General features: G+C 41.7%; 54 protein-coding genes (2 of these 54 cut by a window edge). 25 read left to right on the forward strand and 29 right to left on the reverse strand.

Features of this window, described 5'->3' with window-relative positions:
• Positions 1-648, forward strand: partial view of a hypothetical protein gene (locus tag BAE31_RS12940; RefSeq protein WP_041105825.1) — the 3' portion only. The gene continues 210 nt to the left of window position 1, outside the view; the window shows 648 of its 858 coding nt (coding positions 211-858); the start codon falls outside the window, past its left edge; the stop codon is at positions 646-648.
• Positions 649-809: 161 nt separating this feature from the next.
• On the opposite strand, the gene BAE31_RS12945 is transcribed toward BAE31_RS12940, so the two are convergent.
• A complete protein-coding gene (locus tag BAE31_RS12945) occupies positions 810-1,028 on the reverse strand; it encodes a hypothetical protein (RefSeq protein WP_076840611.1) in 219 nt (72 codons plus the stop codon).
• A gap of 533 nt (positions 1,029-1,561) precedes the next feature.
• Between BAE31_RS12945 and BAE31_RS12950 the strand changes: the two genes are divergently transcribed.
• From BAE31_RS12950 to BAE31_RS13005, 12 genes are all read left to right on the forward strand, one after another.
• Positions 1,562-2,446, forward strand: coding sequence for an alpha/beta hydrolase (locus BAE31_RS12950; protein ID WP_076840612.1), 885 nt, complete (start codon positions 1,562-1,564; stop codon positions 2,444-2,446).
• A 4-nt stretch (positions 2,447-2,450) separates the two neighbouring features.
• The gene (locus BAE31_RS12955) at positions 2,451-3,236 is read left to right on the forward strand and encodes a 2,3-dihydro-2,3-dihydroxybenzoate dehydrogenase (protein WP_076840613.1); all 786 of its coding nucleotides are present in this window, start codon (positions 2,451-2,453) and stop codon (positions 3,234-3,236) included.
• Between the two features lie 26 nt (positions 3,237-3,262).
• Positions 3,263-4,441, forward strand: coding sequence for an isochorismate synthase DhbC (gene dhbC, locus BAE31_RS12960; RefSeq protein ID WP_076840614.1), 1,179 nt, complete (start codon positions 3,263-3,265; stop codon positions 4,439-4,441).
• A gap of 27 nt (positions 4,442-4,468) precedes the next feature.
• On the forward strand, positions 4,469-6,088 hold the full coding sequence (locus tag BAE31_RS12965; RefSeq protein WP_076840615.1) for a (2,3-dihydroxybenzoyl)adenylate synthase: 1,620 nt from the start codon (positions 4,469-4,471) through the stop codon (positions 6,086-6,088).
• A gap of 18 nt (positions 6,089-6,106) precedes the next feature.
• Positions 6,107-7,015 carry an isochorismatase family protein gene (locus BAE31_RS12970; protein ID WP_076840616.1) on the forward strand — a complete coding sequence of 303 codons (909 nt, stop codon included), beginning with the start codon at positions 6,107-6,109 and terminating at the stop codon, positions 7,013-7,015.
• Between the two features lie 15 nt (positions 7,016-7,030).
• Positions 7,031-14,179 (forward strand): amino acid adenylation domain-containing protein, encoded by a 7,149-nt coding sequence (locus BAE31_RS12975; protein WP_076840617.1) that lies wholly within the window; start codon positions 7,031-7,033, stop codon positions 14,177-14,179.
• A 20-nt stretch (positions 14,180-14,199) separates the two neighbouring features.
• Positions 14,200-14,427 (forward strand): MbtH family protein, encoded by a 228-nt coding sequence (locus tag BAE31_RS12980; RefSeq protein WP_025093680.1) that lies wholly within the window; start codon positions 14,200-14,202, stop codon positions 14,425-14,427.
• 122 nt (positions 14,428-14,549) lie between these two features.
• A complete protein-coding gene (locus BAE31_RS12985; protein ID WP_076840618.1) occupies positions 14,550-16,169 on the forward strand; it encodes a helix-turn-helix domain-containing protein in 1,620 nt (539 codons plus the stop codon).
• 98 nt (positions 16,170-16,267) lie between these two features.
• The gene (locus BAE31_RS12990) at positions 16,268-17,233 is read left to right on the forward strand and encodes an iron-hydroxamate ABC transporter substrate-binding protein (protein ID WP_041105844.1); all 966 of its coding nucleotides are present in this window, start codon (positions 16,268-16,270) and stop codon (positions 17,231-17,233) included.
• A 94-nt stretch (positions 17,234-17,327) separates the two neighbouring features.
• Positions 17,328-18,062, forward strand: a complete 735-nt coding sequence (locus tag BAE31_RS12995; RefSeq protein WP_076840619.1) for an alpha/beta hydrolase — start codon at positions 17,328-17,330, stop codon at positions 18,060-18,062.
• A 72-nt stretch (positions 18,063-18,134) separates the two neighbouring features.
• Positions 18,135-18,281, forward strand: coding sequence for a YycC family protein (locus BAE31_RS13000; protein WP_064498621.1), 147 nt, complete (start codon positions 18,135-18,137; stop codon positions 18,279-18,281).
• A gap of 22 nt (positions 18,282-18,303) precedes the next feature.
• Positions 18,304-19,518, forward strand: coding sequence for a CynX/NimT family MFS transporter (locus BAE31_RS13005; RefSeq protein WP_076840620.1), 1,215 nt, complete (start codon positions 18,304-18,306; stop codon positions 19,516-19,518).
• Between the two features lie 40 nt (positions 19,519-19,558).
• Here the strand turns inward: BAE31_RS13005 and rplI are convergent, their stop codons facing one another.
• The 3 genes from rplI to BAE31_RS13020 are packed head-to-tail and all read right to left on the reverse strand — an operon-like array spanning position 19,559 to position 22,953.
• On the reverse strand, positions 19,559-20,008 hold the full coding sequence (gene rplI / locus BAE31_RS13010) for a 50S ribosomal protein L9 (protein ID WP_008359128.1): 450 nt from the start codon (positions 20,006-20,008) through the stop codon (positions 19,559-19,561).
• A complete protein-coding gene (locus tag BAE31_RS13015; RefSeq protein WP_024427639.1) occupies positions 20,005-21,984 on the reverse strand; it encodes a DHH family phosphoesterase in 1,980 nt (659 codons plus the stop codon). Before BAE31_RS13015 ends, rplI begins: the two co-directional genes overlap by 4 nt.
• A gap of 30 nt (positions 21,985-22,014) precedes the next feature.
• The gene (locus BAE31_RS13020) at positions 22,015-22,953 is read right to left on the reverse strand and encodes a YybS family protein (RefSeq protein ID WP_076840641.1); all 939 of its coding nucleotides are present in this window, start codon (positions 22,951-22,953) and stop codon (positions 22,015-22,017) included.
• Positions 22,954-23,256: 303 nt separating this feature from the next.
• Here BAE31_RS13020 and BAE31_RS13025 point away from each other — a divergent pair, with 303 nt between their 5' ends.
• Entirely contained in the window at positions 23,257-24,183 is a 927-nt protein-coding gene (locus tag BAE31_RS13025) for a manganese-dependent inorganic pyrophosphatase (RefSeq protein ID WP_076840621.1), read from the forward strand.
• 55 nt (positions 24,184-24,238) lie between these two features.
• On the opposite strand, the gene rsiV is transcribed toward BAE31_RS13025, so the two are convergent.
• The 3 genes from rsiV to BAE31_RS13040 form a co-directional block, all read right to left on the reverse strand.
• Complete coding sequence (gene rsiV, locus BAE31_RS13030) at positions 24,239-25,096, reverse strand: anti-sigma-V factor RsiV (protein WP_076840622.1); 858 nt, start codon at positions 25,094-25,096, stop codon at positions 24,239-24,241.
• Positions 25,097-25,591, reverse strand: coding sequence for an RNA polymerase sigma factor (locus BAE31_RS13035; protein WP_024424050.1), 495 nt, complete (start codon positions 25,589-25,591; stop codon positions 25,097-25,099).
• 149 nt (positions 25,592-25,740) lie between these two features.
• Positions 25,741-26,400 (reverse strand): hypothetical protein, encoded by a 660-nt coding sequence (locus tag BAE31_RS13040; RefSeq protein WP_041105854.1) that lies wholly within the window; start codon positions 26,398-26,400, stop codon positions 25,741-25,743.
• Positions 26,401-26,484: 84 nt separating this feature from the next.
• Between BAE31_RS13040 and katX the strand changes: the two genes are divergently transcribed.
• Entirely contained in the window at positions 26,485-28,095 is a 1,611-nt protein-coding gene (katX, locus tag BAE31_RS13045) for a catalase KatX (RefSeq protein WP_373272896.1), read from the forward strand.
• Positions 28,096-28,143: 48 nt separating this feature from the next.
• Here the strand turns inward: katX and wrbA are convergent, their stop codons facing one another.
• The 10 genes from wrbA to BAE31_RS13095 all read right to left on the reverse strand — a co-directional run bounded on the left by wrbA (position 28,144) and on the right by BAE31_RS13095 (position 36,055).
• Positions 28,144-28,758, reverse strand: a complete 615-nt coding sequence (wrbA, locus tag BAE31_RS13050; RefSeq protein WP_034283654.1) for an NAD(P)H:quinone oxidoreductase — start codon at positions 28,756-28,758, stop codon at positions 28,144-28,146.
• 72 nt (positions 28,759-28,830) lie between these two features.
• Positions 28,831-29,439 carry an alpha/beta hydrolase gene (locus BAE31_RS13055; protein ID WP_041105858.1) on the reverse strand — a complete coding sequence of 203 codons (609 nt, stop codon included), beginning with the start codon at positions 29,437-29,439 and terminating at the stop codon, positions 28,831-28,833.
• A complete protein-coding gene (locus BAE31_RS13060; protein ID WP_041105860.1) occupies positions 29,436-30,407 on the reverse strand; it encodes a ring-cleaving dioxygenase in 972 nt (323 codons plus the stop codon). The genes BAE31_RS13055 and BAE31_RS13060 overlap by 4 nt, the downstream gene beginning before the upstream one ends.
• 190 nt (positions 30,408-30,597) lie before the next feature.
• Positions 30,598-32,115, reverse strand: coding sequence for an osmoprotectant update ABC transporter permease/substrate-binding subunit OpuFB (gene opuFB / locus BAE31_RS13065; protein ID WP_041105862.1), 1,518 nt, complete (start codon positions 32,113-32,115; stop codon positions 30,598-30,600).
• Entirely contained in the window at positions 32,108-33,073 is a 966-nt protein-coding gene (locus BAE31_RS13070) for an ABC transporter ATP-binding protein (protein WP_041105864.1), read from the reverse strand. Before BAE31_RS13070 ends, opuFB begins: the two co-directional genes overlap by 8 nt.
• 203 nt (positions 33,074-33,276) lie before the next feature.
• A complete protein-coding gene (gene rpsR / locus BAE31_RS13075; RefSeq protein WP_008359105.1) occupies positions 33,277-33,516 on the reverse strand; it encodes a 30S ribosomal protein S18 in 240 nt (79 codons plus the stop codon).
• Between the two features lie 40 nt (positions 33,517-33,556).
• A complete protein-coding gene (gene ssbA, locus BAE31_RS13080; protein ID WP_007497456.1) occupies positions 33,557-34,099 on the reverse strand; it encodes a single-stranded DNA-binding protein SsbA in 543 nt (180 codons plus the stop codon).
• Positions 34,100-34,135: 36 nt separating this feature from the next.
• The gene (gene rpsF / locus BAE31_RS13085; RefSeq protein ID WP_024424058.1) at positions 34,136-34,423 is read right to left on the reverse strand and encodes a 30S ribosomal protein S6; all 288 of its coding nucleotides are present in this window, start codon (positions 34,421-34,423) and stop codon (positions 34,136-34,138) included.
• Between the two features lie 108 nt (positions 34,424-34,531).
• Positions 34,532-35,632, reverse strand: a complete 1,101-nt coding sequence (gene ychF, locus BAE31_RS13090; RefSeq protein WP_024424059.1) for a redox-regulated ATPase YchF — start codon at positions 35,630-35,632, stop codon at positions 34,532-34,534.
• Positions 35,633-35,848: 216 nt separating this feature from the next.
• Entirely contained in the window at positions 35,849-36,055 is a 207-nt protein-coding gene (locus tag BAE31_RS13095; RefSeq protein ID WP_008347561.1) for a DUF951 domain-containing protein, read from the reverse strand.
• 295 nt (positions 36,056-36,350) lie between these two features.
• On the opposite strand from BAE31_RS13095, the gene BAE31_RS13100 reads away from it, so the two are divergent.
• Positions 36,351-37,670 carry a phage hydrolase gene (locus BAE31_RS13100; protein ID WP_041105866.1) on the forward strand — a complete coding sequence of 440 codons (1,320 nt, stop codon included), beginning with the start codon at positions 36,351-36,353 and terminating at the stop codon, positions 37,668-37,670.
• A gap of 15 nt (positions 37,671-37,685) precedes the next feature.
• Positions 37,686-38,096, forward strand: coding sequence for a hypothetical protein (locus BAE31_RS13105; RefSeq protein ID WP_041105868.1), 411 nt, complete (start codon positions 37,686-37,688; stop codon positions 38,094-38,096).
• Between the two features lie 25 nt (positions 38,097-38,121).
• On the opposite strand, the gene BAE31_RS13110 is transcribed toward BAE31_RS13105, so the two are convergent.
• Positions 38,122-39,177: a YkvI family membrane protein gene (locus BAE31_RS13110; RefSeq protein ID WP_076840623.1), complete on the reverse strand. Its 1,056-nt coding sequence runs from the start codon at positions 39,175-39,177 to the stop codon at positions 38,122-38,124.
• 72 nt (positions 39,178-39,249) lie between these two features.
• Here BAE31_RS13110 and yyaC point away from each other — a divergent pair, with 72 nt between their 5' ends.
• On the forward strand, positions 39,250-39,876 hold the full coding sequence (gene yyaC, locus BAE31_RS13115) for a spore protease YyaC (protein WP_076840624.1): 627 nt from the start codon (positions 39,250-39,252) through the stop codon (positions 39,874-39,876).
• A 25-nt stretch (positions 39,877-39,901) separates the two neighbouring features.
• Here the strand turns inward: yyaC and BAE31_RS13120 are convergent, their stop codons facing one another.
• The 11 genes from BAE31_RS13120 to rpmH all read right to left on the reverse strand — a co-directional run bounded on the left by BAE31_RS13120 (position 39,902) and on the right by rpmH (position 50,233).
• Entirely contained in the window at positions 39,902-40,756 is an 855-nt protein-coding gene (locus tag BAE31_RS13120) for a ParB/RepB/Spo0J family partition protein (RefSeq protein ID WP_024424064.1), read from the reverse strand.
• Positions 40,749-41,510, reverse strand: a complete 762-nt coding sequence (soj, locus tag BAE31_RS13125) for a sporulation initiation inhibitor protein Soj (protein WP_008360890.1) — start codon at positions 41,508-41,510, stop codon at positions 40,749-40,751. Before soj ends, BAE31_RS13120 begins: the two co-directional genes overlap by 8 nt.
• Positions 41,511-41,746: 236 nt before the next feature.
• Entirely contained in the window at positions 41,747-42,571 is an 825-nt protein-coding gene (locus BAE31_RS13130; protein ID WP_041105874.1) for an orthopoxovirus pf05708 family protein, read from the reverse strand.
• 129 nt (positions 42,572-42,700) lie between these two features.
• A complete protein-coding gene (gene noc, locus BAE31_RS13135; RefSeq protein ID WP_024424067.1) occupies positions 42,701-43,576 on the reverse strand; it encodes a nucleoid occlusion protein in 876 nt (291 codons plus the stop codon).
• A 105-nt stretch (positions 43,577-43,681) separates the two neighbouring features.
• Positions 43,682-44,401 (reverse strand): 16S rRNA (guanine(527)-N(7))-methyltransferase RsmG, encoded by a 720-nt coding sequence (gene rsmG, locus BAE31_RS13140; RefSeq protein ID WP_024424068.1) that lies wholly within the window; start codon positions 44,399-44,401, stop codon positions 43,682-43,684.
• A 13-nt stretch (positions 44,402-44,414) separates the two neighbouring features.
• Positions 44,415-46,301: a tRNA uridine-5-carboxymethylaminomethyl(34) synthesis enzyme MnmG gene (gene mnmG, locus BAE31_RS13145; protein ID WP_041105876.1), complete on the reverse strand. Its 1,887-nt coding sequence runs from the start codon at positions 46,299-46,301 to the stop codon at positions 44,415-44,417.
• Positions 46,302-46,318: 17 nt separating this feature from the next.
• The gene (gene mnmE / locus BAE31_RS13150) at positions 46,319-47,698 is read right to left on the reverse strand and encodes a tRNA uridine-5-carboxymethylaminomethyl(34) synthesis GTPase MnmE (protein WP_024424070.1); all 1,380 of its coding nucleotides are present in this window, start codon (positions 47,696-47,698) and stop codon (positions 46,319-46,321) included.
• A 401-nt stretch (positions 47,699-48,099) separates the two neighbouring features.
• Positions 48,100-48,723: an RNA-binding cell elongation regulator Jag/EloR gene (gene jag, locus BAE31_RS13155; protein ID WP_024424071.1), complete on the reverse strand. Its 624-nt coding sequence runs from the start codon at positions 48,721-48,723 to the stop codon at positions 48,100-48,102.
• Positions 48,720-49,502, reverse strand: a complete 783-nt coding sequence (gene spoIIIJ / locus BAE31_RS13160; RefSeq protein WP_087976621.1) for a YidC family membrane integrase SpoIIIJ — start codon at positions 49,500-49,502, stop codon at positions 48,720-48,722. Before spoIIIJ ends, jag begins: the two co-directional genes overlap by 4 nt.
• Before the next feature lie 158 nt (positions 49,503-49,660).
• The gene (gene rnpA, locus BAE31_RS13165) at positions 49,661-50,020 is read right to left on the reverse strand and encodes a ribonuclease P protein component (protein ID WP_024427652.1); all 360 of its coding nucleotides are present in this window, start codon (positions 50,018-50,020) and stop codon (positions 49,661-49,663) included.
• A 78-nt stretch (positions 50,021-50,098) separates the two neighbouring features.
• Positions 50,099-50,233: a 50S ribosomal protein L34 gene (gene rpmH, locus BAE31_RS13170; RefSeq protein ID WP_073208224.1), complete on the reverse strand. Its 135-nt coding sequence runs from the start codon at positions 50,231-50,233 to the stop codon at positions 50,099-50,101.
• 620 nt (positions 50,234-50,853) lie between these two features.
• Between rpmH and dnaA the strand changes: the two genes are divergently transcribed.
• From dnaA to gyrA, 7 genes are all read left to right on the forward strand, one after another.
• Entirely contained in the window at positions 50,854-52,194 is a 1,341-nt protein-coding gene (gene dnaA / locus BAE31_RS13175) for a chromosomal replication initiator protein DnaA (RefSeq protein WP_024424073.1), read from the forward strand.
• Positions 52,195-52,390: 196 nt separating this feature from the next.
• Positions 52,391-53,527: a DNA polymerase III subunit beta gene (dnaN, locus tag BAE31_RS13180; protein ID WP_024424074.1), complete on the forward strand. Its 1,137-nt coding sequence runs from the start codon at positions 52,391-52,393 to the stop codon at positions 53,525-53,527.
• A gap of 150 nt (positions 53,528-53,677) precedes the next feature.
• Complete coding sequence (gene yaaA, locus BAE31_RS13185) at positions 53,678-53,893, forward strand: S4 domain-containing protein YaaA (RefSeq protein ID WP_008360916.1); 216 nt, start codon at positions 53,678-53,680, stop codon at positions 53,891-53,893.
• Positions 53,894-53,909: 16 nt separating this feature from the next.
• Positions 53,910-55,022, forward strand: a complete 1,113-nt coding sequence (gene recF, locus BAE31_RS13190) for a DNA replication/repair protein RecF (RefSeq protein ID WP_041105878.1) — start codon at positions 53,910-53,912, stop codon at positions 55,020-55,022.
• Between the two features lie 17 nt (positions 55,023-55,039).
• Positions 55,040-55,285, forward strand: a complete 246-nt coding sequence (remB, locus tag BAE31_RS13195) for an extracellular matrix regulator RemB (RefSeq protein WP_034283648.1) — start codon at positions 55,040-55,042, stop codon at positions 55,283-55,285.
• Between the two features lie 57 nt (positions 55,286-55,342).
• On the forward strand, positions 55,343-57,259 hold the full coding sequence (gene gyrB, locus BAE31_RS13200) for a DNA topoisomerase (ATP-hydrolyzing) subunit B (protein WP_024424077.1): 1,917 nt from the start codon (positions 55,343-55,345) through the stop codon (positions 57,257-57,259).
• Positions 57,260-57,491: 232 nt separating this feature from the next.
• A protein-coding gene (gene gyrA, locus BAE31_RS13205; protein WP_041105880.1) for a DNA gyrase subunit A crosses the window boundary here: on the forward strand, positions 57,492-57,671 show its 5' end (the start). It continues 2,325 nt past the right edge of the window; 180 of the gene's 2,505 nt are visible here — the first part of the coding sequence; it begins with the start codon at positions 57,492-57,494; the stop codon falls past the right edge of the window.

Raw genomic sequence — 57,671 nt, forward strand, 5'->3', positions numbered from 1 at the left:
AATAAAGGTGAAAGAGTTTATGTCAGAAGTTCGTATAATAAGCAATATACAGGTATGAAAATCGAGGTGTATAATTCGAAAAGTTCAGATGAAAGAAGTAGGGTGATTAACCCTGATTCAATTACGCCGTTTATTTTTGCCAATACTGATGAAGTTACTTCAACTTCAGAAACTTATTTTGTGAAAGTAACTCGTGGCACATATACAGGAAATATGTATTTTACTGTATCCATTCAAGATCGAATTAAATCTGGAAATAGTACATTCAACTTTACGGGGACCGCTACCAACCTGGGGAATACTTCTTTGAATTTTTTAGGAGTTGATTCTTCTATCATTACAATGGATTTAACGAACAATTCTTCTATCCCTAAAAATGCAATCGTTAAATCGATTTCAACAACTAGTACCCAATCGCCTAACCAAGGAAATGTCACACACAAACTGATGGCTGATGAAAACAAGATTTGGAACGAATCCGTTTTTTCATCTGCAACAAGTGGGTCTTACCGTATTTCTCTGGAAGATCAATTAAGAGTGGCTCAAAAATGGAGCTTTAAGTACAACGCAAAGGCTACTGCGAGATCTACTATGAGCAATGTCAAAGCCGATATTCGTTACGAATATGATGTTACAGATGGATTCTAATTGAATGGTGTTTACAGACATGTACACCGATTGATCAAAAAGTAAGGGAACATCCCTTACTTTTTTCATTGCCGCATTTTTGATGCTATATGATCTTTTGCCACTCTTCAAACAGCACCATCCTTCCATAAGAAATAAACTGCTCATAAAAAGTGAAAGTGTTAATGGTGGTTTTGCTTGAAGGCGTGTTGAAAGAGGAGGATGGTGATCATATCGGTGGCCCGCTGGTATAAATCCCATTGTTCATAGGTCGCAAATGTCATCCGTATTTCATGTAATGATTGCCTCATTTCATGATATTCTTCCACTGTAAACGAATTTTTCAGTTTGAGCTGATGTTCAAGCAATTTCAGCCTCAGCTTTCCTAATGGGTTTTTCATTCTGCCTACATTCCCTTCGCTCTTGTCTCCCTTAGAAAATTGTATATGAATTTACGTATAATATTGAATAAGTTGTAAGATATGATCACCAGCTTTTCGAAAAATCCTCCTCTTTTTTCCTAAAAATACAAGAAGGTCTATAGACTTATGTTTCCTCAAAATGATTTCAAGAAGAAAAACCTATATATATTCCTGAATCAAACAGAAGAAAATGGTAAATATCCCGAGAAGGTCAAGGCTTTTTGGCATTTCTCTTCTTTTTACTTGCACGGTCCGGCACTCCCTATTTCCAATCATTTGGTAGTTATTTAGTCCTTTATTTTCTGAATATTTTAATTCAATTGTCAATTACACAACTTAATGAACATTTGACTTCATAATTGATAACCATTATCATTTGATTTGCTTGCGTGATAATTGAGAATCATTTTCATTTGAAGAGACCATTCTTCAATCTCTACACTCATCCTATATCCGCAAGCCTGCTTTTATCATCGTATGAGAGTCAATTTGAGGAAGGGGATATTTTACACATGTCCAAACGCCCTGAAGGAATAGGTACTGAGGATTCTCTTTTCAGAGAAAGCCGTCCTTTTTTTATACCTGGGACGGAGCAGCTGGATATCACAGCACACCCTTACAGACTTTTTATATTTAAACCGAATACAACTCCTCCAGCGGCTGGTTTTCCAGTCATATACGTGCTTGATGGAAATTCACTTTTTGGCACAATGGTCGAAGCACTTCGTTTACAGTCAAGAAGGCCTGAAAAAACAGGTGTCGTACCTGCCATCATTGTTGGAATTGGCTATCAGACAGAAGCTCCCTATCATTCGCTCAGGCATTATGATCTCACTCTTACCGGCCCTGACGCTTCCATTGGTGGCAAAAGAAAGGACTTCTCCAACCATACATATGGCGGGGCCTCTGCGTTCTTTTCTTTTTTAGAAAAGATTGTAAAGCCTTATATCGAGCAGCGCTTTCCGATCAACCAGAGTCGTCAAACACTGTTTGGACACTCTCTTGGCGGTCTTTTTGTATTACACACACTATTTGAGCACCCTGATGCTTATCAGACATATATTGCGGGCAGTCCTTCTATCCACTGGAACAAAGAATTATTTCTAGAAAAAGAACACCAATTCACCAATCATATACGTCAGGTGCCTATGGATGTCAGGCTGCTTGTAGGTGTAGGTGAGTTAGAAAAACATCATCCATGTCAAATGAATGATCATGCAAATTCACTAGCAAATCGTATGCTGCCTTTATCCGCATATGGTTTGCATACGTCCTATCATGAATTCCCTGAAGAAGGACATACGTCCGTTTTACCGGTGCTGATGAATTACGCTTTTCGTTTTGCACTCTATCATAATGATCCTTTCACAACCACAGACATGAAGGAAAGGCAGTGAACACATGAAACACAATGGTCTATCTCAAAAAATTGCCCTGATCACAGGCGCAGGACAAGGTATTGGACAAGCAGTCGCAAAAAGACTAGCCGAGGAAGGTGCGATTATTGCAGCAGTTGACGCAAATGAAGAGCAGCTGCAAAGCACCGTCCAGCAAATGAAGGATGAAGGGATACGTGCCTTTGCCTATCCAGGTGACATCACCGATCAAACTTCTGTTCAGCACATTGTTGATCAAATTGAAAAGCAGCTTGGCCCTATTTATTTACTGGTCAATGTAGCAGGCATTCTTCGAATCAGTTCTATTGACCAGCTTAGTGCAGATGACTGGCAACAAACTTTCGCAGTCAACACACATGGTGTCTTTTACGTATCTCAAGCTGTCTCCAAATACATGATGAAAAGATCAGATGGGGTCATTGTGACCGTCAGCTCTAACGCTGGTGCCATTCCTAGAATGAATATGGCTGCCTATGCTGCTTCAAAAGCAGCAGCTACTTCCTTTACAAAAACGCTTGGTTTAGAGCTGGCTGCTTATGGCATTAGATGCAACGTCGTCTCTCCCGGCTCTACCGCAACACCCATGCAATGGGCTTTATGGTCTGATGAACAAGGAGAAAATCAGGTAATTAAAGGCTCATTAGAGACGTATAAAACCGGTATTCCTTTACAAAAAATCGCTGATCCTCAAAACATTGCTGATGCAGTCATTTTCTTTGCATCTGAGCAATCCAGTCATATTACGATGCAGAACCTCACGATTGATGGCGGCGCCACACTCGGAATCTAGCATTTCATTTAAAAGGAGGCCTTTTCATGAAACATTCATTATTGTCGTCAGAAGAAAAAATACAGTTGCTTCAAGACTATCAGCCAGGCGCTTTTTTTCTTGCTTCACCTAAACGCACGATACTTGCCGAAGGGATTTTCCAGCATATTGAAACCAATCAACTAAATGAACTATCCACAAGGGTAGCGCACGTATTTGACGATGCCAAACAAGCTGGAATTCAAACACCGATTGTGGCTGGTGCTGTCCCGTTTGATCCGGCGCAGCCCGTTCGTTTAAATGTACCAGTCCATGTACAGTTTAGTGATCCACTCGAATTTCAACAAGGTGATGAGGAATCAGAAGTGAACTCACAATCCTATGAGGTGACACCTGTCCCTTCTCCTGAAGTCTACATGAATGGTGTGAACGAAGGATTAGCTAAAATTGAGAACGGAGAGCTTAGCAAAATCGTACTCTCTCGATCTCTCCATCTTAAAGCAAATCGAGATATTCATACGAAAACAATACTCGAACGACTGGCTCGTCATAATACGACTGGCTATACGTTTGCTGCAAATATAGCTGACCCGAAGGCTTCCCAAAAGCGCACACTTCTTGGGGCAAGCCCTGAACTGCTTCTTTCAAAAACTGGTTCATCTGTGATTTCTAATCCACTCGCTGGTTCTCGGCCGCGCAGTTCAGATCCAATAGAAGACCAGCGCCGCCGTGATGAACTCCTTGCTTCAGCGAAGGATTTACACGAGCACGCAGTGGTTGTCGAAGCTGTCACTAAAGCGCTTACTCCATACTGTCATACACTAGATGTGCCTGCATCACCATCCGTCATACAAACAGAAACGATGTGGCATTTATCTACTGTGGTCAAAGGTGACTTAATAGATTCCAATGTGTCCTCAATTGATTTGGCTCTTAGCCTTCATCCAACACCCGCAGTATGCGGAACACCTACAGCAGATGCACGTGAAGCCATTCAAGCGATTGAACCCTTCGATCGAGGATTTTTCACAGGAATGATCGGTTGGGCAGATACAAATGGTGATGGTGATTGGATTGTCACCATTCGTTGTGCAGAAGCTGAGGGTCACTCCCTGCGTCTCTTTGCTGGTGCAGGAGTGGTCAAAGGATCAAAGGCAGAAGAAGAGCTAGCTGAAACATCTGCAAAATTCAACACGATGCTTCATGCGATGGGCATCCATCAGTGATAAAAATAAATAGGAGATGACAAAAACATGTTTGTTCAACCACCTACATGGCCAGAAGATTTTGCAAAACGCTACCGTGAAAACGGCTGTTGGCGTGGGGAAACCTTTGGCGGTATGCTTCGTGAACGAGCCGCATCGCTAGGAAATAAAACAGCCATTACATACGCTGATACGCACATAAGCTACCAAGAACTTGATCAGCGTGTCAGCAGTCTTGCCGCCGGTTTTCATCAGCTTGGAATTCAAAAGGGAAGTCGAGTTGTCGTACAGCTTCCTAACATTCCTGCTTTTCTTGAAGTCATTTTCGCTTTATTTCGAATCGGTGCTTTACCCGTCTTCTCTCTGCCATCTCATAGAAGCAGTGAAATCACTTATTTTATTGAGTTTGCCGAAGCAGATGCATATGTCATACCAGATATTGATGGCGGCTTTGATTATCGATCACTCGCACGTCAAGTGAAAGAAAAGCTTCCCTCATTACCTCATGTCATTGTTGCAGGGGAAGCTGAGGAATTCCTTGGCTTGGATGATCTGCGCAAGGACCCAGCACTCGATCCTCAAATTCATGTAGAGGCAAGCGATATAGCGTTTCTTCAGTTATCTGGAGGCAGCACAGGCCTTTCAAAGCTCATTCCTCGTACACATGATGACTATATTTATAGTCTTTGGAAAAGCAATGAGGTGTGCGAGCTCACACAAGATAGTGTGTATCTAGCTGCACTTCCAGTTGCGCACAACTATCCATTAAGCTCACCTGGCGTCCTTGGGACGTTATACGCAGGCGGTAGAGTCGTTCTTGCACCTGGATCAAGCCCTGATGTCGTCTTTCCACTCATTGAAAAAGAACGGGCGACCATTACCGCTGTCGTTCCACCTATCGCATTGATTTGGCTAGAGGCTGCTCCTCATCGATCAGATGACTTATCGAGTCTTGGAGTCTTACAAGTCGGTGGTGCTAAATTCAGTGCTGAGGCAGCAAAACGAGTGAAGCCTGCCCTTGGATGTAAGTTACAGCAAGTTTTTGGCATGGCAGAAGGTCTGGTCAACTATACCAGATTAGATGATCCTGAACATATCATAATTCATACACAAGGACGCCCAATGTCTGAATATGATGAGGTACTAGTGGTAGATGATGAGGACAAGCCCGTCCCGCATGAAGTGGCTGGACATCTTTTAACAAGAGGACCTTATACGATTCGCGGCTACTATAAAGCCGATGAACAAAACAAAAAAGCATTTACATCCGATGGTTTTTACAGAACAGGTGACATCGTGCGATTAACCAAAGAAGGAAATGTTGTTGTAGAAGGCAGAGACAAGGATCAAATCAATCGTGGCGGCGAAAAGGTTGCCGCTGAAGAAGTTGAGAACCATTTACTTGCCCATCCTGACATTCATGATGCCGCCATGGTGTCTATGCCAGATCCATTTCTTGGCGAACGCTCATGTGCCTTTGTCATTGCGAAAGGAAACAACAAACCAGCACCGCACGTCTTAAAATCATTTCTAAGAGAACGCGGACTTGCAGCCTATAAAATTCCTGACCGCATTGAATGGATCGATGCATTCCCACAAACAGGTGTAGGCAAAGTCAGTAAAAAAGCATTAAGAGAATTAGCTGCAATCCATACTGCCAACGTATAAAAATGAGGAGTGAAAATCATGGCAATCCCTACTATTCCTGCATATCCAATGCCAAGCACACAAGATTTACCCGAAAATAAAGTGAACTGGATACCTGATCCGAAACGTGCTGTTCTGCTGATACATGACATGCAGCAATATTTTTTAAATGCATTTCAACAAGATACATCACCGGTCACAGAGTTAGTTCAGCATATTCAACAATTACGTGATACATGCAATGAACTTGGCATTCCAGTCGTCTACACGGCTCAGCCTGGTGACCAAGACCCGAAGGATCGTGCCTTATTAACAGATTTTTGGGGACCTGGACTTGGTGATGATGAAGCATTGACAAAAATCATTGATCAGCTTGCTCCATCTGAAGCAGATACAATGCTGACAAAATGGCGTTATAGCGCATTCAAGAAATCTAATTTTTTGGATATCCTTCAAGAAGGCGGGCGTGATCAACTGATCATTACTGGCGTATATGCACATATTGGCTGTATGCTGACAGCCGCAGAAGCATTCATGCTCGATATTGAAACCTTTTTTGTCGCCGATGCCGTCGCTGACTTTTCACTGAAACATCACAAAATGGCCATGACCTATGCAGCTGAACGCTGTGCAGTCACCACAACGACAAACCAAATCATCAGTCGTTTAACAGGACAAGAAACAAACAGTGATGATTTATCCTTTGAGGCCATCGTTCACCAAGTAGCTGAGTATCTCCAAATCGAGCCAAATGAAATACCACTTGATGAGAATCTCGTCTACCTTGGGCTTGATTCTATTAGAATGATGAGCCTAGCGGAAAAGTGGAGGCAGCAAGGAGCGACAGTCAATTTCGTTGAGCTTGCAGCAAATCCAACGCTCGCTCATTGGCGGACTCTTCTTTTCCCAGAAAAACAGCCATCTATCCCAAATATCGATTACTTGTAAAGGAGGTATAGACCCTTGTCGATCCAGTCAGTCGATTCATTCCCACTAACCGGTGCCCAATCAGGCATTTGGTACGCGCAGCAGCTTGATCCAGCTAATCCTATTTTCAATACAGCTGAGTATATAGAGATTAAAGGTCCTATTGATCCCATACATTTTGAAGCCGCCATTAGAAAGACTGTCTTAGAAGCAGATTCCTTGTATATGCGCTTCGTTGAGGATACTGACGGTCCAAAACAATGGATGACATCTAAGAAAGAGATTCCATTTCAATTGATTCATTTACAAAATGAAAAACAGCCGCTTGATGCGGCTAAAGCATGGATGAAGGCAGATCTTTCAACACCAGTCTCTTTAGAGAAAGATGTATTATTCCGTGAAGTACTTTTTCAGCTTGCTGACGACCGATTTATCTGGTATCAGCGCATTCATCACATTGCCATTGATGGATTCGCCTTTTCGCTCATTGCACGTCGTGTTGCTGAGGTCTATTCAGCCTTATCGCAAGGGACACCTGTGCCTCCTCAAACATTTGGAGCCTTACATGACGTAGTCGAAGAGGAGTCCACTTATCGACAGTCCAATCGATATGAAGCTGATCGAACGTTTTGGAAGAATCGCTTTGCTGATCAACCTGAAATTGTCAGCCTTGCTGAGCTTGCCCCAAGAACGTCGGATCATTTTATCCGAAAAACGGCTGGCTACGATGCAGAAAAGGTAAGCAAAATGAAAAAAAATGCTCAAGCCTTCGGTGGTACGTGGCATGAAATGATCCTTGCAGCATCTGCTTTATATATGCATCGTATGACTGGTGCACATGATATTGTTTTAGGATTACCAGTTATGATGCGCCTTGGATCGTGCGCCTTACAAACACCTGGAATGGTCATGAATCTGGTACCGCTTCGTTTAACATGCAAACCAGAAATGACACTCTCAGCACTTGTTCGCCAAGTATCTGATGAACTAAAAGCCATTCGCCCTCATCAAAGATATCGTCACGAGGACATGCGGAGAGACTTTAAACTCATCGGAAGAAATCAGCGATTATTTGGCCCACAGATCAATATCATGCCATTTGATTATAATCTCATGTTCGATCAGAGCGTTGGTCAAGCACATAACCTTTCAGCAGGACCCGTGGATGATATATCGATTAACATATACGACCGCGCGGATGGGAACGGATTTCAAATTGACTTTGATGCAAACCCTGCCGTTTACAAAGAGCAAGCAGTTGACGCTCATCAGCAGCGTTTTCTTCAATTGCTGGAGGAAATAACCGGACTAGAGCAAGATCAGACGATCAGTCAATTCAACCTTCTTTTGTCTGAAGAGAAAGAGAACATCCTCAAGCACTGGAATGATACAAAACGAGAATTACCAGAGGAATCTTTACGGGAACTATTTGAAAAACAGGTAAGCAAAACACCACAAGCAAAAGCATTACAGTTTGAAGGAATTACTTTGACCTATGAGGAGTTGAATAAGCGGGCTAATCAATTAGCTCATTATTTGAAAAAACATGACATTGGACCAGAACAATTTGTCGCAATTGCTCTGCCTCGGTCCATCAATATGGTCGTAAGTCTATTAGCCGTCGTCAAAACGGGAGCCGCATATCTGCCACTAGACCCTGATTATCCTAACGATCGTGTCGCCTATATGCTAGAAGATGCCAAACCAGCGTGCTTGCTCACAGTCAAAGAGACAGCAGACGGTTTGGACCATCCGCACATCGTTCAGCTGGATGATGCAACTGTTCATCAGGAGATAGCAGACAGTCCGCACCTCAATCCGACTTGGAGCGAGGGCTCTCCACATCACCCGGCTTACATCCTCTACACATCAGGATCGACAGGCAAACCAAAGGGTGTTGTTGTAACAAAACGAAATGTGATCAACTTTATATTGTCTATGCAAGATTCATTTTTATTAGATCAAGAAGACCAGCTTTTAGCGGTAACGACCATTGCCTTTGATATTTCTGGGCTGGAAATGTTCCTACCGCTTTTACATGGTGCTGCTATTTTATTGGCAAAAAAAGAAACCATACAAGAACCAGCAAAGCTTTCAGACATGATTCGTTCTCATCATGTCACAATCATGCAGGCAACGCCAACGTTGTGGCATGCGCTAGCAGATGAGTACCCTGATGTGATCACAGGTATGCGTGTTCTTGTTGGAGGTGAAGCACTCCCTGCCTCCCTTTTGCACACATTGCAATCTCTTCAATGTGACATTACTAATTTGTACGGACCTACAGAAACGGCGATCTGGTCTACGATGGAAAATGTCACAGCACACCGGGAGAATAGCGGGCCGGCAATTGGTAAACCCATTTGGAATACGAGCATTTACATTTTAGATGAAGGACTAAACCCAGTCCCAGCAGGATCAATCGGTGAGCTTTATATTGCAGGTGAAGGAGTATCCAGAGGATATCTTGGACGATATGATTTAACGGCTGAACGTTTTGTCGCTGATCCATTCGGCACAAAAGGCACGCGAATGTATCGTACTGGTGATTTAGCCAGATGGCGTGAAGATGGTTCAATTGATTATATCAGCCGTGCTGATCATCAAATTAAAATCCGCGGCTTCCGTATTGAACTAGGTGAAATTGAAACAGTGATGATGCAGCATCAAGCCATAAAGCATACATCTGTTATCGTTCGTGAGGATCAACCTGGGCAGCAGCTGCTTTGTGCATATGTAGTGCTGACAGATGGCTCTTCTCTGCACCCTTCAGAACTCAGGCAGTTCGCGGCTGCATTACTTCCTGATTACATGGTGCCTTCTGCTGTTGTCGTTTTGCCAGAACTTCCACTTACGCCAAACGGCAAAATCGACCGCAAAGCATTACCAGCACCAAATATGTCTTTAGTCAGTTCTGAGCGTACACCAAGAACACCACAAGAAGACATGTTATGTAGTTTATTTGCAGAAACCCTGGGTCTATCTCAAATCGGCATAGATGATAGTTTCTTTGACTTAGGAGGACATTCCTTACTCGCCGCTCGTCTGCTTAGACGTATACGCGATACACTTGGTGCAGACCTAAGCATGAGTATCATTTTTGAATCTCCTCGGGTTGCTGAGCTTGCGCAGCACATTGACAAAGCGAAGGACATTCGGCCGCCGCTTCAGGTAGAAGACAAGCCAGATGAGATTCCGTTATCCTTTGCCCAGAAACGGCTCTGGTTCCTTCATTGCCTTGAAGGGCCAAGTCCAACTTACAATATTCCACTTGTCATTCAACTGACAGGTACACTAGATCAAACAGCTCTCATTGGTGCTTTAGCAGATATCACTGAAAAACATGAAACCCTTAGAACCATTTTTCCAAATAAGAACGGCATGCCAAGACAGGTCATTTTACACCCCAAAAGTGTTCAGCCTGAACTCCATGTCACAGCTTCAAGCGATCAACAAATTGAGAATCAGTTAAACGAAGCCATTCGCTATAGCTTTCAGATTGAAGAAGAACCTGCACTTCGAGCTGAATTATTCACGCTTGATGCAAAGCGATCCGTACTGCTTCTATTGCTGCATCACATTGCTGGTGACGGCTGGTCACTTGCACCACTGACGCGAGACTTAGCTGCTGCTTACGAAGCCCGTATACAAGGAAAATCCATCTCCTTGCCAGCGGAACCTGTTCAATATGCTGACTATGCTATTTGGCAGCAGAAGCTGTTGGGCAGTGAAGAAGAGACGGATAGTCTATTTGCCAAGCAGCTCAGCTATTGGAAAGGCGCCTTACATGACCTGCCTGAAGAACTTGAGCTTCCCTATGACTTCCCGCGTCCACAGGAAGGAAGCTTCAACGGTGCTACGATAGATTTTACGATTGAACCCGCTTTACATCAGAACCTCCTTGAGCTTGCAAAGCAGTATCAGGTGAGTTTGTTCATGGTGCTTCAAGCATCACTTGCAGCATTACTGACACGCCTTGGGGCCGGTACAGATATCCCAATCGGCAGTCCGATTGCTGGACGGAATGACGATGCACTTGACGACATTGTGGGATTGTTTGTGAACACACTAGTATTACGTACAAATACAGCTGGTAATCCAACCTTTAGTGAGCTATTGAAGCGAGTGCGAGACGTTGACTTAGCAGCGTATGAGCATCAGGATCTGCCATTTGAACGTCTAGTCGAAATCCTAAATCCAACCCGGTCCAGATCACGAAATCCATTGTTCCAAGTCATGCTTGCCTTCCAAAATACACCGAAGGCAGAAATGAAGCTGACACAACTTGACTCAGATCTTTACGTGAAACCAGTAGGGTCAGCTAAATTTGATTTGACCATCGAATTGACAGAACAAAGAACGGAAACTGGATCAGCAGCAGGATTAACAGGTTTGTTTGAATTCAGTACAGATGTATTTAAACAAAGCACCATTCGAGCAATCGCTGACAGAATGAAGCGCTTTTTAACTGAAGTGACTGAGCGCCCACACGTGCCAATTGGTCAAGTGAACATTTTATCAGATAAAGAGCGGCAAACATTTCTCCCTGACAAAAAGACTTTTGCTCAGTTAGACCAAGCACATAGTCTCCCGGCCTTATTTGAAAAAACGGCGGAGCAATACCATGATCGGGTCGCAGTAACGGATGGCAAGAGGCAGCTGACCTATGAAGAGTTAAACAACAAAGCCAATCGTCTTGCTCATTTATTAATAGAAAAAGGCGTTGGACCAGAACAGTTCGTTGCACTTGCCCTGCCTAGATCAATCGATATGCTCGTAAGTTTATTAGCCGTTCATAAAGCAGGCGCAGCCTATGTTCCGCTTGATCCTGATTATCCAGCAGACAGGCTGGCATACATGATACAAGATGCCAAACCAGTTTGCAGCATCACAACAAAAGCAGATGCAGTGCACCTCCCTGCTGATTGCGATTTGATTTTGTTAGACGAAATGGAAACGAGCGATCAATTGCTGACTATGCCAAATCACAATCCGGCTGATATAGACAGAATTGAGCCGCTATCTTCTCTGCATCCGGCCTATATTATTTATACATCCGGTTCTACAGGGAAACCAAAAGGAGTGGTCATCCCACATCAAAATGTCATCCGTCTTCTAACATCTACTGAACATTGGTTCCAATTTGATGAAGAAGATGTTTGGACAATGTTCCATTCATATGCCTTTGACTTTTCAGTATGGGAAATTTGGGGACCACTTTTATATGGCGGCCGACTTGTCATTGTACCTCATACCATCTCTCGCTCTCCAGAAGAGATGCTGCAGCTTCTAGTTGAGGAAGGCGTGACTGTACTTAATCAAACACCTTCTGCCTTCTATCAGCTTATGCAGATAGACAAGGAACAACAAACACTTGGTCAAGCATTATCACTCCGCTATGTCATCTTTGGCGGTGAAGCATTAGAGCTTAGCAGATTAGAAGATTGGTACAGCCGTCACTCAGACTGTAAGCCAAAGCTCATTAACATGTACGGCATCACAGAAACTACCGTACACGTTACGTACAATGAACTCAATCGAGACATGATCACAAAGAACTCCAGCAGTTTAATAGGCGAACCGATTCCTGATTTACACGTTTACGTTCTAGATGAATACCTGCAGCCTGTTCCCCCTGGGACGACAGGTGAAATGTATGTAGCTGGAGCTGGCCTTGCAAGAGGTTATCTAGGCAGACCTGACCTGACATCAGATCGATTCCCTGCCGATCCTTATGGCGCACCTGGCACAAGGATGTATCGCACAGGCGACCTTGCGCGCTGGACAGAAGAAGGGGCTCTTGATTACATTGGCAGAGCTGATCAACAAATTAAAATACGCGGCTTCCGCATTGAACTTGGAGAAATCGAAGCCGTTCTGGCACGCCACGATACAGTTGCACAAGTTGCCGTCATGATGCGAGAGGATCAGCCTGGCGACAAACGCTTAGTCGCATATATCGTCCCAACTGAAGAAAACCGTTTCGATACAGAGACCCTTCGTCAGTTTGCAGCAGCCAGTCTTCCTGATTACATGGTGCCCGCGGCATATGTACAAATTGACACCATGCCGCTTACAGCAAACGGGAAGCTTGATCAAAAATCACTGCCGGCCCCTCAATTGCATGTACAGCAAACGGATGGCCGCGGCCCTAGAAACCCGAAAGAGGAAATCCTATGTCATCTCTTTGAAGAGGTGCTTGATTTGCCTAAAATCAGCATAGACGATCGCTTTTTTGACATTGGCGGGCATTCCTTACTTGCGGTTCGTTTAATCAGCCGCATTCGTGATGCACTTGGTGTCAAACTAAGCATTGGAACATTGTTTGAAGCACCAAATGTAGCAAGTTTGGCAGAAAAACTAGAAACAGGAAGCGATGAAAACGCACTAGACATCTTGCTGCCGCTTCGAACAAATGGAGAAAGATATCCTCTCTTCTGTGTTCATCCAGCAGGTGGTTTGAGCTGGTGCTATGCAGGTCTCTTGAATACATTAGAAAAAGACATCCCTATTTATGGATTACAGGCTCGAGGAATCGCAAGAAAAGATGACTACCCGCACACACTAGATGATATGGCTGCGGATTACATCAAGCACATCCAAACGATTCAGCCAAAAGGTCCTTATCATCTTCTTGGCTGGTCACTAGGCGGAAACGTTGTACAGGCAATGGCTACACAGCTCCAGCAGCAAGGTGAAGAAATCGCACTCGTTGCGATGCTGGATGCCTATCCAAACCATTTCTTACCGATTAAAGCAGCACCTGATGAAGAAGAAGCTCTAATCGCTCTTCTTGCGCTCGGCGGTTATGATCCAGATACCTTAACAGGTGAACCGCTCACAATGAAAAGTGCCATCGACATCTTGAAAAAAGATGGCAGTGCACTAGCTAGCTTAAATGAAGATGCCATTAGAAATCTAAAAGAAACCTATGTGAATTCAGTTCGATTGCTCGGAGAATATCAGCCAAAAACTTATCAGGGGGACATATTATTCTTTAGATCTACCATTATCCCAGATTGGTTTACACCAATTGATCCCGAAGCATGGGCACCTTATATCAACGGAACTATTGAACAGCACGACATTCATTGCCGGCACAAAGACATGTGCCAGCCTAAACCCCTAGCAGAAATTGGTGTCATCTTAGACAACGCACTGCATCGGGTCAAACAAAAGCACTAAGAATAAAGGAGAGATGACAAATGACAAATCCCTTTGATCGTGAAGACGGTGTATTTCTTGTGCTTGTCAATGAACAAGGACAGCATTCACTTTGGCCATCATTTGCACCAGTGCCAGATGGATGGGAAAAGGTCTTTGGTGAAGACACTAGAAATGCCTGCATCGATTATATCCAGACACACTGGCAGGACTTGCGGCCATTAAGCTTAACAAAAGAACCTGCGCTAGCACATGGAAAAACGGAATAAATCACCGCACCCTGATCTCCATCAGGGTGCTTTTTTGCAGAATAAACATCACCATCTTTCAGCTCTTTCTGCTACAATTTAATTGAGAATGTTTATCAATCAATAAGAGATCAGGTGGTTTTATGGGAAACAACAATCAATTACGTACATTGGCAAATGCCGAACAATTCATCTACCGATTAACATATACTGAAAAAATAAATAATGCAGAGCTTCCACATACGGAGCAGCAGCTATCAGATACATTCTGCCTCCTCTTCAGCATAAGCGGCAGCGGTTTACTCACATTGAACGATCAAAAATGGCGATTGAAACATCTGACACTCTATACGATCATGCCTGGGGAAACATTTATGTTGAAAACAGAGCCTTATCAAAAACACGAGCTCTATCTGTTTCGCTTTCAGCTCTACACGCTGCAAAATCAAAACATAGGAGAAGTATCAACGGCACATGCCCGTTCTTTACTGAATAAATGGCAATTTATCGATATTAGCTCGATTGAACATATTCATTCTTTATTGTCCGATATGACAGAGGAATGGCAAAAACCTGAATCCATTAGCTTTTTTAGAAGCCAAACTCTTTTCCAGCAGCTTATTATGCAGCTTTTCACACTGCATAAAGAAGATATTTGTGACACGGCACATGCCCTTTTCAAAACAAAACAATATATCGATCAACATTCCGAAGAACCCCTCAGCCTGACAAGTCTATCTCATATGGCTGGCATCAGCGCCAATCATTACAGTGAGCTATTTAAAAAGCATTTTGATGTGAGTGTCACTGATTATATCACCAAGAAAAGGATGGCTAGAGCCAAACAATTAATGGCAAAAGGCAACGCAAAGCTCAAAGACATTGCACTTGAAATCGGCTATCAAGATCCGTATTACTTCAGCCGCATCTTTAAGAAAAAAACGGGCATGACCCCTTCTACTTATATGAAAAGCCGTCAGCGGAAAATTGCAGCCTATGGCCATTCCATACTCGGCCAGCTCACACCCATTCATATCATCCCATATGCTGCCCCTCTTCACCCTAAATGGACAGCACATGATTTTGAGCATCATGCAGAAGAAATTCCGATTCACCTGAGTGCACATCGGATCAACGAGCACGCTGAAGCCAATTTACAGCTATTAAAGGAAACAAAACCTGAGCTGATCATTGCCAATGATCATGTGACAGAGGAAGAAAAACAAGTGTTAAAAACCATCTGTCCTGTTCACTTTGTTCCATTCACACAATTGGATTGGCGCACTCAATTCAGACAAACAGCTATGTTCCTAAACGAAGCGAAGGAAGCAGAAGAATGGCTAATTCATTACGAGGAACTCGTCAATCAAGCGAAAAAGGCATGCCTTTTTGATCCAAAAACCGTCCTGCCTCTTCGTATTTTTCAAGATCAGCTCTACTTGTCTGTAAATCGCACCATGTCCGAAGTGATTTTTCAAGACATTGGCCTTCTGCCAGCTTTTCAGAATGACGGTCAGCTAATAGAAAAAAAAATCAGCATTCGCTCTATACAACAGCTAGATCCAGACGCCATCTTCCTCTTCCTGCATAAGGAGCCAAAAACCATTGCTTTTTATCAAAAGTTAAAGCAGCAGGAGGCTTGGCAAAATCTCAAAGCTGTGACGCAGCAAGCCGTCTATCCGCTCACTTCTGACCCTTGGCGTGAATACACAGCAGCCAGTCATCAACGAGTCATTCAGGACCTTTTATCTTTTTTTCCGTAAAAAGTCCATCCTTTGACAGAGATTTGTCTATGGATAAAAGGACGAAAGCCTAATACAATCTTTAATTGAGAACAATTATCAGTTAAAGGAGAAAACAAATGAAAAAATGGTTCGCATTGCTTATCCTTTGTATCATGACGATCACCGCAGCAGCCTGTGGTGCTGCAGAAAATAAACCTGCTTCAAACACAGCCAAAAGCAAGTCAGCTGAAACAGCAGAAACAAATATCAACTACTTAGATCAAACGTACAAACTCAAAACACCAGTGAAACGAATTGTCATTGCTGGAAGCCTTGAATCAATGGAAGATGCAAAATTACTTGGTATCGAGCCTATTGGTGCTTCTACTGTAGGCGGCACATTCCCTGAATTATTTAAAGACATTACAGCGAAAACAGAAGGCATCGGTGAAAAAACAGAACCGAACCTAGAGAAAATCTTAAAACTAAAGCCAGATGTGATACTCGGATCAACCAAGTTCCCGCCTGCAACAATTAAAAAACTAGATAAAGTCCAAACAACAATCCCAGTATCCCATGTCTCTTCTGACTGGGAAAGCAATCTATTATTACTCGGTGAACTGACTGGAAAAAATAAAGAAGCGAAAAACATCATTTCTGATTATCAGAAAGATCTCAAACAAGCGAAAGAAACCCTGAAAGACAAAAGCAGCAACAAAACAGCTGTCATTTTGCGCATTAGACAGGGCGACCTGTACGTATATCCAGAAGACGTATACTTCAACTCTACCTTATATGGGGATTTAGGATTTACAGTACCAAGTGATATCAAAAAAGCCAAAGCACAAGCATTGATTTCATTGGAGCGCCTAGGCGAACTCAATCCTGACTATATTTTTGTTCAGTTCTCTAAAGAGGAAAACTCATCGAATCCAAATGCATTGAAAGACTTAGAGAAAAATAAAATTTGGACAAGCCTAAAAGCTGTGAAAAATGGGCACATCAATGAAAATGTCGTTGATCCTATGCTTCAAGGAGGAACAGCACTAAGCAAAACAACCTTCCTTGATAAGGCCGTCAAATGGTTAGATCAAAACAACTAAAAAGATGCGTGATCAGATTTTTGACAAAGGGCTAAATTGTTTAGCCCTTTGTCTTCTTTTCAACGTAGTTGAAAACCTTTAGGAGAGGATACACATGAACGGAACGTTTCTATATGACGAGTTTAATGGGCGCCAGCTTGATATTTACCTTCCGCAGGACACCTCTATTGATGTTCCAGCTGTCTTTGTACAAGATGGCTCTTCTTTGTTTAGAACTCGCCTGCTAGAGATCGAAAGAATGATCGAAACCAAAACCATCGCGCCAATCATCATCGTCGGCATACACCCCTTCAATCGACTTGACGAATATACGCCATGGAAGGCGTCATCACTGCGATCTGGGTTCCCTGACTTTAAAGGCGAGGCACAGACGTATGTGTCATTTTTAGCGAATGACTTGCTCCCATATATCAAAAGAGAATATCCAGTTCAAGAAACCTGTCATGAACATAGCCACGTAGGTGCTTCATTAGGCGGGCTGTTTGCTATTTATACTTTATTCATGCACCCTGATCTTTTTAAAAACATCGCATCGATCTCCGGGTCATTTTGGTATCAAGATTTTCTATCGTTTGCTAAACAACAAAGCATTCAGTGTGTGGATCACCTTGTCTATTTGTCTGTAGGCAGTGAAGAAGGGAAAGGAAAAACATCTGCTCAACAGCACATGCCTTTATTCAACAAACAACTACATGATCTTTTATTACAGAAAGGGATGCAACAAAGGCAGCTGCAATATCACATCGAACAAGGGGAGGGCCATCACCAGAAACAATTTCAAAAAAATTTCTTATCGGCCCTAAAGTGGTTTTATAAAGGAGAACGCTAATTTTTTATCAGCATGGCACAAAGCCGATATGATATATTGGAACGTATAGATTGAAAGAGGAGGGATTTGCGCTTGAGACCTTTACAAATCTCAGCCGATACCGCACAAAAGCTAGCTGCATCACTCAATGTACCGTTAGAACAAATCATGCATATGCCGCAGCATATCTTATTAGCTAAATTAGCGGAGCTTGAACAGAAGAAAGATCGTTCTTCTTAAAGAAATAAAGGAGTTTACATTCATGGAACAACAACTAGAAAAATCAACATTACATCCTCGCAGTACAGGACAAACCATCCTGCTGATTGCTGGGATTTTGCTCATTGCATTTAATCTTCGGCCTGCCATTACATCCGTTGGCCCTGTGATCGGCGCGATTCGTTCCGATTTACAGCTTTCAAATGGACTGGCGGGTTTTCTCACGACATTACCACTGCTCTCATTCGCATTGCTTTCTCCAATTGCACCTAAAATCGGAAAACGACTGGGCAATGAACGAACCCTCTGGCTTGGACTTGCCGTCCTTCTCTTTGGGATTGTGATTCGCTCGTTTGGCACCATCACCTTCTTAATGATTGGAACCGCGCTAGTCGGCGTCGGAATTGCGATTTGTAATGTGCTCTTACCGGGGCTTGTGAAGCATAAATTTCCTGCACATGCAGGTTTGATGACAAGTGTATATACGACTTCAATGTCCGTTTTCGCTGCACTTGCATCAGGTGTCAGTGTTCCGCTCAGTCATACGATGCCTGGCGGCTGGAATACATCATTCCTTGTATGGGCTGGACTTGCCCTTCTCGCCATGATGGTTTGGGCGCCGCAGCTTCTTCATCAGAATACAGCGGCCGTCAAAAGTATTTCTCTTACAGAGCAGCCAATATGGCGTTCACGTGTTGCATGGCAGGTGACCTTTTTTATGGGGTTGCAGTCATTCCTTTTCTATAGCAGCATCGCATGGTTTCCTGATATCTTAACATCACATGGAATGAACCTGTCGACAGCTGGCTGGATGCTGTCCATTATGCAGTTTGTTGGGCTGCCATCCACCTTCTTAACGCCCGTTTTTGCAGAAAAATTAAAAACGCAAAGACCGCTTGTCGCCGGCCTTGTCCTTGTGTATTTACTTGGCATGATTGGACTTCTTCTCGGAGGATCGACGCCTATCCTTGTCATCTCTGTTCTTTTGATCGGCATTGGACAAGGGGCCAGTATCAGTCTTGCCCTCACATTCATCGGATTACGAACAACCAATATGGAACAAGCAGCTGCCCTCTCTGGCATGGCGCAGTCTCTCGGTTATTTACTAGCTGCTGTTGGGCCGTTCATGATTGGTATCCTTTTTGATTCCACACATACATGGACACCAGCGATTATCATCTTTATCATCATCCTATTTTTCATGTTTTTATCTGGTATGCGTGCCGGACGCAGTGTCTATATTTCAGATCCTTCATAAAAAAAGAACCCGCCTCCTCGTGAGACGGGTTCTTTTCTGCTTATGCCTGCTCTGTCACATGTACCTTTAACGTTGCTTGTACCTCTGGATGAAGCTTTACCGGTACATTTGTATAACCTAACGCACGGATGGCGTCATTCAGCTCGATTTTGCGCTTATCGAGTTTAATTTGATGATCTTTTTGCAATTTATCAGCGATTTGTTTGCTTGTAATTGAGCCAAACAAACGGCCGCCTTCACCTGATTTTGCAGTGAGTTCCACTGTTAACGCCTCAAGTGTTTCTTTTAATTGTTTTGCTTGTTCAAGCTCTTGGATGGCATTCTTTTTCTCTTTGTTTTTCTGCCCTTCCAATGCGCTTAGGTTCGTTGGAGTTGCTTCAACAGCTAACCCTTGTTTGATGAGAAAGTTGTGAGCGTATCCGTCAGCTACATTCTTGACTTCGCCTTTTTTCCCTTTGCCTTTTACGTCTTTTAGAAAGATGACTTTCATCTTTGAACCCCTCCTTCGAAATATTCGTCTATGGCAGCCTTTAACTTCCCTACCGCTTCTTCAATGGTTATACCATAAATCTGGGTAGCAGCGTTAGTCAAATGACCGCCGCCGTCTAATGCTTCCATAATAATTTGAACGTTGATATCCCCTAATGATCTGGCACTAATGCATACTGTGTCGTCATCTCGTCTAGCGACAGCAAATGACGCTTCTACCTCACTCATTGACAACAGGGAATCAGCCGTCTGGGCAATTGTAATTTGATCATAATACTCCGACCTGTCAGATGGCAATGAAGCGATAGCCACCTGATTTTGATACAGCTCTGTATGCTGAATGAGTTTTGCTCGTTTGATGTAATGATCGACTGTTTCTTTTAAGAACTTTTGCACAAGGACAGGATCTGCTCCCTTTGCACGAAGATAGGATGCTGCATCGAACGTTCTTGATCCCGTTCTCAGAGAGAAACTCTTCGTATCCACGATGATCCCAGCCAGAAGCGCAGTCGCCTCAATCATGTTAATCCGCAATTTCTTCGGCTGATACTCTAAAAGCTCTGTCACAAGCTCTGCTGTAGATGAAGCATACGGCTCCATATAAACAAGTAAAGGATCACGGATAAATTCCTCGCCGCGTCTATGATGGTCAATGACCACGACATTTTCAATCTTATTCAGCAGTCGTTCCTCCATGACGAGAGAAGGTTTATGCGTATCCACGACCACAAGCAATGTGTCATCCTTTGCAAGCTCCATTGCTTCCTCTGGTGTGATAAAACGTGACCAAAGCTCTTCATAATTCTTAATTTCACTAATTAAGCGTTGAACACTGTCGCCAATCTGGTTGGCATCAATGACAATATAACCTTCTTTTCCATTGGCCTGGGCAACCTTTAAAATCCCAATGGATGCACCGATTGAGTCCATGTCTGGGAACTTATGCCCCATGATCATGACATTACCGCTTTCAGATACAATTTCTTTTAAAGCATGAGAAATGACCCGTGCGCGTACGCGTGTCCGTTTCTCCATTGGATTCGTTTTTCCACCGTAGAATTTCACTTTTCCATTCGGCTGTTTAATGGCGACCTGATCCCCGCCTCGTCCGAGGGCAAGGTCAAGACTCGACTGCGCAAGTGCTCCAAGCTCTTTCAAAGAAGGAACGGACGCACCGATCCCGATACTCAGAGTAAGCGTCGCACTATGTGCCCCTGTTTTCTCACGGACCTCGTCTAAAATAGAGAATTTCGACGCTTCAAGCTCAGCTAAAATACTCTCATTTAGAACCGCCATAAATCGTTCAGACGAAATTCTCTTCAGGAAAATACCGTATTCTTGTGCCCAATTGTTGAGCAGAGACGTCACTTCACTATTAATCGCGCTGCGCACTTGATCATCAAGGCCCTGCGTGACATCGTCGTAGTTGTCTAAAAAGATATAAGATAACACCGTTCGTTCATTTTCGTACTGTCGTTCAATCTGCACCTGTTCCGTGACATCAAAGAAATATAAAAGGCGCTCTGACCGTTTAATAATGACTTTGAATTTCCGGTCATTCAGCGTCACATTTTCGGTCTCGACCTCTTGTTTAATAAGAGGCACAATGGACTCGAATGTATCGTACAAGGATCTGCCGACAAGTGTGCTTTCATGAAAGCATGAAGCGAGAAACGGATTCGTCCATTCGATATAATACTGGTCATTAAACAGCATAATACCAATAGGCATCTCCATTAATGCTTCTTCTCCAACCTTTTTGACTCGATAGGATAATGTTGAAATATATGAATCAATCTCTTTCTGCACTTGCGTATCTGCCCACTTTAAGAAGTAGAGCACACCTGCAAGGACGAAAAGACCAACTGCTCCTATGATCCAATTAAAATAAAGGTTGAGGAGGACTGTGACCACCGCAAGAACAATTAACGCGAAGATCGGATACTTGATGACAGGTTTTCTATAGAAGCTTGGCACTGATATCAACTCCTCAACATTCAGAGTGAATTATTTGTTTTTTACTTTTTCTCTTAAATCAAAGCCTATGTCAGCAATCCCTATAATTCGCACAATCACACCGATCGGCGGAAAGAAAACCGTTAGCACAACAGCGAAAATGGGTACCGCTTTTGAGATGTTTTTTTCGTGGCAATAATAGAAGAGAAAAGAAAATCCCTGAATAAGCACCAGTATAAATAAAATTTGAAACGCACTCGATTGAACGAGCCATAAAAAGCTGCCTTTTTCCGTCTGAATCAGCATCAAAAGCAATGTGAGTAAATAATACCATACCATGCTTTTTGGCAGCCGCATATCCTTAAATTTCTTCAAGGACGGCATGTCTTTGACAAACCGTTTGATCAGAGGCTGCACGAACCAGTGATTCACGAAAGCCATCAGGGTGACCAATATCAATAACGCTACAGGTAAAGCACTTAATGCCGTATCCTGCATCTCTTTAAACTGTTTGAGCTGTTTGGCTATGTCCTTTTCAGAAGCCCCGGATTGCTTTAAAACACTCTCTACCATCGGCATCATTTGCTCAATCGACTCTTTCGCAATATTCATGATATCGATTTGAAAGAGCTGAACACTGATAACAAAAGAGATGAGAATACTGAACAAATAAATCAGCGCACCTGTAATGATGGCATTCCCAGGCTGCCTTCTGCTGTAGAAAATACCCATGCCTAATCCGACGGCAATTAAGATAGGTGCACTCATGAGCCCAGCCATAGACCCAATTAAAAAGCTGATCACTATGCCAATAGCGCCAGCAGCAATTCCTTTTTTCAAGCCGTGTCTGATTGTATAGAGGATGATCGGAATCGGAGCAGCTAGAAAGAAAATAATAGATAATAGCGGCACATACAAATAAAACAGCATCATGACCGCAAAAATACTCATCATGATTGCGCCCTCTACTAACGCTTTTGTTTGTTTCACACCTTCACCTCTATCCAATCCTTTTGTCTATATCTTGCTCAATGTGTCCTTCTATGTATACGTATGATGTAAGCTCCATCATGTCTTGCCCCAACCTTTATTTTACCATAGCGGTAAATCTCAAGTAAAATGCAGGCTGTCCTGGGAGCGTTTCACGTGGAACGCCGATATGGAATCGCACATGCAAGTTTTCAAACAGCATGTTACAATTTTTTAAATTATTCTTAGCTATAAACCCTGAATTCAAGGTCAAAAGCTGTTAGAATAGAAACATCATCAATAAATGTAAGAAGGAGAATTCACATGGGAAAAACACTCGTATTCGGACACAAAAATCCTGACACAGACACGATTTGCTCTGCTATTGCTTACGCTGATCTGAAAAACAAAATCGGCGTTCAGGCAGAAGCCGTCAGACTTGGAGAAATCAATGGAGAAACACAATACGCATTAGATTTCTTTAAACAAGAAGCACCACGTTTCATTGAAACGGCTGCAAACGAAACAAAGCAAGTCATTCTTGTCGATCATAACGAATTCCAGCAAAGTGTAAGCGACATTGATCAAGTACAAGTTACTGAGGTCATTGACCACCACCGTATTGCCAACTTTGAAACAAGTGAACCTCTTTACTATCGTGCTGAGCCTGTAGGCTGTACAGCAACGATCTTAAACAAAATGTATAAAGAAAACCAAGTGACGATTGAAAAAGAAATCGCTGGTTTGCTTTTATCTGCGATCATTTCTGATTCCTTACTATTCAAATCCCCAACATGCACACAGCAAGATATTGATGCTGCGCATGAGCTTGCAAAAATCGCAGGGGTAGATCCAGAAGTTTACGGCCTAGACATGCTGAAAGCAGGCGCTGATCTAAGCCAAAAAACGGTTCAAGAATTAATTACGCTTGATGCAAAAGAATTCGCACTAGGCAAAAGCAAAGTGGAAATTGCGCAAGTCAATACAGTAGATATCGCGGAAGTGACAGCAAGACAGGCTGACATTGAAGCGAAAATCAATGAAGTCATTTCAGCAAAAGGTCTTGACCTATTTGTTCTAGTCATCACAGATATTTTAGAAAATGACTCCCTTGCTCTTGCACTCGGTGCAGAAGCAGCAAAAGTAGAAAAAGCATTTAACGTCACACTTGAAAACAACACAGCTTTACTAAAAGGTGTTGTATCAAGAAAGAAACAAGTCGTACCTGCACTGACAGACGCACTTTCTTAATAAAACACGACAAGACTGCTGAATTGTTCAGCAGTCTTTTTTGTCTATATTCTTTTTAATGAATATACATATCACTAACGAGAACATCCTTTAGCACGCTTGTTGGGATCGTGAATTCAACAACACCCATGTAACCAGGCGCCACATCATATTCATTAAAGGAAATCACAAGCTTCCCTTTTGAATTGATATAGAAGTTTTGATCCGGCTTAATTTTCTTAAATGGATCCGCCATATCTTGCTTGCCAATCCAATACATTTTGTTTGAATCCTCTTTCATCTGTTTCTTCATTTGTTCTTTAATATTTTCACTAATCACATCAATATAACGATCATCTTTAAACAGGCTTGGTAATGTAATAAGGACATGGTTTTTCTTATCAACCGTATCATATGTCATTTCCTCTGCCGCAGAAGCCTGAGTCGTCACCTTGTATCGGCCTAGTGAAAGGATTTGATCATTGTTCGTTCTCACTTCATAACCGCTCTCAACACTTAAATGACCATTTTTATAACCCTTTGTTTCCTTTTCAAAATCTTGATACAGCTTTTTGTTTTCAGCTAAATATTTTTGATTCAGGCTGTCTTGTAATGTTCCGTCCCCAAGTCCTGAAACGTGTGGTGTTTTAAGATCAATATTCGTTCCTTGATCGCTCTTTTTAAATTCTGTAAACGTTACGACTTTCACCAGCTCGCCAATGACAGGCACCTCTGAAATCGCTCTTGCTGCCTGTGGACTGACATTAACCGTTGTAACAAAAAGAGCAGCAGCCGCAACAAGTCCGATGGTCCATTGCTGAAAATGAGGTTTTTTATTTTTTCGTTTCAACGTTCGTTCAACCATTGCATCATATTCCGGTGGAATAGGAATTTCTAAATATTCATCTTTTAAATGTTCCAAATACTTATCCATTTATATTTCCTCCTGTGATAATTCTACTTTTAAAAGCCGCAGCGCCTTATATAATCTTGTTTTAATGGTATTTTCATTTTCATCGAGAATCTGGGCGATGTCCTCTAATTTTAAATCTTCAAAGAATCTCAAAATAATGATGACTCGATACATCTCAGGCAAATCCTCTATAGCCCGTTTGACGTCTTGATCCTCGTATACATCTGATTCTCCCTGTGATAAGAATTCAAGCGTATCATCATCTGTCACCTGCACCCGCTTCTTCTTTCGTAAAAAGTCTAGGGCAGTGTTCACCACGATCTTATAAAACCAGCTATGCATCTTGCTCGCATCCTCTAATCGGTGAACAGATTTGAGTGCTTTATGAATGGCCTCCTGAACAACATCCATAGCATCTTCTGGGTTTTTGACATAACTATAGGACAACCGATAAAAACTGTGTTTATGCTCCATGACGTAATCCGCAAATTGATCATCTATTTTTCGTTTCTTCATTTTACAAAGAGCTCCTTTATCTTAAATGCGCATCTGTTATTTCTTACATTGGATAGACGCGCGCCTTTTGAAAATAGTTTGCGCTCGGTTATTTTTTTAACATGTCATCGCATTTACGTTCCTATACAAAAAGAGCGAACCTGATGGGTTCACTCTTTCCAAGCGGATAGTGTTTGATGGACAAACTGTTTTAGTGGAGAAAGCGGATGAATGATAGGAACGCCTGTCTCCCGCTCCATCTGCTTTGCCGCACGAACCATCGAAAGCTGCATCACACAAATGTCTCTCCCTTTTTGCATCATACATGTTCTCAGCTGCTCCTTGATTTGTTCATCATAGGCTTGTATATCACCGTTTAGGCAGAGATGAAAGACATCCTCCATCACAACCATGTCTACTTCAAGCTGTTTGCCCCGCTCTGTGGCATATGATTCAAGCCGATGCATCGTCCCTTCCACTGTATCTGGGTTGGAAAACACCAGTTGAAGAGGCCCTTGTTTCTCACAAATCAGCTCAAATAACGGTTCATCGATCGGAACAATCGGTTGTTTAAAGAGGTGCTGCTGATCACCCAAAGCGGCAATGTATTGTGTACACGTGAGCAGAATGAGATCGGCTTTACTTTCTTGCTTTAATCTGTTGATAGCATACGTTTGCTGCTTGTGTTGATCAAATGCAGGATCTTGTGTCGCGCGTTCTATAAATGATGAATCGACCGTGTGATGCAAATCAACATCTGTATCACCAAAAACATCTTCTATATAAGACTGATTGGATGGATGGGCGTGAAGGCAGTGTAATCGAATCATCTGGTTTGCTCCTCGTGAAAGTTTTCAATCATTATATCAATCCTTGTATGAAATAGGGAACAACATGACCATATTGTTAGGGAGATATTGAAGGAGGGATTCGAATTGAAAGAAGATCAACAGCCTAAACCATCTTCAGAGTCAGAAGAAACCTTAACGAATCGGCAAGGTCATCCCGTAACAGACAATCAAAATATGAGAACTGTTGGGAATAGAGGACCCACTACGCTTGAAAACTACGATTTCCTAGAGAAAATCAGTCATTTTGATCGTGAACGCATCCCTGAACGTGTCGTTCATGCACGCGGTGCTGGAGCTCACGGTTATTTTGAAGCCTACGGCACATTCGGGGATGAACCCATCTCTACCTATACGAGAGCGAAATTGTTTCAGGAAAAAGGGAAAAAGACGCCTGTTTTCGTTCGTTTTTCTTCAGTGATCCACGGCGGTCATTCGCCAGAAACATTACGCGATCCGAGAGGGTTTGCGATTAAATTTTATACAGAGGAAGGCAACTGGGATCTCGTGGGGAACAACCTGAAAATTTTCTTCATCCGAGATGCTTTAAAGTTCCCTGATTTGGTTCATGCCTTTAAGCCAGATCCTGTCACCAATCGTCAGGACGGCGAGCGTATTTTTGATTTTGTCTCACAATCACCTGAGGCGACGCATATGGTGACATTTCTCTTTTCACCGTGGGGCATCCCTGCAACATACAGGCACATGCAAGGCTCAGGTGTCCATGCGTACAAATGGGTCAACCATGACGGAAAAGCGGTGCTGGTTAAATATCATTTTGAACCGAAACAAGGCATTCGCAACCTGACCCAAGAACAGGCGCAAGCGATTCAGGGAGAAAATTTTAACCATGCCACACAGGATTTATATGAAGCCATTGAGCAAGGTGATTATCCTGAATGGGAGGTATATGCACAGATCATGGAAGATGATGCCCACCCTCACCTCGATTTTGACCCGCTAGACCCGACAAAGCTTTGGTACAAAGATGACTATCCATGGAAACCAATCGGACGGATGGTATTAAACAAAAATCCAGAAAACTATTTCGCAGAAGTAGAGCAGGTTGCCTTTGGGACTGGTGTACTCGTAGACGGTTTGGACTTCTCAGATGATAAATTGCTACAAGGCCGCACCTTCTCCTACTCTGACACGCAGCGATATCGTGTAGGGCCAAACTATTTACAGCTGCCGATCAATGCACCGAAAAAGCATGTCGCCACCAATCAGAGAGACGGACAAATGGAATACCATGTCGATCAAGGCAAAGGCCAAAATCCCCATGTGAATTATGAGCCATCGATCCTCGGAGGATTAAAAGAAGCCAAACAGGATGGAAAGGATCATACGCCTTTTGTAGAAGGTGAAGTCAAACGGGAAGCCATTGACCGCCCAAACAACTTTGGACAAGCGGGAGAAACGTATCGCCGTTTTAATGATTGGGAGCGTGAGGAACTGATTAAGAACTTAGTCAATACCCTTGCGACATGTCAAAAGGACATTCAAGACCAAATGATTGAAAACTTTACAAAAGCAGACCCTGATTACGGAAAGCGTGTCGCTGACGGCTTAAAAGCCTTTAAACAAGAGCAGCCAAGCGGACCTATTGGCTCTACAGGCGCTGCCGAAGCCGTGGACGAAGCCATCAACAACAGCACACCATCAGATCCTTATTAATGAAAAAAAGAATGCAGGGCGAGGCTGCATTCTTTTTGTATACATCTATTAAGCGTTTTGACCTTTTTTGATCCATTCTGCCACATTGACTGTACGTTTTGCCTGATGTTTCACAGCTGCTTCTGCATCCTCTTGGATTTTTCCATTTTGGTCAACAGTGACACTTACGCCATAAGGGTTGCCCCCTGCACCGTATAAGGAATCATCTGTGTATCCAGGAGCGGCAATAATGGCTCCCCAGTGGAACATCGTCGTATATAGGCTGAGAACCGTCTGCTCCTGTCCGCCATTTGCGTTTTGAGCTGAAGTCATCGCGCTGACTGCTTTGTTTGCCAATTTACCTTGGAACCACAAGCCGCCTGTTGTATCTAAGAACTGCTTCATTTGAGCTGGCAGGTTACCGAAACGTGTCGGCATGCTAAAGATGATGGCATCTGCCCACTCTAAATCACTTAATTGAACCTCTGGCACATCCTTTGTTTCGTCTAAATGTGCTTTCCATGCTGGATTTGAAGCGACAACTGCTTCTGGTGCCAATTCAGCAACCTTTAATACTTTGACCTCTGCGCCAGCTTCTTTTGCTCCCGCTTCAGCCCATTTCGCCATCTGATAGTTTGTACCTGTTGAACTATAATAAATAATCGCTAATTTTACGTTTTCCATTTGTTCCAGCTCCTTTTGTTTGTTTTGCCCAAAAAGCTTCTGTAAAAATCCCACCTGTATTCCCCACCTTATTTAAAATTGACGACGATACCATAAAGCCGCAGCATCGACTTCTTCTCTCGTTAGCTGATGTCCGCGATTTTCCCAATGAAGTGTAACCGATGCACCTGCACCCTGCAGCAATTGCTCCAGCTCCTGTGATTCCTCTGGACGGCACATTGGGTCATTTTCACCAGCTGCTATAAAGACTTGTTTCCCCGCTAATGAAGGCAATGAAACTCCGCGTCTTGGAACCATTGGATGATGCAGGATGGCGCCTTTTAGGGCATCCCCATAATGGAATAACAAGCTTCCAGCAATGTTTGCCCCATTGGAATATCCGATAGCTACCACATTGTGACGATCAAATCCATATTCATCAGCTGCTTCGCCGATAAATGTATATAGTTCCTCAGTACGTTCAATCAAATCCTGTTCATCAAATACACCCTCTGCCAAACGTCTGAAAAAACGCGGCATGCCGTTTTCTAATACATTCCCTCTCACACTAAGAACAGATGCATCAGGATCTACTATATGTGCAAGCGGCAATAAATCTTCTTCCGTCCCGCCAGTTCCATGCAGTAATAACAGGACAGGTCTTTGTTCATTCTTTCCTTTTCGAAAAAGATGCTTCATCATGAATCTCCTTTCCCTTTAACTTCTCTCACTTCAATTGGCAGTACAATTTGTTCAATCTGACGGCGCTGCGCCTCATATTGCGGTGGCAGTTTCAATGCTTCACCCATTGTTTCCACTGATTCATCGTGTGCAAACCCTGGAGGATCAGTAGCGATCTCAAATAATATGCCGCCAAGCTCTCTAAAATAAATAGCATTAAAATAATTTCGATCTTGCACAGGTGTCACTTGATACCCGCTTTGTGCAATATGTCTTTGCCAATCTAATTGATCCTGATCATCTGTTGCTCTCCATGCAATATGGTGCACAACCCCAACACCCATACGTCCTCGTGGAACAGGCGTAATGTTCACATCAATCACATTGCCTATTTCACCAAACGAACGGAATCTCACATAGTCTCCTTCGGCTCCCACTCGTTCAAGTCCCATCGTTTGCTCTAGCAGCTGCATCGTTTGCTCCGGCTGTGATGTTAATAAAACAGCTCCGCCAAATCCTTTAATGGCTACATCTGGTGTGACACCATTAAATGTCCACTCGTTTTGCTTTCCTTCCGCACGCTCTACCAGCTCAATCAATAAGCCGTGTGGATCTTCAAATGAGAGAAAAGCTTCCCCAAAACGTTCAACCATTTCATAAGAGACATTAAACTGCTCAAGACGATCCTTCCAGAAAGAGAAAGCGCCTGTCGGTACGACATATGTCGTCACGCCCACTTGACCTGCACCAATTTGACCTTTTTGTGCACCTGGCCAAGGGAAAAACGTAATAATTGTCCCTGGAGAGCCGCCTTCATTTCCAAAATATAAATGGTATGTGCCCGGATCATCAAAATTCACGGTCTTCTTCACGAGACGAAGTCCTAAAACACCTGCATAAAAATCAACGTTCTCCTGAGGATGACCGACAATAGCTGTAATATGGTGAATTCCTTCTGTTTTTTTCACTTCTAATGACCTCCTAATCATGAAGTAATAAGCCTCTATTCATTATGTCTTTACTGACATCTTTATATTATCTCGAATTCGAGATATTAGATCAAAAAAATATATTTATCTCGAATTAAGGATATGATGTTTTTAAGTAAATGTCAATGATTTTTGTTTTTCTTTTAAAAAGGCAGAGCTGTTTTGCGTAAACAGCCCTGCTTTCCCTTGTTTATTGCAGCAACTTTTTCTTTTTTAAATAGGCCTTCGCTACCTGAAATGCATCCTTTCCCTTCACATTGACTTCATAATTCATTTCTCTCATCTCATCGTCTGTGATTTGACCCGCAAGCTTATTGAGAGAGGTCTCAATCTCAGGGAATTCAGTTAATGTCTCCTGCCTGAGCAGCGGTGCTCCTTGATATGGCGGGAAAACATGCTGATCATCATTAAGCACCTTTAATTTGTATTGTCTCAATTCACTGTCTGTCGAATACGCATCGACTAAATTGATATCTCCTTTTTGAATCGCTCGATACCGAAGCTTCGGCTCCATCGTCACAACATCGTCAAAGGAAAATTGATAAGCTTTTTGAATACCTCGATACCCATCCTGACGATCAGAAAACTCTAAGGTAAATCCAGCTTTTATACGGTTTTTGATCTTACCTAGATCTGAAATGTTGGACACTTCATATTGATCAGCCAGTGACTGCGGCACGGCTAAAGCATACGTATTGTTGTATGCCATGGGCTCAAGAAGGCGGAGCTGAAAGGACGATTCCAATCCACGCCGCGCTTGCTCATACACTTTTCTTTTATCTGTGCTTTTTGCTGTTTCTTTGAGGAATTCAGAAATCGCTGTACCCGTAAACTCAGGATAAATATCAATATCACCAGAGCGTAAAGCCTGGAAAACAAAGGACGTTTTACCAAGACCGGGCTTCAGGTTCACTTGAATATCTGTATCCTGTTCAATTAAAAGCTTATACATCGAGATCAAAATCTCAGGCTCTGATCCTAACTTCCCGCCAATGGTGATTTCTTTCTTTTCTTGCTGAAACAGCACGGGGGCAGCGACAACTGCTCCTGCAATCAGAGCAAAAACAGTCACAGAGATCACAGTCTTTTTAAAGGAAATTTTCTCAAAGGTACGCAGCACCACATCAAATAATAGAGCGAGTAAGGCAGCTGGTATCGCGCCAATGACAATGAGCGACATATCATTTCGATCAATTCCCAGCAAGATTAAGCTTCCTAATCCCCCAGCCCCGATCAGTGCTGCCAGAGTGGCGGTCCCCACAATGAGTACCATCCCAGTTCGAATACCAGCCATGATGACTGGCATAGCAAGAGGAAGCTCCACCTTTAATAACCGTTTGCGATGATTCATCCCCATAGCAAGCGCCGCTTCTCTCAGAGAAGGATCAACCTCCTGAATGCCTGTATATGTATTTCTTAAAATAGGGAGTAGGGCATAGACCACAAGCGCAATAATCGCAGGTACTTGCCCAATCCCCACGAGAGGAATCAACAAGCCAAGAAGTGCGAGCGACGGAATCGTTTGTAAGACGGCCGTCACCCCGATGACCCACTCCGCTAGCTTTGGAACCCTCGTTAAATAGATACCTAATGGAATAGCAATCAAAATCGCTAAAAATAAAGCAATAAAAGAAATTTGAATATGCTCAAGTAAGGCATGTCCCAATTGTTCTTTGCGTTCCCATAACACACGGGTCCAATCATTCATGTGACTCGCCCCTCTCTTTAGGAGAATCAGCTAAAAACTGAATCACTGCTTGACGATTCACTAGTCCAATCCGCTCTCCATTCTTTTCAACAGCCAATTCCTCGTGCTTTGCCAATTGAGACAAGACTTCATCCAGTTCGGCATCTGATGAGACCGCCTCATAGGGTAAAAGAGCTTCGTGGGCTATCGGTTGTGCCAAGGTTTCCAGCTCAAAAGCTCGATGTCCCACATGGCGGGCAGCCCCTGAAACAAACTCCTGTACAAAGGCATTGGCTGGATGTTGAACCAATTCCTCAGGACGTCCGATCTGCACTACTTTTCCTTCATTCATCACACAAATCCGATCACCAAGCTTCATAGCTTCCTGCATATCATGCGTCACAAAAACAATGGTTTTTTGTATACGGCGCTGCAAATCAAGCAGATCATCCTGCAATTTCTCCCTCGTTAGTGGATCTAACGCACTGAAAGGTTCATCCATCAGGACAATCTCAGGATCAGCTGCAAGTGCACGTGCCACACCGACACGCTGCTGCTGTCCACCAGAGAGCTCTGCTGGCTTTCGATGTCGATACATAGCAGGATCAAGCCCGACCATCAACATGAGTTCATCGACACGCTGATTGGTCTCATTCCGGCTCCACTGTTTAAGCTCTGGCACCACAGCAATATTTTCTTCTATGGTCATATGAGGAAAAAGCGCAATTTGCTGCAAAACATAACCGATATCCCAGCGCAGCTCATACATATCATAATCACTTATTTTTTGACCCTTTATGTAAATCTCACCTTCTGTAGAAGAAATGAGACGATTGATCATTTTCAATGTTGTCGTTTTCCCGCTGCCACTAGGTCCAATCAATACAAAAAACTCACCTTTCTGAATCTCCAAATCAACGGATTGAACGGCATAGCGCTCATCAGAAAATTGCATCGATACCTTTTTAAATTCAATCATCTTCCCACGCCCTGACTGCAATTATTTTCTAGACTACCAATATGACAGATCAACCTCATATTTGTATAGAATAAACTGTCACTTTTACATACTTCCCCTCGGTTGACTGTCAGAAACAACTCTAGCAAAAATAGATGAGATTCACAGTGAGGAAAATAAAAAAAGCGAAGAGCCCGGGGCTCTCCGCTTTTTAAGTCAACGACTTACTCACCAGTAACGTATGGAAGTAATGCCATTTGACGTGATCTTTTGATCGCTAAAGTCAATTTACGTTGATACTTAGCGCTAGTTCCTGTTACACGACGAGGTAAAATTTTACCACGCTCAGAAACAAACTTTCTAAGAAGATCAACATCTTTGTAATCGATGTGCGTGATACCGTTAGAAGTAAAGAAACATACTTTACGACGTTTCGCACGACCGCCTCTGCGTCCACCTGCCATTTGTTTTCACACCTTTCCTTTAGTCATTTTTTCAGATCAATTAGAATGGCAAATCATCATCGGAGATGTCAATCGGTTTACCATCGTTCGCAAATGGGTCATCATTAAAGCTATTTCCCTGATTACGATTTTGGTTGTTTTGATTGCCATATGGATTTTGACTTGGTTCATTTCCAAATGGATTCTGATCGTTTTGGCTACCGCCATAATACTGGCCTCCGCTATTGCCACCGCCGCTGTATCCACCTGAACCAGCACCGCCGCTCTTAGGCTCAAGAAATTGAACACTTTCAGCTTGAACCTCTGTCACGAAGACACGCTGTCCTTGCTGATTTTCATAGTTTCTTGTCTGCAAACGACCGTCTACACCGGCAAGACTTCCTTTTTTCAAGAAATTAGCCACGTTCTCGGCTTGTCTTCTCCAAGTAACACAGTTAATGAAATCGGCTTCACGCTCTCCAGATTGATTCGTAAACGTACGATTCACAGCTAGAGTAAACGTGGCTACAGCCGCACCATTAGGCGTGTAGCGAAGCTCAGGGTCTTTTGTTAGTCTTCCGACCAATACAACACGGTTTAGCATATTGAAAGACCACCTTTAAATATATATTTCAATGATTTATACTTCTTCTTTAACAACAATGTGGCGAATGATATCGTCACTGATCTTAGCTAAGCGGTCAAATTCTTGAACTGCTGCAGCGTCAGATTGAACGTTTACGATTTGGTAGAAACCGTCACGGAAATCGTTGATTTCGTATGCAAGACGACGTTTACCCCAATCCTTTGTTCCAGTGATCTCCGCACCGTTAGAAGTTAACACGTTATTGAAACGCTCGATAACTGCTTTTTTAGCCTCATCGTCAACTGTTGGGCGGATGATGTACATAACTTCGTACTTTCTCATCTGATTGCACCTCCTTTTGGTCTAAGCGGCCCTAAACGGGCAAGGAGCAATAAATTATATTACTCACAATTGTATATTATAACAAATCACTTGGCCTATGACAAGAACCTATACATTAAAACGGAAATGAATGACGTCTCCATCTTTCACTACATATTCTTTACCTTCTAGACGAACTTTTCCTGCTTCTTTAGCAGCAGACATGCTTCCGCCAGCTAGTAAATCCTCATACGCAACCGTTTCAGCACGAATAAATCCACGCTCGAAGTCTGTGTGAATGATTCCAGCACATTCTGGCGCTTTCATTCCTTTTTTAAATGTCCAAGCACGTACCTCTTGCTCACCTGCTGTGAAATACGTAGCTAATCCTAGAAGTGAATAAGATGCTCTAATTAGCTGATCAAGCCCTGACTCATTAATACCAAGCTCTTCAAGGAACATTTGCTTCTCTTCTCCTTCAAGCTCTGCAATTTCAGACTCGATCTTCGCACAAACGACGATCACTTCAGCGTTTTCACCAGAAGCAAACTCACGGATTTGCTGCACATATTCGTTGCCCTCATGATCTGCTACTTCATCCTCACTCACATTTGCTACATAGAGAACTGGTTTAGATGTGAGTAAATGAAGCTGTTTCACAAGCTTTTGCTGCTCATCAGTAAATTCTACAGATCTTGCCGATTTCCCAGCTTCAAATGCGTTCATTAGCTTCGACAAAATCTCAAATTCAGCTACTGCTTCCTTGTCCTTTTGTTTTGCAAGCTTACTCACACGAGCTAAACGCTTTTCAACTGTTTCTAAATCAGCCAAAATCAATTCGAGATTAATCGTTTCAATATCTGCCACAGGATCAACCTTACCAGCTACGTGTGTAATGTTATCATCTGCAAAAGCTCTGACCACGTGACAAATCGCATCTACTTGTCGAATATGAGAAAGGAATTTATTCCCTAAACCTTCACCTTTAGATGCACCCTTGACAATACCCGCAATATCAGTGAATTCGAAAGCAGTGGGAACTGTCTTTTTCGGCTGCACCAATTCTGTTAGCTTTTGTAAACGCTCGTCAGGAACTTCTACAATTCCGACGTTTGGATCAATGGTACAAAACGGATAGTTAGCAGACTCCGCTCCAGCCTGTGTAATTGCATTAAATAGCGTTGACTTCCCGACGTTAGGTAAGCCAACAATACCAGCTGTTAAAGCCATTCTTTCATCTCCTCTATATCAAACGTGCTCGTTATACTGCGTAATATGAACCTAGAGCAATTATAAGTAGGTTTACATGAAAAGACAAGCTAACCATCATGCATTTTCAATAGAAGAAACATCGTCAAAAAGAATAAATCAATGCTTCAAAACGAGAAGATGCACCTGGTTTTGCTGTAGAAAAGACAAATTTAATAAAAAAAGCATGAGGCCTACTTAAGCAGTTGGCTCCTCATGCTTGACGAGAATTTTCTTCATTTTTCGTTCAAAATCTCTTCTTGGGATCATCACGCTGTGTCCGCAGCCTTCACATTTAATACGGATATCCATGCCCAAACGAATGACCTTCCACCGATTGGCACCACATGGATGGGGCTTTTTCATTTCTACAACATCATGTAACCCAAACGCTTTGTCTGCCATCAGCCTTCACCTCTCCTTGCTCACTTCATTGAATCTATTGTACAAAAAAACGGTGATGAAGGGCAATGCACAAAACCAAGAGCCTCTTTCAATCGTTCATCCTATTCTTTTTTAGAGAAAAAACCCTTCTTTTAGATCATTTTATTTGTGACCAATAGTTACTTAAACTCCGTTTTTTTTCAATATTGTCACAAACACTGTAGGTCAAAAGGTTTTTATTGGTAGAACGCGGTGGTTTTTCCATATTTTTTGATTTATGATATCTGCATAAATGTTATGTGAGGGAGCAGGTACGATGGTCAATCGAAAGGATAGATTAACTGATAAAGAATATAAAATCATATCCGATCATGCTGGAAATATAGACAATTACCAGCAGCACCATACGATAGAAATAGGTCAGCAAACACTCACTGTCCACGATTTTCTAAAGATCGACCATAAAATATATGGTTTAACAATGCAGCCAGAACAATCAGATGAATTCATCGTCGCTTTTCACTGTCCACTGCCAAACCAAATGACGGTGACATCTAAGCAAGATGTACACAACGCGGCACAGTCATTACTCAAAACAGACTATGCCTATCCAATTGAAAGAAAGTCCCTTGATGGCAATCAAGACCATGTCTTTTTTAAAGGGAAGGAATACATAGAGAAAGTCTGTCAGAAGCATCCGAATGCAGGTATCCATCTCACTGGACAAGCACTTGCCGGTGCTGTTTGTGCTTATGTTGCAACAGAACAGCCAGCTGTCAAAAAAGCCGTCACCTTTGACAGCCCAAATATATGGAGCAGCCTGTCGCCTTCGATTCAGCAAAAGGCGCAGCAAGGTCAATATACACGCATGTTGATTGAATATATTCAGCCTAGTCATTACGTCGGTTTACTCAATCGCCATGATCAAGGAGTTGGGCAAGTCAAGTACACCGTACCGCCACGGCAGCAAGACTCAGTCCAAGAATCCGTTAAATACAAAAAAAGGGAAATTGACACCTTTTTAAAATCAGCTTTTGCATCTATGAATATAGAATGGAACGAATCCTTTGATACAAATGCTTTTTTAGCTCTCGTTTCAGGAGAATTCAAAGCAAATGGATATTCATTCCATCCGAATGGATCCGCCCGTATTTTAGATGAACAGCTTGATCATAATACAAGTTTTACAGCCATGCTGCTGCAAGAAATTCATTCTGGACGTGCATATGCACAAAGCGGACTTGAAATTATCATAAAATCCCATTTACTGAAAAATTCATCCTATGATCTACAAAGTATTATTGAACATGAAGTGCACACTGTATTTGAAAAAATCGATGGAATTGATGAAAGCGTAAAAGACGCCGTCCATCATGTGAAACAAGAGCTCAAAGGACTCGTCGGCTTTGGCCACTATGATTTATTAAGTCATAGTGATGTGGAAGCACTGGTAGAGGAAGTCAGAATGGAACAGACACATTCCTCCTTTTATTCACACGAAAAACAACTGAATGCCTTGTACACCCTGAGGGATTACGAACAAGAGCTTTCTGCCCTTTCAAGACATATGTACACAATGGGTGATGACTACGCCAAGGCAGATAGACGCCTTGCGATGCAAATGGGTATTCATTAAGAAAGGAGTCATCGCATGATCAATCAAAATAAGCCTCCTAGTGACGCCCAGCGTTTCTTGCAAAATGTGAGTGCCCGCCGCTCCATGTCTGTATTCGAAAATCAATCGGCACCAAATACACAAACACATTCTCCTGAAGAAATCGCCGCCATTCAGGCCATGCGCAGAGAAGGACAGCGAAAGGATCTAAAACGGCTGCTCAAAATGCGGCTGCACGACGAATTAGCAAATACTCGCGTGCACTTGGAGTATCAATTGGCTAAAACAGAAGACATGATAAACCAGACGACCATTGTCAAACAACACATTTCCCAGCATTTAAAGGGACAGGCCATTTCAGAATTAGAGGATCGCCTCCAGCGTCTCAAGCAAATGCCTGTCTATGATGATATCAAAGAAGCTATTGATTCAATTCAGATCAAATAAGCACAGCTCTAAAAAAGAGAGGTGCTTATTTTGTTTTATCAATATAATTTTTAGAACGAGAAAATATCTTTTTACTTAAAATCGGATACAGCATTAAACAGACGAGCAAATACAGATTCAACAAACTATAAATTGGATACAAGAAAGCAATCAAATCAGCAAATCCAAGAGATGTTAAAGGTGCCATCAAAAGAAGCATCACCAATACAACCAGCCAGCGGGGCATTCGTACAAAAGAAAGCATCCGGCTGGATAATCCAAATAAACCTGCTGCCGTCGTCGTATAAATTGCTAGACAAAGGACAACGGTCATAAACACAAACAAAGAAGTCGGCGCCCCTTCTAATACTGTAAACAAAGGAATTCCCTCTGATGAAAGACTTCCCGAAATATCAACCAGTATTTCGTTATACACATACGAGATGACACCAAAAATAAGACCGCTTAAGATACTCGCCACTTTGGCTTCCCCAAGCCCCTTCATTTCTTTCCCAACCGAAGACAGCACTGCCACAACAGATAATATGTTCAAAGAAGCAAAGACAATGCTGGCAGGCCAATTGTACTGCTGCCCAAAATCAATCCGCCACATATGATCATGGTTCATATAATAAAAAACAAACGCATAGATGAGCCCCGCCACCAAAATTGGTATAATGAAAGCATTCACAGATAAGAGCCCTTTCACATCCCAGAAAAAAATCATAAATGAAAACAAACAAAACGCGCCGATGCCAACCCAAAAAGGCACATGATACATCTCAAGCGTCACCCCGCCGCCAGCAATCATGACCGTCGTTGTCGTGAATAAATAAAGGACAATTAACACGTCATACACCTTAGCCAGCCATGGACCGACAAGCCGTTCCAGCACTGGCACAAAGTGATCGGCACGCACCTCATAACTGATTTTTAACACCACATAGGTAGACAGCATAAACATCAATGTAAACAGTAGAATGGCTAGTCCGCTATCAATGCCAAAAAACTGCCAAATTTCCTGGCCGGAAGCATATCCCGCACCTATTAAGCTTCCTAAAATTAAAAGCGTCCACCTTGAACCAGCCTTCCACACAATCATCACCTCATAGGTATAGAATTAAGCTTGTTTCCGTATACTGTTACTAACTACTATGACAAGGAAGTGAGACCTATGAATAGCAAGAACGGTCTTTTTTTTAGAAATAGGGTAAAAGAATACGTGTCCCATACGGATACAAACGCCATTCAACAGCTTAAAAGTATTTTATTCTCGCATATTCAGAAAGCAGGAAAAAGACCCGTTGCCATCGTTTGTATTGGAACAGACCGCTCAACTGGCGACTCTCTAGGTCCACTTGTTGGTACAAAGCTTTCAGGTCTGGATTTGAAAAAGCTTCATGTATATGGAACACTCTCTGACCCAGTGCATGCGGTCAATTTAAAAGAAAAACTCGCTGAAATTGAACAAGCTCATAAACACCCGTTTATTGTAGCGGTTGATGCCTGTTTAGGAAGAGTGAAAAGTGTCGGTTCCTTCCAAATTGGAGATGGTCCGTTAAAGCCTGGAGCTGGTGTCCAAAAGGAGCTGCCAGAGGTAGGAGATATTCATATTAATGGGATCGTCAATGTGAGTGGTTTCATGGAATATTTCGTCCTCCAAAACACACGTCTTCATCTTGTCATGTCTATGGCCAATACACTTTCTGAAAGTCTATCTCACATTGACCAAATGGATTGGACAAGAGAAAAAAACCGGTCTCTCTTCACCCCTATTCAAAATATCACTGGGAGAATATAAAAAAGACCATCTCATATCAAGATGGTCACTCTGATGATTCCCTCGTAGAAAGCAATTCAAGGATTCTTTCTAAATCTTCATTCGAGAGGAATTCAATCTCAATTTTCCCTTTTTTCTTCTGTTTCTTGATCGTCACGGAAGTACCAAAGTAGTTTTGTAAGAAAGACTCTCTTTCTTTCAACACTCGATCCTTTGGTGCTTCTTTTTTCTTTGTTTCACGTGGAACATTTTCGTTTAACTGCTGAACAAGTTTTTCAACCTGTCGTACGTTTAACCCCTCATCCACGATTTTCTTTACCAAAGGCGCCAGCTTCTTTTTGTTCTTTAAGCTAAGCAATGTCCGGCCATGTCCCATTGATAACGTTCCATTTGCAATCAGCTTTTGGATGTCATCCGGTAAAGTCAACAGACGGAGATGGTTCGCAATATGCGGTCTGCTTTTCCCTAATCGCTTCGCTAATTCCTCTTGCGTCACACTTAGATGATCCAGCAAGGAAGCATACGCTTCCGCTTCCTCTAGTGGAGAGAGATCCTCACGCTGCAGGTTTTCTAAAAGGGCAATTTCTCTCATCAGCGTTTCTGAAAACTCTCGAACGATCGCAGGAATTGTTGTCAGACCAGCTTGTTGTGCTGCGCGAAAACGGCGTTCTCCTGCTACTATGTCATATCCTTTAATCGATTTACGAACAATGATCGGCTGTAAAACACCGTGCTGCTGAATCGATTCTTTCAGATCAGACAACGCATCATCATCAAACGTTTTCCTTGGCTGATAAGGATTCGGACGCAAATCCTTTAATTTAATTTCTTCAACCGTTTCTTCATTTGAGTCTACGTTGTTAAATAGTGCATTAATACCCTTTCCAAGACCTTTAGCCATTCGCATCCACTTCCTTTGCTAAGTCTAAATAGACATCTGCACCTCTTGAACGTGGATCATACAAGATAATAGGCTTTCCATGACTTGGCGCTTCACTCAGCCTCACATTTCTCGGAATGACGGTTTGATAGACTTTATCTCTAAAGTATTTCTTCACTTCTTCGATAACCTGAATCCCAAGATTTGTTCGGGCATCAAGCATTGTCAGCAAGACACCTTCAATGGCAAGATCGGTATTTAAATGTTTCTGCACGAGACGAACTGTGTTTAACAATTGGCTCAATCCTTCCAGCGCATAATATTCGCACTGAACTGGTATTAAAACGGAATCGGATGCAGTTAACGCATTAATCGTCAGCAGTCCAAGTGATGGCGGGCAGTCAATAATCATATAATCATAATTCTGCTTAACAGATTCAAGTGCTCTCTTCAGCCTCACTTCACGTGAGATTGTAGGCACAAGCTCTATTTCAGCCCCTGCAAGCTGTATTGTCGCAGGAATGACATCAAGATTTTCGACCTCTGTCGTCTTAATCACATCAAGAACATCTGCATCATCAACTAAAATATCGTACACACACTTCTCTACGTCGGCCTTCTCAATCCCAATACCACTCGTGGCATTGCCCTGCGGATCAATATCAACTAACAACACTCGTTTGCCTATGTATGCTAAACACGCACCCAAATTAACAGAAGTTGTCGTCTTCCCGACGCCGCCCTTCTGGTTGGTAATCGCTATGATTTTTCCCACGATGTCACCCACTTTCAACTTAACAAGTTTCTCATTCATTCATACTTTCTATTCTATCAAAAAAAGTATGAAACGTTTGCTTTTTTTGTTTCCCTATTATAAATTCGTCGTTGAATGTGCCTTTTCGTACATTAAAGAACGAATGAAAACACACCTGAAAAGTATATTGATATATCTTTTTTAAGAAATAGACATACATCAAAACCCTCACTTCTATCAAAAGTGAGGGTCACATATCAAAAGTATAATTCACCTATTTTGCGGCCTTCACTTACAATGACCTTAGGAGTTACTGTTTTATAGCTTTTCTTTTTTAAAAATCCATAGGGTGTCTTAATGATAAATGTCGCATGTCCCAAAGCGTCCCCTGTTTTGCCATAGGCCTGCCACACGATCTTTGAACAATAAGTCGGGTCCAATGATTGAATAGACATGGTGATGGAATAGCGAGCCTTCGGATGACCTTTCACATAATCGTGTGCCCATTCCCCTGCTAAATGTGCCTTCTCCTCTTGATTAATCCGAATTACCTTTGTATTGGCACTATAGCGAAACCAGTTATGAATGGAATCAAGTTGAGGATGCTGCCGAAACCCTGGAATAGAAGCATAGCTTTTCTCATTAATGACGATACCTGCATGTCCAACCAAACCCTTCACAGCATCAGTGGTTGTCACCAAGATATCTCCTTTTTTAGGGATAATATCGGTACCAGGATACGGCTTTCCTAAAAGTTGCTTGAGGGTGTGCGGCTTTTCATCCGTCACCAGCTCATCATGCTTATTTTGTCTTAAACCATAGTTCTTCAAATCATCGTCAGCTGTAATCAAGTCGATCGAATCGTCGGAAGACGCATACTCTTGATTAAATTGCTGTACAGTCACATCTTTAGAAACAACACCTTGCTTCTTCAGAACGTTCAATTCTTCGTTGGTCATCAGGCCTTCATCCGCATGAGCCGTTGGCGATTTCACAGCGTATATTGTCGCTTCATTTGGAAAAAGAGAAAAAGAAATTAGTAAATAGCAAATAATGGCGAAAATAGTCTTCTTCATTTTCATCAGTAGTTGTCACCTCCTTCATACTACGAAAATCATATTTTACCAATTTATAAATATTATGTAAATATGGTGTGTGCAGAAAATAAGACAAACAAAAAAAGCTGACGAGTGGCGCTCATCAGCTTTTTTCTATTTAGGAATTCGAATCGTTAATTGGATATATTCCTCAAACTCTTCTTCCTCGGTATTTATTTTAAGTCCGCTGTCTTCTACCATGTGGAGAGACTGACGAATGGTATTCATTGCAATTCGTGTATCACGACTAAACGCCTTACGCTTTGGCTTCGGTTTGCGATCTGTTTTTTGTTCAAGCATCTTCACTACACGCTCTTCAGTCTGTTTCACATTCAACTGCTTTTCGATGATTTCCTGCAATAGCGCGATTTGTAATTCTGGAAGCTTTAGGGGCACAAGTGAACGTGCATGCCTTTCAGAGATTTTTTTCTCTAAAATGGCCTGTTGTACCTCTTCAGGCAACTTTAAAAGTCTTAATTTGTTTGCAACAGTTGATTGTCCCTTGCCTAAACGCTGAGCAAGCGCCTCTTGTGTTAAATCATGAAGCTCTAAAAGACGTGCATAAGCATGAGCCTCTTCAATAGAAGACAGCTCTTCTCTTTGCAAATTTTCAATCAATGCCACAGATGCCGTTTCCGTATCAGTAAAATCTTTTATAATAGCGGGGATTTTCTCCCATTGAAGAGTCTGTACCGCCCTCCAACGTCTTTCGCCGGCGATCAGTTCATATTTTCCTTCTTCTTCTGTTGGTCTAACAACAATTGGTTGGATAATGCCATGGGTATGAATCGTCGTGGCCAGCTCTTGTATCTTTTCTTCTGAAAAAATGGTGCGTGGCTGAAAACGGTTTGGCATAATTGTGTCGACCGGGAGCTCCTGTATCTCTTCCTTTAATGTATCATGCTCAGCAATCTCTGCCTCTATTTCGGTTTCACGCTCAGGATGTTCTTTGTCTCCAAGCCCGAAGAAGCGTGAGAGTGAATGCTTCATGAACCTACACCACCTTTAAAAACTACCTTTTTATAATTCTATTTTCTCATGTTTTTTCCTTCTGTAAAATCATAAATATTGAAGAAAAACCGACCTTTTACATGATCAACCTTCTATTGGTGATTTATTAGGTGTTCCTGGTTTTCTAGGATATTTTTTTGGTGTTTGCTTTTTCTTTTCAATGACAATGATGTTCCGTTCGCTTTCTTCTAAAGGAAGAACAAAGGAATGCTTTTCAACAACCTCTCCTCCGAGGACTGTGACAGCTTTTTTCCCTGCTTGCATTTCTTCATCAGCGGCAGATGCTTTTAAGGCAACAAACAATCCTTCCTTTTTCACTAGAGGCAGACATAGTTCGCTCAAGACGGATAAACGTGCAACTGCTCTAGCAGTGACAAGATCATAGCTTTCACGCTTTTCCTTACGTTGTCCAAACGTTTCCGCACGATCATGATAAAAAGTAGTATCTTGTAAGTTTAATCCTTTTGCTAACTCATTGAGAAACGTAATTCGTTTCTGAAGAGAATCAACAATGGTCACATGTAGATGAGGGAAACAAATTTTAAGAGGAATGCTTGGAAAACCAGCACCAGCTCCAATATCACAAATCGTCGTCACTTTGTGAAAATCAATAAAAAATGCTGCTGATATTGAATCATAAAAATGCTTTAAATACACTTCTTCCTTTTCAGTAATGGACGTTAAATTCATTTTCTCGTTCCATTCTACAAGCATGCGGAAGTAGGTTTCAAATTGTTCAAGCTGCACAGGAGAAAGAGTGATCCCTTTCTCCTCTAGTGCTGCTGTAAATTGTTCAATGTTCATGCCGACATCCTTTCTATTCTGCTATCTTCGCAATACGCCCCTGCTCTAAATATACTAAAAGGATAGAAATATCAGCAGGGTTAACGCCTGAAATACGAGAAGCCTGTGCAACAGAAAGCGGTCGGACTTCTTTCAGCTTTTGTTTCGCTTCAGTTGCAATCCCTTTGATGGCATCATAATCAATACGATCAGGAATCTTTTTGTTCTCCATCTTTTTCAGTTTTTCAACTTGCTGGAGTGACTTTTCAATATAACCTTCGTATTTAATTTGAATCTCTACCTGCTCACACACATCAGAAGGAAGCGGTGTTTCCGCAGGAGCTAATTTCACAACAGTTTCATAATTCATTTCTGGACGCTTCATCAAATCACTTGCACGAATGCCGTCCTTCAACTCACTTCCACCGAGTGAACGAATAAATTCTTGAGTCTCTGCTGTAGGTTTAATGATCACAGAATATAAGCGTTTTTTCTCTGCTTCAATGGCTTCTTTTTTCTGCTGGAATGCTTGGAATCTTTCTTCAGAAATTAATCCAATTTGATAGCCAAGTTCAGTTAATCTTAAATCAGCATTGTCATGACGTAGAAGTAGACGATACTCAGCACGTGATGTCAAGAGACGGTATGGTTCATTTGTTCCTTTTGTGACAAGGTCATCGATGAGGACACCGATATATGCATCAGATCGGCTTAAAATGACTTCTTCTTTACCTAATGCTTTTCTTCCTGCATTAATACCTGCCATAATCCCTTGACCTGCTGCTTCCTCATAACCAGACGTACCATTAATTTGGCCGGCTGTATATAATCCAGAAATTTTCTTCGTCTCAAGTGTAGGCCACAACTGAGTAGGCACAATCGCATCATACTCGATGGCATAACCCGCTCTCATCATTTGAACATTCTCGAGTCCTGGGATGGTTGAAAGCATTCGCTGCTGTACATCCTCAGGAAGACTTGTAGACAATCCTTGAACATAAACTTCCTGCGTATTACGACCTTCTGGCTCTAAGAAAATTTGATGTCTCGGTTTATCATTGAAACGCACCACTTTATCTTCAATGGACGGGCAGTATCTAGGACCAGTTCCTTTAATCATACCTGAATACATTGGAGAACGGTGAAGATTCTCATCAATAATTTGATGAGTCTCTAAACTCGTGTACGTTAACCAGCATGGCAGCTGGTCGGTAATATATTCAACCGTTTCATAGGAGAATGCCCGCGGGACTTCATCACCTGGTTGAATTTCTGTTTTACTATAGTCAATCGAGTGGCTATTCACTCGAGGAGGTGTTCCTGTTTTAAAGCGAACCAAATCGAATCCTAGTTCTGCTAAATGATCCGATAATTTAATGGAAGGCTGCTGGTTATTTGGACCACTTGAATACGATAAGTCTCCTAAAATAATACGGCCTTTTAAGAAAGTCCCTGTCGTTAATACAACAGACTTCGCACGATAGTTCGCCCCCGTTTGAGTAACAACACCTTTACATTCATCATCTTCTACAATTAAATGATCTACCATACCCTGCAGCATTGTCAGGTTTGGTTCATTTTCCATTGTTTTTTTCATTTCATGCTGATATTGGAACTTATCTGCTTGCGCTCTTAACGCACGGACAGCAGGTCCTTTCCCCGTATTCAGCATGCGCATTTGAATATGCGTCTTATCTATATTTCGTGCCATTTCTCCGCCTAGAGCATCAATTTCTCTGACGACAATCCCTTTTGCGGGGCCGCCTACGGACGGATTACATGGCATAAAAGCAACCATATCGAGGTTGATAGTCAATACAAGTGTTTTGGCGCCCTGTCTTGCAGAAGCAAGAGCAGCCTCAACTCCAGCATGACCGGCACCCACGACGATTACGTCATAATTGCCAGCTTCATAACCCATTTCTTATGTTCCTCCCTTTACTTTCCTAAACAGAATTGAGAGAATAACTGATCAATCAAGCTTTCATGAACAGCATCCCCAATAATTTCACCCAGCTGTTCCCAGCAGCGTGTTAAATCTATTTGAACTATGTCGATCGGTACGTCCATTTCAATTCCTTCAAGAGCATCCTCAATGGATTGTTTTGCTGCCTGAAGAAGAGCAATATGCCTTGTGTTACTTACATACGTTAAATCTCCACTTTCAATTGAACCCGTGAAAAAGAGTGATTGAATCGCAATTTCGAGCTCATCAATCCCCTTTTCTTGTAATAATGATGTAGTAACCACCGGACGATCCTTCGCTAACTGCTTGACCTTTTCGATATCAAGCTTAGGCTCAAGATCTGTCTTATTCACGATTACGATGATATCCATGCCTGAGACGGCCTCAAAAAGTTTGATATCCTCTTCTGACAATTCCTCGCTATAATTGAGCACAAGTAAAATCAGGTCAGCTTCTTTTAAGACCTGTCTAGATCGTTCAACCCCTATACGCTCAACAATGTCCTCCGTCTCACGTATACCCGCAGTATCGACTAATCGAAGCGGTACACCTCTAACATTTACATATTCCTCAATGACATCTCTCGTTGTTCCAGGAATATCCGTTACAATCGCTTTTGTTTCCTGTACAAGACTATTCAACAAGGAAGACTTCCCAACATTCGGTCTTCCAATAATGACAGTGGATAAGCCCTCGCGAAGTATTTTCCCCTGCTGAGAAGTCGTTAGCAGTGACTCAATTTCCTTTTTCACTGATGTTGCCTTTTCAACTAAAACCCGATGCGTCATTTCTTCAACATCGTCATACTCAGGATAGTCAATATTGACTTCAACATGGGCCAGAGTTTCCAATATCTCACCGCGAAGTCGTTTAATCAAACCGGAGAGTCTTCCCTCCATTTGAGTAATCGCTACATTCATCGCACGATCTGTCTTTGCGCGAATCAAATCCATTACCGCTTCAGCCTGTGAAAGATCAATTCTTCCATTTAAGAAAGCTCGTTTTGTAAACTCACCTGGCTCCGCTAATCTTGCTCCTTCTCTTAAAGCAAGCTGCAGTACTTTATTGACCGTTACAATTCCGCCATGGCAGTTAATCTCAATAACGTCTTCTCTCGTAAATGTTTTTGGCGCTCGTAATACTGACACCATGACCTCTTCTATGACTTGCTCAGTGCTAGAGTCCACAATATGACCATAATGAATTGTATGTGAATCCACCGATACAAGTTTTTTCTCCTTAGGACCTTTATACATCCGATCAGCAATCTGTACCGCATCAGGCCCGCTTAAACGGATGATCGCAATTGCTCCTTCACCCATCGGTGTAGAAATTGCTGCAATTGTATCCATCACTCATTCACCTCTTTCTCTACTTAATAAACAGTCTGTTATCTATTAAATGGACATTGTCCATCTCTATATCAAAAACGCTTAATCCAAAATTTAAAGATACCATAAATGAAAGCGAAGTGAAAGTATCTCATATCTAATTATCCACAGCTTTGCATCTTATCTATTTTAACACTTAACTTATCCACATGTGAATAACGACGTTTGAAACTTGTCTTCACATCTTACACCTAAATCCAATAAATTTAAACGCCCTGATCCCTATGCTTACTTGTTAAATTGGCGTTTTGCACCCATATCACACACTCATTTTTTAGAAATAAAGGATGAATCCTCTATAAAAAGCAATTTTTCAATAAAAAAAGACTAAAATCCAGCTTTGCTGAATCTTAGCCTTTCTGCTATTTTTTATACAGCACCACAACATGACGTTTGCTGCCTGTATCTTCAGATGCCGTTGCAAGTTCTTTAGAGAATGCAGCAATCGCATCATGAACAATTTTTCGTTCATTCGAAGGCATTGGTTCTAAATGAACCTTTCTCTTCGTTTTTAAAACCCGATTTGCTGTTTTGACTGCATATTGTTCAAGTGCTTCTTGTCGTTTCTTCCTATAATCGCCAATATCAATTGTTATATGATGATACTGATCAGAATAACGATTAAACACTAGCTGTACCAACGTTTCTAAAGAGTACAATGTTTGGCCTCTTTTTCCAATCATTAATGACGTTTTATCTCCATCAATGTGGTAAGAAATCTTTTTCGGTTCCTGTTTGGAAATAATCTTTGCTTTAGGATCAATAGACTTAACAATTTTATCTAAATACTGTGTAGCTAATTTAAATGCATTTATCTTTTCTACTAACTTGACCACAGCTTGTCTTTTACCAAATAATCCTAAAAACCCTTTATTTCCTTCATCTACTATTGTGATTTCTACTTCTTCTTGTAGTAGCTGAATTTGTTTAAGTCCGGAATCTACTGCTTCTTCGATTGTGCGACCGACAGCAGTTATTTCCTTCATTTTTTATTCCCGCCAGCTTTTTCTTTTGTATCAACTTTTACTTGAGGTGTTTTTATCACCAATGTTTGAATGATCATGAAAATGTTACCTACAACCCAGTACAATGAAAGTGCTGCTGGGAAACTAATTGCAAACACAACGATCATAATCGGCATCACCCATAGCATGATAGCCATTTGAGGGTTGTCCGAAGGATTTCCAGCCATCATCAGCTTTTGCTGAATGAAAGTAGCTACACCCGCAATAATCGGTAATAGAAACAATGGATCTGGGCTGCCTAAGTCAAACCATAAGAATGTATGCTTTTTAATTTCTGCTGTCCTCATAATTGCATGATAGAAACCAATAAGGATTGGCATTTGAATTAAAATTGGGAAACAGCCTGCTAATGGATTGACGCCATTTTTTTGAAAAAGGGCCATTGTTTCCTGCTGAAGCTGCTGCTGTGTTTTTTGATCTTTAGAGCTATATTTTTCACGAAGCTTTTTCAATTCAGGCTGTAATGCTTGCATCGCTTTTGTACTTCTTAACTGTTTAATCATTAATGGTAAAATAAGCAAGCGAATTAATAGTGTCACAATAATAATCGCTACACCATAGTTTTCACCAGTTAAGTTTGCCATGTACGTGATTAATTGAGATAGCGGGTAAACAATATAAGAATTCCAGAATCCCTTACTATCTGATGTAATTGGTTCATTGATCTGTGTACATCCTGCCAATAAAACCAATACGCCAATCAAGCTAAATATTAGTAATAATCGCCTTTTCAACAAGATTCCTCCCATTACTTCAAACTTTATTTAAGTTGGAATTGATTAAGAAAGTGACTCACCTAATCAGTATGGTAACATTTTTTCTTTGCAAAGTGGTGGTTTCATTTTAATTCACTAGATGAAGGAAGCGCTTTTAAAAATTGATTCAACGAAAGTTTCTATTACGAAGACTTTTTCGGTTGTTGTTGATAAACAGCGGATTTTCTAAATAAATGTTGGAGAGACTTCTTTGTTTCTTCAAAGGTCAATTCACTCGCTGGTTTTCGTGCAATGACAATGTAGTCTTTTTCTTGCTTTAACTTATGGCCTTCCTCTAAAAACACCTGACGGATCAGACGTTTTATTCGGTTTCTAATCACTGCATTACCAATCTTCTTACTGACAGACAATCCTAGACGCAGTTCAACTTGATTTGGCTGATCAAGCTGGTAAATAACGAATTGGCGATTTGCCATTGATTGACCTTTTTTGAACACCTTTTGAAACTCTTCATTTTTTTTTAGCCTGTTTCGCTTCTTCATGTTTTCTTCCACTCCGATAAAAACTGACAGTTCATTTACGATTTTATGTAAAAAAGACCACTGACATTATTCAGTGGCCTAAGCTGATAATTTTTTTCTACCTTTGCTGCGGCGTCGCTTTAAAACTAGACGTCCGTTTTTAGTACTCATACGGCTGCGGAAGCCATGAACTTTACTACGCTTACGGTTATTTGGTTGAAACGTTCTTTTCATTTATGACACCTCCCTGAGGAATAGCTGTTTAAGACAGTCTAACTCATTATATTTGTGTAACCCATCGATTGTCAATATCAATGATAAAACTCTTATTATCAACCTTATAAGCATAACATAAGTTATCAAACGAAGAAACCTTCTTTTTTAGTTTCCAGCATTTTATTCTCTTTTTCCTCCTAAAAGACCTTCAAAACAAGAATGTGGATATTTTTCCGGCATATTTAGACTATCCACACCCATTATCGACATTTTTTTCACACAAATAACCGATGTGGATAATTATTTTTCAACAGGATGTAAAGTGTGTGGATAAGTTTGTGACACCCATTGCACCATCTTGTTTATTTTGATATTATATTTGTGTTTTAACTCTTAATTACTTATCTGGCCCATTTATATTATCCACAATTTGTGGATAACCTGTGGAAAGTTATTACACAGCCTGTTGAATTGTTTATCCACAGCTTGTGTAATTTGTCGAAAAGACGTTTTTCTACTATATTAATTGTTTTCAACAATGTATGTGCACGAATGGTGATGACCATTTGCTCTTTTTCGTGTTCTATAACAGTTTGATATTGGTCATTTTAAAAAGAAAAGGAGGGGGGAGAAGCCTTATGGAAAATATTTTGGATCTGTGGAATAAAGCACTTCAAAAAATAGAGACAAAATTGAGCAAACCCAGTTTTGAGACATGGATGAAATCGACAAAAGCCCATTCTCTTCAGGGAGATACGCTTACAATTACGGCACCTAATGAATTTGCTAGAGATTGGCTCGAGTCAAGATATCTTCACTTAATTGCTGATACCATCTATGAACTAACAGGTGAAGAGCTCAGCATTAAATTTATTATTCCTCAAAATCAGGATGAAGAGGAAGCCATGCCAAAGTCTCCTATCAAAAAAATGTCTAAAGAAGAGCCCGTTGACATTCCACAAAATATGCTGAATCCAAAATATACATTTGATACTTTTGTTATTGGTTCAGGCAACCGTTTTGCTCATGCCGCTTCACTTGCAGTCGCGGAAGCACCAGCAAAAGCATATAACCCGCTTTTTATTTATGGGGGCGTTGGTTTAGGAAAGACTCACTTGATGCATGCGATTGGTCATTACGTGATCGACCATAATCCATCAGCCAAAGTGGTCTATCTATCATCTGAAAAATTTACTAATGAATTTATCAACTCAATCCGAGATAACAAAGCTGTCGACTTCCGTAACCGCTATCGGAATGTAGATGTGCTTTTGATAGATGATATTCAATTTTTAGCAGGAAAAGAACAAACACAAGAAGAGTTTTTCCATACATTCAACACACTTCACGAAGAAAGTAAGCAAATCGTCATTTCTAGTGACCGGCCTCCGAAGGAAATTCCGACACTTGAAGACAGATTACGCTCTCGATTTGAATGGGGCTTAATTACAGACATTACCCCGCCAGATCTAGAAACGCGTATCGCGATCCTGCGAAAAAAAGCAAAGGCAGAAGGCTTAGACATTCCAAATGAAGTCATGCTGTACATTGCCAATCAAATCGACAGCAACATTCGTGAGCTGGAGGGTGCTTTGATTCGTGTCGTTGCTTACTCATCTTTAATTAATAAAGACATTAATGCAGATCTAGCAGCTGAGGCGCTAAAGGACATCATTCCTTCATCAAAGCCTAAGGTCATTACAATTAAAGATATTCAAAGAATTGTAGGGCAGCAATTTAATATTCGATTAGAGGATTTCAAAGCAAAGAAACGTACAAAGTCAGTTGCTTATCCAAGACAAATTGCCATGTACCTCTCTAGAGAAATGACCGATTCCTCTCTGCCTAAAATCGGAGAAGAATTTGGCGGTCGTGATCATACGACTGTCATTCATGCTCATGAGAAGATTTCGAAATTAATTGTTGAAGATGAACAGCTTCAGCAGCATGTCAAAGAGATCAAAGAACAATTAAAATAACCAAGCTGATATAATGAGTACGGGAAAATGTGAATAACTAGAGCATAGTCATACACAGTCTGTCCACATGTGGATAGGCTGTCTTTCCTTTCTTTTTGTCGACTTATCCACATATTCACAAGCCCTACTATTACTTCTACGATTTTTATTAATAAAATATATATACATGTCATTAAGAAAATTTAGGAGGACCACTATGAAATTCACGATTCAAAAAGATCGTCTTGTCCAAAGTGTCCAAGATGTATTAAAGGCCGTATCCTCTAGAACAACGATTCCTATTTTGACAGGGATTAAAATTGTTGCGTCTGATGAAGGGGTTTCTCTAACAGGAAGCGATTCTGATATCTCAATTGAATCTTTCATTCCTCAAAGAGATGGAGATTTAGAGGTTATCACCATTGATCGTCCGGGAAGTATTGTGCTTCAAGCCCGCTTCTTTAGTGAAATTGTAAAGAAACTGCCTATGTCCACTGTCGAAATTGAAGTAGAACAAAATCACCTGACTATCATCCGTTCTGGTTCAGCAGAATTTAACTTAAACGGCTTAGATGCTGAAGAATATCCGCATCTTCCACAAATTGAAGAACATCATGCATTTCAAATTCCGACAGATTTGCTTAAAAACTTAATTCGTCAAACTGTTTTTGCAGTGTCCACCTCAGAAACACGACCTATCTTGACAGGTGTAAACTGGAAGGTCGAAAAAGGTGAATTAATATGCACAGCAACGGATAGCCACCGTCTTGCTTTAAGAAAAGCGAAGTTAGATATTAACGAGGAAAGTTCGTATAATGTCGTGATTCCAGGGAAGAGTTTAACTGAGCTAAGTAAAATTCTTGATGATGGACAAGATCTTGTGAGCATCGTCATTACAGAAACCCAAGTTCTTTTTAAAGCACAAAACGTGCTGTTCTTCTCAAGGTTGCTGGATGGAAATTATCCAGATACAGCCCGTCTGATCCCGCAAGAAAGTAAAACGGATGTCGTGGTCAACACGAAAGAGTTCCTTCAAGCCATTGATCGTGCATCACTTTTGGCAAGAGAAGGACGTAATAATGTCGTGAAACTGTCAGCTGATCCTGAACAAAGCCTTGAAATCTCTTCTAATTCGCCTGAGATCGGTAAAGTGGTGGAGACGGTTCAAGCAGATGACATTAAAGGGGAAGATCTTAAAATCTCCTTCAGTCCAAAATATATGCTGGATGCGTTAAAAGTATTAGAGGGAACAGATATTCATGTAAGCTTCACTGGTGCAATGAGACCGTTCCTGCTACGTACGCCGAATGATGATTCTATCTTGCAATTGATTCTTCCGGTAAGAACGTATTAATTCAATCTAAAATGGCTGCTGTGTGAGTGCACAGCAGCTTTTCTTCTCGTTTTCCATGCTTTCTTTCATCCCAGTTCGCTTTCCCCCTTTCCTTCTTGTCTTGTTTTTTAGTACAATTAGATATTAGTGATATTGAAAGAGGTCGATACAATGCCTAATCTTATAACCATTGAAACAGAAATGATTACATTAGGGCAGTTTTTGAAATTAGCCGAAGTCATCCAATCTGGCGGAATGGCGAAATGGTTTTTAAGTGAACATGAGGTGTTCATTAATCAAGAGCCAGATAATAGACGGGGACGCAAACTATACCCAGGAGATGTTGTCGAGATTGAAGGTTACGGCACATTTCAAGTTGTGAATTAGAAACGGGTGACAATACATGTACATTCAAAGTCTGGCGTTAACTTCATACCGAAACTATGAACACACCGAGCTTCAATTCGACAATAAGGTGAATGTCATGATCGGTGAGAATGCCCAAGGTAAAACGAACTTGATGGAAGCGATCTATGTATTGTCGATGGCAAAGTCTCATCGTACGTCAAATGATAAAGAACTTATCCGATGGGACCAAGACTATGCTAAAATAGAAGGTAGAGTCATTAAAAAAAATGGTCCACTCCCAATGCAGCTCGTGATCTCAAAAAAAGGGAAAAAGGGCAAGGTCAATCACATTGAACAACAGAAGCTCAGTCATTATGTTGGTGCATTAAACACCATCATGTTTGCGCCAGAGGACTTAAGTCTTGTGAAGGGCAGCCCGCAAATCCGCAGAAGATTCCTCGACATGGAGATTGGACAAGTTTCTGCTGTCTACTTGCATGATTTATCGCTCTATCAAAAAATTCTTTCTCAGCGGAATCATTACTTGAAACAATTGCAGACAAGAAAGCAATCGGATCAAGCGATGCTGGAGATTTTAACAGAGCAGTTGATTGATGCGGCAGCGAAAGTGGTCAAAAGACGACTGACTTTTACGAAACAGCTCGAAAAATGGGCGCAGCCGCTGCATTTTGGGATTTCTAGAGAGCTAGAAACACTTACGCTCCAATACCAGACGGCAATAGAGGTATCAGAAGCGTCAGACTTGTCGAAAATAAAGAATAGCTATGAAGAATCGTTTCAGAAACTAAGAGAGAGAGAAATTGACCGAGGAGTGACACTGTGGGGACCTCACAGAGATGACCTGCTTTTCTTTGTGAATGGTCGGGATGTTCAGACATATGGCTCTCAAGGGCAGCAAAGAACAACAGCTCTTTCACTAAAGCTGGCAGAAATTGATCTGATACATGAAGAAATCGGAGAATATCCTATTCTTCTACTTGATGATGTGTTATCTGAACTTGATGATTACAGACAGTCTCATTTGCTCCATACCATTCAGGGGCGAGTACAGACCTTCGTCACCACAACAAGTGTTGAAGGCATCGATCACGCCACCCTGAAAGAAGCGGAAATTTTCAGAGTAGCCAGTGGAAAAGTAATTGACTGATAAATGAGGTGTGAGTCTTGTATATTCATTTAGGTGATGATTGTGTTGTTTCTACACGAGAGATTGTCGCAATTGTTGATTACAAAATGAGGTCGTCTTCTGTTGTAGAAGAATTTCTACAAAAACAGGAGAAACATATCATTTCGTTATCACAAGGGACACCCAAATCCATTGTCGTCACAACTGAATCTGTTTATTACTCTCCTCTTTCCTCAAGCACGCTCAAAAAACGTGCTTCGTTTGTGATTGAAATTGAAGTCTAAAAGCTCAATTCATATAAATATATCGTTTAAGAAAAGTGTAGGTGAATGTACGTGGCAATGGAACAGCAACATAATAGTTATGATGAAAATCAGATACAGGTGCTTGAAGGACTAGAAGCTGTTAGAAAACGTCCAGGAATGTACATTGGGTCAACCAATGCAAAAGGGCTTCACCATCTTGTATGGGAAATTGTCGACAACAGTATTGATGAGGCATTAGCTGGTTATTGTACAGACATTACAGTGCAAATTGAAAAAGATAACAGTATTACAGTAAAAGATAATGGCCGCGGGATTCCTGTTGGAATTCATGAGAAAATGGGGCGTCCTGCCGTAGAGGTCATTATGACTGTTCTTCACGCTGGCGGTAAATTTGACGGCAGCGGTTATAAAGTATCTGGCGGTCTGCATGGTGTAGGGGCATCTGTTGTAAATGCATTATCTACTACCTTAGACGTGACCGTATACCGTGACGGAAAAATTCATTATCAGCAGTTCAAACGCGGTGTTCCAGTGGGAGATTTAGAGGTTATTGGTGAAACAGATGTAACCGGGACAACCACTCACTTTGTGCCAGATCCAGAAATTTTCACGGAAACCATTGAATTTGATTACGATACACTTGCCAACCGTGTTCGTGAGTTAGCCTTCTTAACAAAAGGTGTAAACATCATCATTGAAGACTTGCGTGAAGGCAAAGAGCGGAGAAATGAATACTGCTACGAAGGCGGTATTAAGAGCTATGTAGAACATTTAAACCGCTCAAAAGAAGTCGTTCATGAAGAACCTGTTTACATCGAAGGTGAGAAAGACGGAATTACGGTTGAAGTGGCTTTACAATACAACGATTCCTATACAAGCAATATCTATTCCTTCGCCAACAACATCAACACGTATGAAGGCGGAACACACGAAGCTGGCTTTAAAACCGGTCTAACGCGTGTCATCAATGACTATGCTCGTAAAAATGGCGTATTCAAAGATGGGGATGCGAATTTAAGTGGTGAAGATGTGCGAGAAGGCTTAACAGCCATTATCTCCATCAAACATCCAGACCCTCAATTCGAAGGCCAAACGAAGACAAAGCTTGGGAACTCAGAAGCGAGAACCATCACAGACTCCCTTTTCTCTGAAGCACTTGAGAAATTCTTGCTTGAAAATCCTGATTCTGCGAAAAAAATTGTGGAAAAAGGACTGATGGCGGCTCGTGCAAGAATGGCTGCCAAAAAAGCTCGTGAGCTGACAAGACGTAAAAGTGCACTGGAAGTCTCCAGCTTACCTGGGAAACTAGCGGACTGTTCTTCTAAAGATCCTTCCATCTCTGAACTCTATATTGTAGAGGGAGATTCTGCGGGCGGATCTGCTAAACAAGGCCGTGATCGTCACTTCCAAGCGATCTTACCGTTAAGAGGGAAGATCCTAAACGTAGAAAAAGCTCGTTTAGATAAAATTTTATCGAACAACGAGGTTCGTTCAATGATTACAGCGTTAGGAACTGGAATCGGAGAAGACTTTACTTTAGAGAAAGCACGCTATCACAAAATTGTGATCATGACAGATGCCGATGTGGATGGAGCACACATTCGAACGCTGCTCTTAACATTCTTCTATCGCTACATGCGTGAAATCATTGAAAACGGTTATGTGTATATTGCGCAGCCGCCTTTATATAAAGTGCAGCAAGGAAAACGTGTGGAGTACGTGTATAACGATAAACAGCTGGATGAGCTGTTAAAATCACTTCCTCAAACACCAAAGCCTGGACTTCAGCGTTATAAAGGTCTTGGAGAAATGAATGCTGCTCAGCTTTGGGAAACAACAATGGACCCTGATGCGAGAACACTTCTTCAAGTCACACTTGAGGATGCGATCGATGCTGATGAGACATTTGAAATGCTGATGGGAGATAAAGTAGAGCCGAGACGAAACTTTATCGAAGAAAATGCGCAATACGTGAAAAACCTTGATATTTAGATGAATCCCTCCTGAGAACAACCTTATTTCTTGTTTGGAATAAGGTTGTTTTTCAAGAAACAGGGGTGCGTAATAAATGTCCTGGTTTTCCGTGTTTTCGTTGATTTTCTAGTAAATTAATGTGTATAAAGCCGAGATTATTGATATAATGGAGAATAGTCTTGTGAAGATAAATACATATTTTACTCCCACATAATTTATTTCATGTGATACGTAAAGGGAGGTTCTTATAGTGAGTGAACAACATACACCAAATGTACGCGAAGTGAATATTAGTCAAGAAATGCGTACGTCCTTTTTAGATTATGCAATGAGTGTTATTGTTTCGCGTGCATTACCAGATGTGCGAGATGGCTTGAAGCCCGTGCATCGAAGAATTTTGTATGCGATGAATGACCTAGGTATGACAAGT

It is taken from the genome of Bacillus sp. I-2 (assembly GCF_001974945.1).
Lineage (GTDB): Bacteria > Bacillota > Bacilli > Bacillales > Bacillaceae > Bacillus > Bacillus safensis.

Excerpts from the sequence above, each read along its gene's own strand:
- BAE31_RS12945 (WP_076840611.1), bottom strand. The coding sequence starts at position 1,028 with ATGAAAAACCCATTAGGAAAGCTGAGGCTGAAATTGCTTGAACATCAG.
- BAE31_RS12950 (WP_076840612.1), top strand. The coding sequence starts at position 1,562 with ATGTCCAAACGCCCTGAAGGAATAGGTACTGAGGATTCTCTTTTCAGA.
- BAE31_RS12955 (WP_076840613.1), top strand. The coding sequence starts at position 2,451 with ATGAAACACAATGGTCTATCTCAAAAAATTGCCCTGATCACAGGCGCA.
- dhbC (WP_076840614.1), top strand. The coding sequence starts at position 3,263 with ATGAAACATTCATTATTGTCGTCAGAAGAAAAAATACAGTTGCTTCAA.
- BAE31_RS12965 (WP_076840615.1), top strand. The coding sequence starts at position 4,469 with ATGTTTGTTCAACCACCTACATGGCCAGAAGATTTTGCAAAACGCTAC.
- BAE31_RS12970 (WP_076840616.1), top strand. The coding sequence starts at position 6,107 with ATGGCAATCCCTACTATTCCTGCATATCCAATGCCAAGCACACAAGAT.
- BAE31_RS12980 (WP_025093680.1), top strand. The coding sequence starts at position 14,200 with ATGACAAATCCCTTTGATCGTGAAGACGGTGTATTTCTTGTGCTTGTC.
- BAE31_RS12985 (WP_076840618.1), top strand. The coding sequence starts at position 14,550 with ATGGGAAACAACAATCAATTACGTACATTGGCAAATGCCGAACAATTC.
- BAE31_RS12990 (WP_041105844.1), top strand. The coding sequence starts at position 16,268 with ATGAAAAAATGGTTCGCATTGCTTATCCTTTGTATCATGACGATCACC.
- BAE31_RS12995 (WP_076840619.1), top strand. The coding sequence starts at position 17,328 with ATGAACGGAACGTTTCTATATGACGAGTTTAATGGGCGCCAGCTTGAT.
- BAE31_RS13005 (WP_076840620.1), top strand. The coding sequence starts at position 18,304 with ATGGAACAACAACTAGAAAAATCAACATTACATCCTCGCAGTACAGGA.
- rplI (WP_008359128.1), bottom strand. The coding sequence starts at position 20,008 with ATGAAAGTCATCTTTCTAAAAGACGTAAAAGGCAAAGGGAAAAAAGGC.
- BAE31_RS13025 (WP_076840621.1), top strand. The coding sequence starts at position 23,257 with ATGGGAAAAACACTCGTATTCGGACACAAAAATCCTGACACAGACACG.
- rsiV (WP_076840622.1), bottom strand. The coding sequence starts at position 25,096 with ATGGATAAGTATTTGGAACATTTAAAAGATGAATATTTAGAAATTCCT.
- BAE31_RS13035 (WP_024424050.1), bottom strand. The coding sequence starts at position 25,591 with ATGAAGAAACGAAAAATAGATGATCAATTTGCGGATTACGTCATGGAG.
- BAE31_RS13040 (WP_041105854.1), bottom strand. The coding sequence starts at position 26,400 with ATGATTCGATTACACTGCCTTCACGCCCATCCATCCAATCAGTCTTAT.
- wrbA (WP_034283654.1), bottom strand. The coding sequence starts at position 28,758 with ATGGAAAACGTAAAATTAGCGATTATTTATTATAGTTCAACAGGTACA.
- BAE31_RS13055 (WP_041105858.1), bottom strand. The coding sequence starts at position 29,439 with ATGATGAAGCATCTTTTTCGAAAAGGAAAGAATGAACAAAGACCTGTC.
- BAE31_RS13060 (WP_041105860.1), bottom strand. The coding sequence starts at position 30,407 with ATGATTAGGAGGTCATTAGAAGTGAAAAAAACAGAAGGAATTCACCAT.
- opuFB (WP_041105862.1), bottom strand. The coding sequence starts at position 32,115 with ATGAATGATTGGACCCGTGTGTTATGGGAACGCAAAGAACAATTGGGA.
- BAE31_RS13070 (WP_041105864.1), bottom strand. The coding sequence starts at position 33,073 with ATGATTGAATTTAAAAAGGTATCGATGCAATTTTCTGATGAGCGCTAT.
- rpsR (WP_008359105.1), bottom strand. The coding sequence starts at position 33,516 with ATGGCAGGTGGACGCAGAGGCGGTCGTGCGAAACGTCGTAAAGTATGT.
- ssbA (WP_007497456.1), bottom strand. The coding sequence starts at position 34,099 with ATGCTAAACCGTGTTGTATTGGTCGGAAGACTAACAAAAGACCCTGAG.
- rpsF (WP_024424058.1), bottom strand. The coding sequence starts at position 34,423 with ATGAGAAAGTACGAAGTTATGTACATCATCCGCCCAACAGTTGACGAT.
- ychF (WP_024424059.1), bottom strand. The coding sequence starts at position 35,632 with ATGGCTTTAACAGCTGGTATTGTTGGCTTACCTAACGTCGGGAAGTCA.
- BAE31_RS13095 (WP_008347561.1), bottom strand. The coding sequence starts at position 36,055 with ATGGCAGACAAAGCGTTTGGGTTACATGATGTTGTAGAAATGAAAAAG.
- BAE31_RS13100 (WP_041105866.1), top strand. The coding sequence starts at position 36,351 with ATGGTCAATCGAAAGGATAGATTAACTGATAAAGAATATAAAATCATA.
- BAE31_RS13105 (WP_041105868.1), top strand. The coding sequence starts at position 37,686 with ATGATCAATCAAAATAAGCCTCCTAGTGACGCCCAGCGTTTCTTGCAA.
- BAE31_RS13110 (WP_076840623.1), bottom strand. The coding sequence starts at position 39,177 with ATGATTGTGTGGAAGGCTGGTTCAAGGTGGACGCTTTTAATTTTAGGA.
- yyaC (WP_076840624.1), top strand. The coding sequence starts at position 39,250 with ATGAATAGCAAGAACGGTCTTTTTTTTAGAAATAGGGTAAAAGAATAC.
- BAE31_RS13120 (WP_024424064.1), bottom strand. The coding sequence starts at position 40,756 with ATGGCTAAAGGTCTTGGAAAGGGTATTAATGCACTATTTAACAACGTA.
- BAE31_RS13130 (WP_041105874.1), bottom strand. The coding sequence starts at position 42,571 with ATGAAAATGAAGAAGACTATTTTCGCCATTATTTGCTATTTACTAATT.
- noc (WP_024424067.1), bottom strand. The coding sequence starts at position 43,576 with ATGAAGCATTCACTCTCACGCTTCTTCGGGCTTGGAGACAAAGAACAT.
- rsmG (WP_024424068.1), bottom strand. The coding sequence starts at position 44,401 with ATGAACATTGAACAATTTACAGCAGCACTAGAGGAGAAAGGGATCACT.
- mnmG (WP_041105876.1), bottom strand. The coding sequence starts at position 46,301 with ATGGGTTATGAAGCTGGCAATTATGACGTAATCGTCGTGGGTGCCGGT.
- mnmE (WP_024424070.1), bottom strand. The coding sequence starts at position 47,698 with ATGGATACAATTGCAGCAATTTCTACACCGATGGGTGAAGGAGCAATT.
- jag (WP_024424071.1), bottom strand. The coding sequence starts at position 48,723 with ATGAAGGAAATAACTGCTGTCGGTCGCACAATCGAAGAAGCAGTAGAT.
- rnpA (WP_024427652.1), bottom strand. The coding sequence starts at position 50,020 with ATGAAGAAGCGAAACAGGCTAAAAAAAAATGAAGAGTTTCAAAAGGTG.
- rpmH (WP_073208224.1), bottom strand. The coding sequence starts at position 50,233 with ATGAAAAGAACGTTTCAACCAAATAACCGTAAGCGTAGTAAAGTTCAT.
- dnaA (WP_024424073.1), top strand. The coding sequence starts at position 50,854 with ATGGAAAATATTTTGGATCTGTGGAATAAAGCACTTCAAAAAATAGAG.
- dnaN (WP_024424074.1), top strand. The coding sequence starts at position 52,391 with ATGAAATTCACGATTCAAAAAGATCGTCTTGTCCAAAGTGTCCAAGAT.
- yaaA (WP_008360916.1), top strand. The coding sequence starts at position 53,678 with ATGCCTAATCTTATAACCATTGAAACAGAAATGATTACATTAGGGCAG.
- recF (WP_041105878.1), top strand. The coding sequence starts at position 53,910 with ATGTACATTCAAAGTCTGGCGTTAACTTCATACCGAAACTATGAACAC.
- gyrB (WP_024424077.1), top strand. The coding sequence starts at position 55,343 with ATGGAACAGCAACATAATAGTTATGATGAAAATCAGATACAGGTGCTT.